Source organism: Akkermansia sp. N21169 (assembly GCF_029854675.1).
Classification (GTDB): Bacteria; Verrucomicrobiota; Verrucomicrobiia; order Verrucomicrobiales; family Akkermansiaceae; genus Akkermansia.
This window is the reverse complement of the sequence record NZ_JARWNC010000039.1, coordinates 115,343-173,013: the sequence shown is the minus strand read 5'-3', so window position 1 is coordinate 173,013 and position 57,671 is coordinate 115,343. Positions and strand designations below refer to the sequence as shown.

The window sequence follows — 57,671 nt, the reverse complement described above, 5'->3', positions numbered from 1 at the left end:
CCAAGTACAAAGGTACGATCACACCAATCAAGCCGGCGGAAAAGCCCTGGATGATACGGCCGATGCACAGCTGAAGAAAACCGGAGCTCACTTCGTACCCCCACAGGGTCCAGACTTCGCCGGAGAAGTAAGTACAGGCAATGATCGGAATGCTCACCACAAACAACAAGGAGCTGATGATAAGCATTTTCTTGCGTCCGAACATATCGGCAAGAGCACCTGCAAACAAGGATGAAATCACGCTTCCCCCAAGCACAGCGGCTACAACCAACCCTAGGTTGGCATCTTTCAGATAGTTGCCGGCAGTTGCCTTAAGAAAGGGGAGAGCCCCTGCGATAATCCCCACGTCCAATCCGTAGATCAAACCGCCCAAACCGGCGATAATCAACAGGTAGCGTGAGTACCTCTTAACGGAAGCGGAGACTTCCGATGAAGCAGTAGTTGAGTCACTCATGGTTTTTTTATTCTATGCAAATACAGTAGTTCCGCAACCAAAAAGAAAACAAGACCCTTCTGGAAAATGAATTTCCCGAAAGCATCTTAATTCCCTCCTCCCGATGTATCCGGTTCTGAAACTTCTCAGGGATGGAGCCGCCTTTCGATTTCCTCCTGCGCCAGATGGGCAAACGTACTCAGACGCGAGTCCTCGTTCCTGCCATACTCTCTTAATAACGGCAGAGACAAGTTTCCCCCGACTTTACCGAGAATACGCACGCCGGATTCACGAACCGCCGACGGGGTATCGTCTTTCTCGATCACCCCGAGAATCCCACGCTCGAGATTGCTTCCAGCAAGCATGCAACGTGTTTCCCACTGTTCGGGATTCATGCGCCACAATGCCAGTAAAAAATCAACGGATTTACCGTCCCGGCGAACCAGCAAATAATCAACCGCAGATACGGGTACGGACAAATTCGCCCGCATAAGGCTATCGACGGTATAGGCGAGCAGGAGACGCGTATTTTCATCGTCAGGCGGAGCCCAGACACCCAGCGCCGAGGCCAAAGCCGCCACGTATTCCGCATCGTTCCCCCAAGGTTCCCTCAAGCGCTCCGACAGCACGGCACAGACTCCGATGGACGGTTTGGCCGGAGGAGCAAGAGCCAGCCTCCGGGCTGCTGCTGCCACCCTTCTCGCATCAAGATTGCGCAACTCGCGCAAATTAGCCTCCAAATAAAACGGATCATCCTGGTTGTTCAATACCTTGGCAGGGGCCGACTCTTCAAAAAGATTGCGATCCAGCTCAACATCCATGAAATGCAAAGAGGAATCGCTTAATTCCAGCGTTCCGATCCGAGAGACGATTCTGGCCAGTTCATCAAATGAAAGCGGACTCTTATCTACAATAAACAATCCTCCCCCCTGCCTGCCATGGTATTCAGGCGTTTCACGCGTTTGCGACATTCGTTTCAAAAAAGCTCCTATTACTTCTGCTTTCCGTTCATCCCCGCCGCGCATCCAAATCCCGGCAACACCCCCGTTATCCTTGCGATCCGTCAATTTCCGGAACAGGGGATCCAGATCTCCGTCCCGGTACATTTCATCGTCCGGTTTTCCCTGGAGTCCCTCCGACGAAGAAACAAGAGCGGGTTTTACGGCGACAGAGGAAGAAGAGACTGCTGCATCCTGCCCGCCAACACTTCCCTTCTCCAGCCGCCCCGACAGTCCCTCTCTTGGCACGCGTGCATATAGCGCAAGCATCAGCGCCACGGCAACTCCGGCCACACGCATGCCCCATGCCGGTGAACTGAGAAAAACCATCGCCCCCCCCAAACAACCGAACAGGACACCGAATGCCTGGCGCTGGAAATCCCCCCGGATCACATCCAAATGCAGAATAACCAGACATACAAAAACAAGAAGAAGGCCGACCACAAAAAACACATACCGGAACCGGCGCCTTCCCATACGCCCCAGCTTACGGGAAGTTCCCCGCTGTTCCCGGTCGAATAATCGCTTTTGCATGCAAATTACGAGTATCACGTTTATCACTCCGATGGCAAGACCTCTCTCGTCCCTACGGTCAGGCAAATCACCCATGCCTTCCACCGGTAAAATTCCTCATTTTTCCTTATGTCATTCCGAGGGAACGCACTTGCAGAAAAGCAACCGTGCATGTAGCATATTCGCCATGTCTTCACCGCTACCTGAACGACGCGATTTTATCAGGGACATGATCGCCTCCGATCTTGCCGAGGGCAAGCACACGGCGCCCATCACCCGTTTCCCCCCGGAACCCAATGGATACCTTCACATTGGACACGCCAAATCCATCTGCCTGAACTTTGGACTCGGTCAGGAATACGCTCCCATCGGCGGGCGATGCCACCTGCGCTTCGACGATACCAATCCGAGCAAGGAAGACCAAGAATACGTCGACAGCATCAAGGAAGACATCCACTGGCTCGGTTTCGACTGGGGCAGCCATCTTTATTTCGCCAGCAACATGTTCGACTTCTTCCACTCCTGTGCCGTCGCCCTCATTGAAAAAGGGCTCGCCTATGTGGACGAACAAAGCGTCGAGGATATCCGCGCCCAACGCGGCAACGTCACCACACCCGGACAGGAATCTCCGTTCCGCAACCGTTCCGTCAAAGAAAATATGGAACGTTTCACCGCCATGAAAAATGGTGAGATTCCCGAAGGAAAAGCCGTCCTCCGTGCCAAAATCGACATGTCGTCCTCCAACATGAACATGAGGGATCCCGTCCTCTACCGCATCATGTTCGCAGAGCACCACAACACCGGCAACACTTGGTGCATCTATCCGATGTACGACTTCGCCCACCCGCTGGAAGACGCCTACGAACACATCACCCACTCCCTTTGCACCCTGGAATTCGAAAACCACCGCCCCCTTTACGACTGGGTCATCGACAACTGTCCCGTCCCCAGCCGCCCCCGCCAAACGGAATTCGCCCGGCTCAATCTGACCTACACGGTCATGAGCAAGCGCAAACTCCTCCAGCTCGTGCAGGAAAAACTCGTCCATTCCTGGGACGATCCCCGCATGCCCACTGTCTCCGGCATGCGCCGCCGCGGCTACACGCCTGCGGCCATCCGCAATTTCTGCCAGACAATCGGTATCACCAAATTCAACGGGTTCACCGATGTAGCCCTGCTTGAATACAGCGTCCGCGAAGATCTCAACGCCAACGCTCCGCGCCGCATGGCCGTCCTCAACCCAGTCAAGGTCATCGTCGATACATTGCCTGAGGACTACCTCGAATACGTCGAAGTCCAAAACAACCCGGAACGCCCGGAAGACGGTTCCCGTATGGTTCCCATGACCCGTGAAGTCTGGATCGAACGCGATGATTTCATGATGGATCCGCCCAAAAAGTATTTCCGCCTCGCCCCCGGCAGAACAGTTCGCCTCCGCGGCGGTTACTGCGTCACCTGCAAGGATGTCGTCACCGATGCCGCCGGAACAATCACGGAAATTATCTGTGAACACATCCCCGGCACAATCGGGGCCAACCCTCCGGAAGGCATCCAGTGCCGCGCCGCCATTCACTGGGTCAGCGTCCCGCACGCCGTCAACGGCGAAGTTCGCATTTACGACCGCCTCTTCACGTCCGAAAATCCGGATGGCGAAGAAGCAGGCTTCCTCTCTGTCCTCAACCCGAATTCCCTCCAGGTGATCAAGCACGCCAAACTTGAACCTTCGCTGGCGGAGGTCGAACCCGAGTTCCGTTGCCAGTTCGAACGCATCGGCTACTTTGTCTCCGACCGCCGGGACCACGTCGCCGGACAGAAACCCGTCTTCAACAGAACGGTCGCCCTGAAGGATTCCTGGGCCAAAAAGAATAAATAATCACAACTCCATGAGCGACGACTGCCTCATTTTCAGCCCTATAGAAACCATTGTGGAAGAAATCCGCAACGGCCGCATGGTCATTGTCACCGACGACCCCGGCCGCGAAAACGAGGGAGACCTCATTTGCGCTGCGGAATGGACGACTCCGGACATGATCAACTTCATGGTGACCCATGCCCGAGGATTGGTCTGCGCTCCGCTTTCCGGGGAACGGACGGATGCCCTGGGACTTCCCCTGATGACTTCCGTCAACAGAGAAAACATGTCCACGGCATTCACCGTGTCCGTGGATGCGAGTGCCGCCCATGGAACAACCACCGGCATCAGCGCTTTGGAACGAGCCGCTACCATCCGTCTGCTGGCCGATCCGAAAGCAACCAACGACGACTTTGTTCAGCCGGGACACATTTTCCCGTTGCGCGCCGTCGAAGGCGGCGTCCTGCGCCGGGCCGGTCACACGGAAACAACGGTCGACCTCATGAAGCTGGCGGGTCTCCAACCCGCCGGAGTCTGCTGCGAAATCATGAACGAGGACGGCACCATGGCCCGCATGGCCGACCTCGCCCAGTTCCAGAAAGAGCACGGCCTCAAAGCCTGTTCCACTGCACAGCTAATTGAATACCGCCGCAAAACGGAACAACTCATTGCCCGTACGGAAACCATCAGCCTCCCCACGGATTACGGCGATTTCACCTGCCACCTTTACGAATCCAGCCTGGACGGAGCCCACCATCTCGCCCTCGTTCACGGAGATATCGACCCGGACAAGTCCATACTCGTCCGCGTTCACAGCGAATGCTTGACAGGGGATGTTTTCGGCTCCCGCCGCTGCGACTGCGGCAGCCAGCTCCACGTCGCCATGCGCCGCGTGTCGGAAGAAGGAGGAATCATCCTCTACCTGCGCCAGGAAGGACGCGGCATCGGCCTCCCCGCCAAACTCCATGCCTACAAACTCCAGGAGCAGGGCCTCGATACCGTCGAGGCCAACGTCAAACTCGGTTTTGCCCCCGACCTGCGCGACTACGGCATCGGAGCCCAAATACTCCGGGATCTCGGCGCACGCCATCTGCGCCTGATGACCAATAACCCCAAGAAAATCAGAGGACTCGAAGGATTCGGGCTCGACATCGTCGAACAAATACCGATCCGCATCGAGCCCAACGATATCAACCGCCACTATCTGGAAACCAAGCGGGACAAGATGGGTCACCTCATCTGAACCTCGCCACCGCCCACACTATTTTCCCGCCATGTCCCACGCTATCCCCGAACGCCCGGCTCCATCCCCTACCGCAGCCAACATCACCATCGTCGCTTCACGCTACAACGAGCGCTATACCAATGCTCTTGTCGATCACTGCAGCCAAGAACTCGGTTTGATCCTGCCCAATGTGCAAGTCGATGTCATCCGCGTTCCCGGAGCTTTTGAAATCCCCGTCACAGTCAAGGCGGTTGCCACGCAAACCACTCCTAGGCCGACGGTTATTATTGCCCTGGGGGTCATCATCCAGGGCAGTACGGAGCATGCATCCCTCGTCGGCACCTCCGTCACCAACGCTCTGCTCGGCATTGCCGTGGAAACGCAAATTCCCGTTATCCATGAAGTACTCCTGCTCAATGATGAACAACAGGCCTACGACCGCTGCATTGCCCCTGGGCTCAATCGCGGGCAGGAATCCGCCCGCGCCGCCGCCTCCATGGTCGACCTGTTTGCTTCACGGTTCACCGCCAGCCAGCATTAATTAATCTCTCTCACCCACTTCTACCTCCATGCTCTCCCGCCATCAAGTCAGGCAAGCTGTTGTCCAGTTCCTGTACGGACTTACTCTGGACTCCCTGCAATCCATCACAGACGCCGATATCGAAGCCATCTGGGACATCATCCTCGAACCCGATCGGGCTGCCCTCGATAAAGCCCGGGTCAAGGCCATCACCCATCTCACACGCGATCTGCCGGACAAAATCCGCCTGTTCCAAACCCGCGCCGACAATACGTTGAAAGCCATCGAAGGCAATCCCGCCCTGTCCGACTTCCGCGACATGTTAACAGATCTTATCAAACGGGAACAGAGCCTGGATGCTTCCGTCCGTTCTCTCCGCTCCGCGAAAAAGACCGATCCCACCGCCGAAACACGGGCCATGGAGGCTGCCTATAATTCCCTGCAAATCATCAATTCCACCCTGTTGCAAATTCGACCGTCTCTCATAGCCAAACTGGAGGACTACCCCCAGTTCCGTTTCGTCATGGATCCGCTGAAGAGTTCCATATCCAAGCTTCAGGACATCAGTTCCAGAATCAGTGGTCTCGAAAACCCGGAAGGCCACAAAAACGCTACCGAATTCGCCCCCGTTATTGAAACATCCCAGGAAATGTGCCAATTGCGCACGGACGCGGGAGAATTGCTCCGTAAAGTCCTCGCCAATATCGAAGATCTCGACCAGCTTATTTCCGACAAACTGGAGAACTTCTCCCCGGAACGAATCAGTCCGGTCGACCGTTCTATCCTTCGCCTGGCCGCCTACGAGTTGAAATACCGTAAAGACCTCGCCACCCCGATTGTCGTCAAGGAAGCGATCCGCCTCGCGGAAGACTACTCCACATCGGAAGCTCCGCGCTTTGTCAACGGCATCTTGACCGGTATCGCCACTTCCTGCAGGAACTGATCGTTCCATCACTGTTCTATCATCACACACACCGCTCTCCCCTCATGGCAGGCTTCTTCTCCAAACTACTCAACAAATTCTCCCGTAGCCCGAAAATTGACTGGGATGAACTGGAAGCCGAACTTGTCACCTCTGACATCGGTATCAAGCGAGCCATGGCTCTCGTCGATGAAATGCGGGAACGCCGGGATATTGATGCGGACAGTATTGTCAACGAAACCCGGGAGACTATCCGGCAGGCCTTCCCGTCGCAACCGGCTCCCCTGCCCTCCGCTCCGGACGGCAAACCAACCGTCATCCTCGTCGTCGGCGTCAACGGTACGGGCAAAACCACTTCCGCCGCTAAACTGGCCTATCTCCTGACCGGTCAGGGCAAGCGAGTCCTGCTCGCTGCCGCCGACACATTCCGGGCTGCCGCCGTCGAACAGCTGGAAAACTGGACTACCCGCCTCTCCCTGCCACTTTACAAGGGACGCCCGAACCAGGATCCGGCATCCGTCTGCTATGAAGCCCACGAAAAGGCCCTCCGAGAAGGTTTCCAGTATCTCATCTGCGACACGGCAGGACGCCTCCACACGCGCCACAACCTGATGGAGGAACTCACTAAAATCCGCCGCACAATCGCCAAACAGGATGAAACGGCCCCGCACGCCACCCTTCTCGTCGTCGATGCCACAACCGGAGCCAACGCCCTCTCCCAGGCAAAGGAATTCCACAAGGCAACTCCGCTCGACGCCGTCATCGTCACGAAGATGGACGGTTCCGGCAAAGGGGGAGTCGCTCTTGCGATCCTGGATGAAATGAAGATTGCCCCCGCCTACCTCGGTACCGGGGAAGGAGCAGGAGACTTCGAAGCATTCGACAGAGACCGCTTCGTCGATCAGCTCCTCTAATCAGAGTAACAATTCCACGACGACCATGCGATCCTTCAAACTGCGGCCTCAATTAGCCGAACGCATTTGGGGCGGCCAGGACCTGCCCATGCTCCGCCTCGGCATCCCCGGCAAACCCGGCGTCCAATACGGAGAATCCTGGGAAATATGCGACCGTCCCGAACTGGATAGCATCGTCAGTGACGGAGACCATGCCGGGCAATCCCTCCATAGCCTCTGGAGTACCTACCGTGAAGAAATTTTCGGTCAAGGCTATGAGTCCCTGGACCGTTTTCCTCTGCTCTGCAAGATACTGGATGTCCACGACAACCTTTCCCTCCAAATCCACCCCCCTGCACAGACGGCAGCCCGCTGGAACGGAGAAGTTAAAAACGAAATCTGGTACATTGCTTCGCACTCCCCCGGAGCCACCATCTATATGGGTCTGAAACGGGATTTTACCGAATCCGAAATCAAGGGAGCCATCCGAACCAACCGTCTGGCGGACATGATGGGAGCCTACTCTCTGAACGATGGAGACAGCGTCTTCATCCCCTCCGGCCTTGTCCACGGCATCGGAGCCGGCCACGTCATTTACGAAATCCAGCAGAACAGCGACACCACTTATCGCCTTTACGATTGGGGCCGGGTGGATGCCTCCGGCCATGCCCGTGAACTTCACTTGGAGCAATCCCTGGATGCCATCCGTGAAGCGGGTAATCCCGTCTGTTCTCCCCGCCCGGCAGCTCCCGGCGTGCTGGTCGACGAATCCTGTTTCCGCATCGTCGAAGAACATCTGACGAACGGAACCGTCCCATTAAACATTCCGGCCTCTCAATTCGCCGTCCTCGTCGTCATCTCTGGAGAATTGGATTACGGCAACGATCTCCCCGCCCGTCCCGGAGACTTCCTGATTTTTCCCGCTCATGGAGAAGCTCCTGTCGCCATAGGACCGGCACGCCTCCTCATTGCAACTGTCCCGCCCCAGTCATGACCCAGCCAGCACCCATCACCGGACAGACTGAAACGTCCCTCACGCAATTCCTCGCCGCTCACGGATTGCCGGCCTTCCGCGCCAAACAAATTCTCGACTGGATATGGGACAAGAGAGTCGAATCATTCGAGAGGATGACCAACCTCCCCGCTACCTTGAAAAACCTTCTGGGAGCCAACTTCTCATGGCCGGCCATGGAAACCGTCCAGATTCAAGGAAAACCCGGAAAAACCCGGAAATTTCTCTCACGGCTGGACGACGGACAATGCGTTGAATCCGTCATTATCCCCGCTGCTACCGGCGGCGACGGAGGACAATCCGAACGCCTCACCCTCTGCGTTTCATCGCAGGTCGGCTGTGCTTTCGGGTGCAAATTCTGCGCATCCGGGCTGCTGGGCTTCTCCCGCAACCTGAACGCCGGGGAAATCGTCGGACAAATCCTTGCGGCAGAACGCATCACCCGGGAACGCATCGACAACCTCGTTTTCATGGGTATGGGAGAACCTCTCGCCAATTTCGACAATCTCGTCACGGCTCTGGACATTATCACCGCTCCTTGGGGGCTCAATATCGGAGGTCGCCACATCACCGTTTCCACCTCCGGCTATGCCCCCAACATCGTACGCCTCGCCTCCTATCCCAGGCAGATACGCCTGGCCATATCCCTCCACGGAGCCACGGACGATGTCCGTAACCAGATCATGCCGGTTAACAAGAAGTGGCCCTTGAGAGAACTCGTACCCGCTCTGGCTGCCTGGGCCAGTGCCCGGAAGCAGATGATTACGATGGAATACATCCTGATCCAAGGAGTCAACGACAGTCTGGAAGCAGCCGGACATCTCGCCTCGCTCGCCCAGCGCCTTAACGCCAAAGTAAACCTCATCCCCTACAATACCGTCGAAGGTCTTGACTGGCAACGTCCTCCGCTATCTCATTGCGAACGCTTCCGCGACCGTCTGAAACAAGCAGGTATTCCTGTCACCCTCCGTTATGAAAAAGGACATGACATCGATGCCGCCTGCGGTCAGCTCCGCCTCAAAAAACTGAAAGAAGACGGGCAAGACATCCTAGTCTGATCTTTGCAAGAGAGCCTTGCGCAAGAAGTTATCCCTGTAACCGGTTCCCGGCGGAAAACCGGGGCAGGTCATGCCCCGGTTTGCACTGTCAGAGTTTGTCCGGCCTTCAACGTCAGGGGAGTTCCCCAGACAAGCACGCCTTTCTCAACTTTGAAATCCGGTGCCGGCTTCCCATCCACGGCCACCCGGACCTTCTTCAAGGGGAAGGCAAGCTTTAATTCCCTGAGAGTTAATTGACCATACTTCAAAGCAACCCCGGCCGTCCAGGCGTTCCCCTGCTTCTCTTGTGAGTAGGTTCCCCATCCTTCCGCCGTCGTGAAAGCGGCCTTGAAATTCTCAGGGGACATTCTGGGATTAAACCCGAGTTTTCCCTCCGGCCCATTGTAATCATATCCGCAAGCGCTCAGGAACGTTCCGTAACTGGCCATGGCACGGGCATAATGGTCGGAACACTCAATCTCGTTGTAAGGATTGCGCTTCTCCGCAGAATAACGGTCATGGATGGCCCGCGTTACAGCCAATGCCTCCTTCACCATGCCCGCGCGCATCATGTGAGAGGCAAGTTGATGCTCGAATCCGGACATGCACTCGTTGAGATAGCCGTGAGTCCAGCTGCTGCCCTTATACGGATCGGATTCATTCAAGGCATTCGTACACATCAGAGTCCCCCCCTCCCCTTCAACGTAATAGGGACGTCCCAAAGGTCGGACATGTTTGAGATACTCCGTCAGATCGGGTGAAAAATTATTGTCCCAGATGGATCGGAGAGCCTTTTTCTGCCTGTCGGGGGAAATGAGTTCGCCCAATCCGCACTGATAAGCCATGCTTTGTCCGAACAACTGGTCGATGAAACTCCCATTATATGTGCCAAACACGTTCGGATGAGCTTCATCCTTCTTCTGGATGAACCATTTCCCATTGAAGAGACGCGCCTCTACAGCTTTGCGGCCTTTCTCCCGGCGATCCCGGCACAGCTTGGCAAACTCTCCGTCTCCCACGGCAAGAGCCATTTCCTCGCCAGCCTTGAACGCCCCAAGAGCTTCAATACTCGTCCAGGCGATTTCGCCATACCAAGCGGCATCCAACGTATTTTCCTGAGCCCCGTCAAGAATCCCGTCCCCATCGCGGTCATGATCCAAGACATACTGGACAGCCTTTTTCGCACGAGGCCAAACCTTGTTGAGGAAGGAATCGTCAGCGCTCATCGTGTGTTCCCTCCAAATCCCCATAATCCGTCCGCATTGTCCGTCAATGGCAGGTTGCCGATTATGCTCGGCCCGCATGCCGATCCCCCCCGTCTCGGGATGGAATCCTATACCCAGATCCACCCGGTCGCGCGTCACGCGTTCGATGTCCGGGAACAGACGGGCGGGAGCCTGGGCGTACTGCCAGACGTGAGTACATGTACCTTCACAAGCGCCTACCCCTTCCCAGGCATAAAACCGCCCATTCGTCAAGCGGTGACTGGTCGTAGTCGCCAACGTCGACGTATTGGCAAAAGTCCTGTCAAGGAACCAGAACGGCAGAGAGGAATCATACCACGTATCCCTCCAAAGCTTCGTCCCGCCAACCAGGCTCTTCCAATGATCAGCCACATAGGATGCCACATCGTTCGCATTGGAGAAACGCGCGGCATAGTGCCGCCGTCCCTTCTTGCCATCGGTATCGGGACGTCCCGTATCACCCATCGTATTCAGATAGATATTGGGGAAATACCAGGCCAGGATAAAGTCAACCTGCACGGATTCCCCGGCAGGAATGGAAAAATCCCGGGTCAATCCCCCCAACGGCTTATCCTTGTCGAAACGGACATTCCCCACGGATGGCTGCGAACCATCCATCCCGAACAGAGCTTGCTCCGTATTTCTCGCAGGAAGACTGGTCATAGCACGAGTACCTTTCCCGGGACTCGCCAAAGCAAAACAGAACGAACCGAAATCCGCTTCTTCTTTCAAGGGACGGGCAGGAGGAGCCGGAGAATCGGAAAAAACGATATGATCCACAATGATATTGCCCCAGCTTCCCTGTGCCCCATCATAAATTCGCAAACGGGCTTTCTTCCCGATGTAATCCTTCACGGGAAAAGCATCGGGGCGCAAACGGTTGGAATTATGCCCCGTTGCAGAGCATACGGCTTTGCCGTCAACCAGCAATTCGATTCCCGTCCCTCCTTCTTTCTCTCGGCCGGGTTTCCGGCCTCCAGCAATTGAAAATCTGATAAATTCCCGGTCAATCGTGAATTCCGGGCTCAGCAGGCTACCCGTATGGGAGTCTCCCGCCATAACGTCTCCTCCCGTTCGGACATTGTGAGAAACGGCAGCCCTCGAACCGTGCATCCCGATGTCTCCCATATACGGGGGGATACGGGCATTATCCAGTGGAGTTTTGTCAAAAGCCGTACCTTCGACCTTCCAGCCGGCATAATCCTCCCGCTCGAAATCTTCAAAACTCACATCTTCCCTGCCGGGAACCGCTACCCATTCCCCCTCTTCCGCCGTCATCAGCACGTGAGGCATCCCCCCATTCGGATCCGCCTTGTTCACCCGCATGCCAAGACCGGTGCCGCTATTGCAGCAGACAGCGTTTTTAAGCCATCCGCCAATCGTCCCGTTCACAGTGCTATCCGTACAGTTCCGAATCGTAAAACTCATCACGGTACATGGAAGGGAAGAATCGTCCGTATTCAAGGGGATGAAAGGAGAAAAGGCTTCCAAACGGACGGACACGGGGAAATTCTGATCCGAATAATCAACCGTACCAATGGGATATGTCCCCGTGAAAGCCACTCTGTTCCATCCGTTCCTGTCCATAGTCCGGACATGGTCGCCCACCTTGATGGCAAATCCCTGCTCCATTTGTTCCTGACCGGAGAATTCATCGTCTCCGGACTTGGCGCTCTTTTGCAATTCCTCCGGAAACCCTTTCCTGAACGGAGAAGGCTGGGCCGAATCAGGATGCACATAGCTGGCTCCATCGCGGGACCGTATCCTGGCGCCGTTCCAGACCAATGACCGAGGCATGACTCCCTGCCGGTTGTCATTGAATACATCCCAAAGCCACAGCTTGCCATCTCCACCCAAATAGACAGTCCCGCAAAACAGGCCTCCCACCGGCATGCCGACATGGGAAAGCCCCGGACCGGAACTCACGGTTGTCAACTGTCCGCGATCCGTCAGGGAAGCCACCCATTCCGGAGAAAGCTTCTTGTCAACCGGAACAACGGCTTCATTCGGATAAACGCCGGCAGCCTGGACGACAACCGTCCCCCATACGGCAATGGCATGAACAAACAGTTTTTTTCTGGTTAAAATGGTCGGGACAATCATAGTTCACGTGATAATTACAATATAATTACGGAGTGGAATGCTCTTTTATTTCATCACGCAGGCGTTTTTCTCCCTTTTCCGTCCAATAGGCGCAATCCAGTTTGAAAAACACAGAGGTATAAGGCAGTAACCCTTGGGTCTTAATAATGACGACATTGAAGACGGACGCCGCCTCATCCAATTGGGCAATGATGTCTTCATGCGGCAGGGAAACCGGACGGACGCCGGAAAGCATTTTTCGCAATCCTTCACGATAGGCATTAATTCCGGGAGCATCTTCTTCACGGACAAAATCGAGCTCGGCATCCGTATACACAAGGGGGCGGACGTGTTTCTGCACGGCCAGCATGTCCAGAACCGCTTTGACAACGGCAGGCTGTTCCCCGTCGACCACGATCGTCTTAATGCCGGGATTGCTCTGGAGAGGATAAGCGGCATCCGTCACCACAACCCAGTTGCGATGCCCCAGCAAAGGCATCATATTCTTCACTTGGGACAATCCGTCTTCCCGCCCTTCGGACGCTAAACAGGAACAGGCGAGAAGCAGAAAGGCCAGCAAGGAGACAATATTACGTTTCATCGGATCACTCCATTCGGTTGCAATCAGGAAAACATGTTGCGCGGATCCAGGTAGCGATCCACCTCTTCTTCCGTCAAAATACCTTTCTCCAGCACGATTTCACGAACACTCTTGGTAGAATGCAGGGCTTCCTTCGCCAGCTCCGTCGCCTGGGCATAACCAATGACGGGTAAAAGAGCCGTCACAATGCCAATACTGCGGTCCACATAGCTGCGGCACACATCGCGGTTAGCGGTAATTCCATCCACCGTCCGTTCCTTGAGAACAATGCAAGCCTGCCTCAAGTGATTGATGCTCTTGAAGAGAGACCAGACAATAACCGGCTCCATTACATTGAGTTGCAACTGTCCGGCCTCAGCGGCGATCGTAATGGTTACATCATTACCGATCACCTCGAAAGCCACTTGGTTGACGACCTCCGGCACGACGGGATTCACCTTTCCGGGCATAATGCTGCTGCCCGGCTGAAGAGGAGGCAGATTGATTTCCCCGAGTCCGGCACGTGGGCCGGAAGAAAGCAGGCGCAAATCGTTGCAAATCTTGCTAAGCTTGGTGGATGTCCTCTTCAAAACCCCGGATAGTTGGACAAGAGCCCCCGTATCCTGCGTCGCTTCAAACAGATTGCTGGCCGTCACAATCTCCAGCCCGGAAACCTCCTGCAACCGTTCCCGGACGCGTTCGCGGTAACCGGACACTGTACTGATACCGGAACCGATAGCCGTCGCCCCCATGTTCACTTCCTTGAGCAAATTCTCCGCTTCCTCCAACCGCTGGATGTCTTCGCGCAGCGTACAGGCAAACGCCGAAAACTCTTGTCCCAGCGTCATCGGAACGGCATCCTGCAACTGGGTCCTCCCCATTTTGATCACATCGGCAAACTCCGCCCCCTTCGCCTCAAAAGAGCCCGCCAGTTTGTCTACAGCCAGCAGAAGGCGTTTCAGGGCAAACCGCAGCCCCAGCCGGAATGCCGTCGGGTACACGTCATTCGTACTCTGGCTCAGGTTAACATGATTGTTGGGGTGGATGAAAGCATAGTCGCCGCGCTCCCGTCCGCAAAGTTCCAACGCCCTGTTGGCGATCACTTCATTGGCATTCATGTTGCATGACGTGCCGGCGCCCCCCTGCATCATATCTACCACGAAATGATCATAGAACCTGCCGTCCAGCAATTCATCGCAAGCCTGGACAATGGCTCGGCTGCGTTCCTTGTCCAGCAGGCCGAGATCGGCATTCGTCAGGGCGCACGCCTTCTTCACCAAAGCCAGCCCGCGAATCAGGTTCGGATAGGAACTCAGAGGAATATCCGTAATCGGGAAATTTTCCACGCCGCGCATCGTCTGGATGCCGTACAAAGCGGAAGCAGGCACTTTGCGCTCACCGAGGAGATCCTTCTCCACCCGGAAAACATCCCCCGGTTTATTCCCGGCAGGAGCACCAAGAACCGGACGCAGCGATACGCTTCCGGCTATTGTCGTCCGCAGACGCTCCAACAGTTCGGGATGAGCCCTGCCCAACCGGTCAAGGTCGTCATGGTTCCACTCAAGGCACACGGAGCGCTCCATCACTTCTCCCGTTAACGAATGGGGGCTGCCCTTGTCATAGAGCATTCTCTCCCCGAGCAGGGAACCGGGTCCGACATCCAGCAGGGGATTCAGCTCATCCCCGATACCACGGGCCAAACGGACGCTCCCCGTTAACAGGACGTACAGGCGCGAAGGCGGCATCTTTTCATAAAACAAAAAGTCGCCCGGGACATAAACACTCTCCCGTCCATATTCCAACAGGACATCCAAATCGTCCGATGTAAAATCCTTTAACAGCGATGAACGCAACGAATGCGGAAACAGCTCTTCCTTCATTCTTGAGTTCCTACCACTTTCCGAAGGAAATCTCAACGAGAAACAACAAATTTCCGGGACTGCGTCAACTAGGACTGTGTCAGCTCTTTTTCCGGGGCAGGAGGAGGAGTCTGGAGAGGAGCAGGGATTTTCATCACAAGCTGGTTGTTTTCAAAGACAATCGGAGCCGGCATTTTATTCAAATCCGTCCATTCCCATGTCTTCTCCAGCACTTTCCAGAACGGGAAATAAGGAGATTTACGTTCCTGCCACAGCCTGGCCGGGGTCGGAACAAAAGGATAAATCTGGATAGGCACTGTCTTCTGCCCTTCCTTCAAGGCTTCCGCCACCATCGTATACACTTCCTCAATACCTTCATCCGTGATGGCGATACATCCCGCCGATACGTCGCTGCCGTGTACCATGATGTAGGAACCGGTGCGTCCCAGAGAACGGTCATACTCGTTCGGATAGCCGATATTGAAGGAAAGATGGTACTTGCTATTCGGATTGAGGGCAGCGGGAACAACCTCGTAAAAACCTTCCGGCACCTGGTTGTCCCCCTCCTTTTCCTTCGGTCCCAGATTGCCGGACATGGCAGCCACCGGATAACGCTTCACCAGAACAAACGAGCCGGAGCCCTTCGGCTGTACCCACAGTTCCAAAATCTTATCCTCCTTGATTGCTCGGAGAAAAACCGGACTGCCCACATGCATATTACCCGGTGCCAGATATTCGGACATCTTCGGCGACGTCCGGGCTTTGGCCTGTACGTCACGGGCCTTCGCAGAGTCATTGCATGCTTGGAAACACATCGTCGTCACAAGAACACCTACCCATATCATCCAGCTTAATCCTCCTCGTTTGGAAGCGCTCATGGCGACAGGAGAACCAAAATAGAGGTATGATTCAATCCTTTTCGGAGACTGTAGCGAAAATTAATGGTTCACGTCTCCGTTTCTTTGATGTAGACTCTTGCAGAACATTTCCAACCATCCGCCATGAGCGAACTCAACGATCGCCTTTTCGAAGAAATCCTCCAGGCCCGCCAACGCGTGTACGCCGTCGGTAAGCCCACCCCCCTCCAGAAACTGAATCTGAGAGGAATCGACGCCCCCGTCTATGTCAAGCGCGAGGATCTCGGCCCCATTAAGGCCTACAAATGGAGAGGCGCCTACAATTGCATGGCATCCCTGCCTGCGGACAAACTCGCCAAAGGTGTCGTCGCCGCCTCTGCCGGAAATCATGCCCAGGGTGTAGCGCTTGCGGCACGCGTACTCAACTGCAAGGCGCGCATCTACATGCCCCGCTCTACCCCGGAAGTTAAACAGGTGGAAGTCAAACGCCACGGCGGCGACCATGTCGAAATCGTCCTGCACGGCGACAGCTACGATGAAACCGCCAGTGCCGCCCACCAGTACGCCGAAAAACACGGTTGTTCATTCATCCACCCCTACGACGACATTAAAACCATGGGGGGCCAGGGAACGCTGGCCGACGAAGTCGTCATGAGCGGCCACGGCCCATTTGACCGCGCCTACGTCCAAATCGGAGGAGGCGGTCTTGCCGCAGCCGTAGCCTGCGGGCTGAAAAAATTCTGGCCGGACATCAAAATCATTGCCGTAGAAGGTATCGACCAGGCATCCATGAAAGCTTCCGTCGAACAAGGAGAACGTACGACTCTGTCCTACGTGGATGTCTTCTGCGACGGCACTGCCGTCCGCATCCCCGGTGAAGAGACTTTTGAAATCTGCAAAGAGCTCGTCGACGAATACGTCACCGTCACCAACAACGAAGTCTGCCACTCCATCCGTGCCATGTGGGAGGCCAACCGCGTCGTCCCCGAACCCTCCGGAGCCATGGGACTGGCCGGATTCCTCAAGCAATGGGACGAAGGCCTGGTTCGACCCGATGAAAAAAGCCTCGTCATCATTTCCGGCGCCAATATGGATTTCACCCACCTGGCACAAATCGCCCGCCAGGCCGGCATCGGCAACTACGAAACCCACTACCTGCGCATCCCCATGGCCGCCAAGAAGGGCCAGTTGCTCAAATACCTCCGCAACATGCCGGAATCGACCACCCTCGTCGACATGCAATACGGCAAAACCGCCGGGGATATCCAATACCCCGTTTTCGGAGTGTCCGTCTCCGACGAAGACCTGGACCTCATCCGTAAACGGCTTCAGGACAAGGATATCGGGTTCGAGGACATCAGCGCCGACGACGACGTCAATTTCCGCATTATCCACTATCAGACGGAACTCTTCGACAACCCGCTCTTTGTCAAAATCGAATTCCCCGAACGTTGCGGAGCCTTACTGGATTTCATGGAGCGCATTGTCGATATAGCCTCAGTTTGCTATTTCAACTACGCCTACTCCGGCGAACGCGTCGGACGTGCCCTCGTCGGTCTGGAATTCGATTCACCCGACATGCGGGAAGCATGTATGGACCGCATCGGGAAAATGCCCCGCAATGTCATTCGTGCCGTCCACAATGTCTCCGAGACAGCCAAGGAACGCATCATGGGCAACGAGAATCCCATCCACTTCAAAGGGCACTAATCAGTAGCGGCATGTCTCCTCTCCCTCGCCTCATCCTCGCCTCGCAATCCCCGAGACGTAAAGACCTTTTGGCGTCCACCGGACTCGATTTCGAGATCATCGTCCGACCGGCCGACGAAATCCAGGATTCTTCCATGGAACCGGAACGTCTCTGCCTGTACAACGCCGGCCTGAAAGCCGATGCCGTCGCCCACGAATTTCCCGATGCTACCGTCATCGGGGCCGATACCCTCGTCTTCCTCGGCAACGAACCTCTCGGCAAACCCTGCGACAGGAATGATGCCGTCCGCATGCTTACAATGCTGTCCGGAAAATTTCACTGTGTCTGCACCGGTGTCAGCTTGCGTTCTCCATTGGGTCACATTGACTTGCCGGTCATCACAAAAGTGAAATTCCGGAAGCTCTCTCCATCAACTATCGACCGCTATCTGGAACTCGTACATGTCCTTGACAAAGCAGGGGCTTATGCCTTTCAAGAGCATGGAGACATGATCGTCGAGTCCATCGAAGGAGATGCCAATAATGTCATCGGCCTCCCCATTGATGCCCTGATGCGCCAACTGGCAGCCTGGGGATATTCCCGCTAGGAAGAATCTCTTGCATTCACGATTTGTTACAGAGGGGCTTGCCAAGCGGCCTGTTTTCTGCCATACACCTGCAGATTTAAACTTGTTCTTCAATGCCCAAAGACACCTCGATCCGCAAAATTCTCGTGATCGGCTCAGGTCCGATCGTCATTGGCCAAGGTTGTGAATTCGATTATTCGGGAACGCAAGCCTGTAAAGCCCTCAAAGAAGAGGGGTACGAGGTAGTCCTCATCAACTCCAATCCCGCCACCATCATGACGGATCCGGAGTTTGCCCCCAGAACGTACATCGAACCCATCACCCCCGAGTTTGTGGAAAAGGTGATCCTCCGGGAAAAACCGGATGCCCTGCTTCCTACCCTCGGCGGACAAACCGCCCTCAACTGCGCCATGGAACTCCACAGGAGCGGAGTCCTGGAACGCGAGGGTGTCCGCATGATCGGAGCCAACGCCGACGCTATCGACAAGGGCGAAGACCGTCTGAGATTCAAGGAAGCCATGATCAAAATAGGTCTGGACGTTCCCAAGTCCGGAGTCGCTCACAACATGGTGGAATCTCGCGACATCGCCGCTGAGATCGGTACCTTCCCGCTCATCATCCGCCCCGCCTTCACCCTTGGCGGCACAGGCGGCGGCATCGCTTACAACAAAACGGAATTCGAAGAAATCGCGGCACGGGGCCTTGATCTCTCACCGACAACGGAAATCCTGATTGAGGAATCCCTGCTCGGATGGAAGGAATTCGAAATGGAAGTCATGCGCGACCGTGCCGACAACTGCGTCGTTATCTGCTCTATTGAAAACCTCGACCCCATGGGCGTCCATACCGGCGACTCCATCACCGTCGCTCCCATCCAGACACTCACGGACCGCGAGTACCAAGTCATGCGCGACGCCTCTTTCGCCGTCATCCGCGAAATCGGTGTCGAAACGGGAGGATCCAACATCCAATTCGCCACCGATCCCAAAACGGGCCGCATGATCGTCATCGAAATGAATCCGCGCGTGTCCCGCTCATCGGCTCTTGCCTCGAAAGCCACCGGCTTCCCGATTGCCAAATTCGCCGCCAAACTCGCCGTCGGCTATACCCTCGACGAATTGCGCAACGACATCACCCGGGAAACCCCTGCCTCGTTCGAACCCTCCATCGACTATGTCGTGACCAAAGTCCCGCGCTTTACCTTCGAGAAATTCAAGGATGCCGACCCGACTCTGACCACCTCCATGAAGTCCGTCGGCGAAGCCATGGCCATTGGCCGCACCTTCAAGGAATCCCTCCAGAAGGCGCTCCGTTCGCTGGAAACCGGACGCTGGGGATTCGGTTTCGACAGCAAAATGCCGAAAAATCCCTCCACCGACGAAATATCCCGCAAGCTGGCAGTTCCGAACGCCGAACGCATCTTCTGGCTCCAGACGGCTTTTGCCCACGGATTCACCGCCGAAGAAATCCACGACATCACCCAAATCGATCCCTGGTTCCTCGCCCAGCTCGAAGATTTGGCCATCTCCGGCGAACGCCTCTCCGATATCCCCCTCGAAAAAGCGAAGAAACTCGGATTCTCCGACCGCCAGATCGCCCTGGCCCGCGGAGAATCGGAAGACAACGTCCGCGACGAACGCAAGAAGCGCGGCATTGTCCCGACTTACCGCCTCGTCGACACCTGCGCTGCCGAATTCGAAGCCTACACTCCGTACTACTATTCTTGCTATGGAGATGAAAACGAAGCCCGCCCGTCCGACAAGAAGAAAATCATGATCCTCGGCGGCGGTCCCAACCGTATCGGTCAGGGTATTGAGTTCGACTACTGCTGCGTCCATGCTTCCTTCGCCCTGAAGGAACTCGGCTACGAGACCATCATGGTCAACTCCAACCCCGAAACCGTCTCCACCGACTACGATACGTCCGACAAGCTCTACTTCGAACCGTTGACGCTGGAAGACGTTCTCAATATTTGCGACCAGGAAAAACCCGACGGCGTCATCGTCCAGTTCGGAGGTCAGACCCCCCTGAACCTCGCCGCTGAACTGGAACGCCACGGCGTGCCTATTATCGGAACCAGTCCGAAGTCCATCGAGCTGGCAGAAGACCGCAAATACTTCTCAGCCCTGCTGGACAAGCTCGGTCTCAAACAGGCCGAGGCCGGGACGGCCACCTCTCCCGAGGAGGCCCTGGACGTTGCCAACCGCATCGGTTATCCCGTCCTAGTCCGCCCCTCTTTCGTCCTTGGCGGACGAGCCATGATGATCGTCTATGACGACGAAGAATTGACCCGTTACATGCGGGAAGCCGTCGACGCCTCTCCGGAACGCCCCATCCTTGTGGACCGCTTCCTCGAAAATGCCGTGGAAATCGACGTCGACGTTATCTCCGACGGCCAAATCTCCGTCGTCGGGGCTATCATGCAACACGTCGAACCTGCCGGAATCCACTCGGGAGACTCCGCCTGCATGATCCCAGCAGCCGGTATCTCCATGCGCATGCACAAGGAAATCATGCGCGCCGCGAAGGAACTTGCACGTGAACTGGAAGTGAAGGGCCTGATGAACATCCAGTTTGCCGTCAAGGAAGAACAGCTTTACATCATCGAAGTCAATCCCCGTGCTTCCCGTACGGTTCCTTTCGCCTCCAAAACGATTGGAAAACCCCTCGCCAAACTGGCAGCCAAGGTCATGGCCGGCAAGACTCTCGCCGAACTCGGGTTCACGAAGGAAATCATCCCGGACTATTACTCCATCAAGGAAGCCGTCTTCCCATGGAATCGCTTCCCCGGCATCGACGTCGTCCTCGGCCCGGAAATGCACTCCACCGGCGAAGTCATGGGCATCGACCCGGATCCCGACATTGCTTTCGCCAAGTCGCAGATCAGCGCCTTCAATCCCCTTCCGGAAAAAGGCATGGTATTCATTTCCGTCAGTGACCGGGATAAAGAAAGCGTCGTCCCCCTGGCCCGGACGCTTGCGAAGCTCGGCTTCGAGCTCTGCGCCACGCGCGGCACAATGATCCACCTCCTCCAGCACGACATCGAATGCGAACGCGCCTACAAAGTCAACGAAGGCAAACGCCCGAATATTGTAGACAAGATCAAGAATGGCGAAATCGCCTTCATCATCAACACGCCCGGCAATCATGACGCCCGTAAGGACGACGTCCTCATCCGCGCTTCGGCCGTCTCCACCAAGACGTCCTACTGCACGAATATGGCATCAGCCAAGGCATGCGTCGGAGCCATGGACGGCATCCGCAACAAAAGCGCGGACGTACAAACCCTCCAAGAATACCACGGGCTGGCCTGAACCAGTTCTAACATATCCCCTCAAGCAGACAGCCCGCTTCCGATCATTCGGGGCGGGCTGTTTCGTTACATGCCTCCATCAAGGGGAAATGTTTGGAGTAAAGCACCACAGCAATCCCAAGCCGGCAACGGGTACCACATTTTCGGGGATCCTGGAAAGGGAATTATTCCTCGTCCCAGAACAACTCGTCCAGCGTCTTGCCCAGGACATGACAGATAGAAAGGCAAAGATTCAGCGTCGGATTGTATTTGTCCAGCTCAATCAACCCAATCGTCTGCCGAACGACGCCGACTGCCGCGGCCAGTTCTTCCTGAGACATCCCCCGGGCGACTCTGGCCAGCTTCAGGCGCAGACCCCGCGATGGATGGACGGGTTTATTTTCCTTCGTCATCTTTGTTCTCCAATGCCTGTTCGGCTCTTTTCTCCGCCTGAAGAATAGAGAATTTCATCCCATAATACCAACCTATGCCACACACCACTCCCAAAGCCATCCTGCAATACGCATTCCAGCCCCACTCGAAAGGTACACCCAGGCAATACGGCATTCCCCATAGCATGAAGCAGGTCATCACGACCGAAAAAACAACCGCTCTCTTCTTTAATTCCCTGAACCTGTCTTTCCCTGAACGGGCAACAAGCTTTCGATCGGGAGACATCAACAGTAATCCCTTCTTGACCAGAAGAAGGGTCAAGATCGAACATGGTATGAACCAGACGAGCAGATTGACCAGCTGGACCGCTGTATCATGGAGGAATAAATAGTAAAGATTCCCTAATACATAGACCCAGAAACAAAACATAAACGCCCTGCTGAGATACGTCTGCCGCAACTGTACCATGCACTCGTCGGACTTTTCCGTAAAAACAGCTCTGTTCCTCACATAGTGCACCAAAAGGTACACAACCGACAACAGGGATACCAATTCCAAATAGTAAATGTTTACCTCACGGGAAATGAACAGGAATTTGACGACTCCGCCGAGAATGATCATCGCGAGCATCAAAGGATACCACCTTGCCAACAGCTGATGAGACAATTTGACAAGACGTTCGTCTGTAGCCGTTACTTTTTTCATACTCTGACAATGTAATATAAATATTCCATTTTGCAATATATATTTTGCATTTTAGTCCATTCCTTCCAAAAATTGACACATTCGATGTCCTACTTTTCTCCCGATTGCAGTCTGCCTCCTTGACTTGCCAAGCCGGGAGTCGTTAGGTTACCGACAATAACTCATGAGATACCTTCCTGTAACTCCAATCCTTGTGGCGGCCGTATCCCTCGTTAGCACGGGAGCACTCCACGCCGATGAACAACATGCAGATGCTTCCGCCACGGAAGCAACGGCACTCAAGCAGGCAAACGAAACCAATACCCTCCAACAGGATCCCAGAATCGTCTCCGGCGTCCTGCCGAACGGATTGGAATATTTCATCCGACCCAATCTGGAGCCCAAGGGTCGCATGAGTCTCAAGCTCCGCGTCAACACGGGATCCCTGAATGAAGTCGAAGAAAACCGGGGGATCTCCCACTTCCTGGAACACATGGTGTTCAACGGAAGCAACCACTTCAAACGCGGGGAAATCATGGAAGTCATGCAGCGCCACGGACTCGGTCTGGGAGGCGATGCCAATGCCTACACATCCTTCGACGAAACAGTTTACATGCTGGAATTGCCCAGCCTCAAGCCCGACACGGTCGATCTCGCCTTCACCATTCTGCGCGACTTCGCCGACGGAGCCCATCTGGACGAAAGCGCCATCAACTCCGAGCGCGGCATCATTACCAGCGAATACCGCGTCCGCGACTCCGCCCAGCAGCGCATGATGCAGGAAGCCCTCGGATTCCTCCTCGACGGTACCATTGTTGCAGAACGCATGCCGATCGGCACGCTGGATTTCATCAACAAGGGACCTCGCTCTCTCTTCCTTGACTACTACAAGACCCACTACACTCCGGATAACATGCAGCTTGTCATCGTCGGAGACATCACTCCCGAACAAGGCAAGGAGTGGGTGGAAAAATACTTCTCTTCCATGACAAAAACTCCGGAAGGTCCTGCCAAGGGAGACTGGGGAAGCATCAAACCCTACAAGGGTGTCGCCGCTAAATGGATTTCCAACAAGGACGCTTCCGGTACGGAAGTCTCCCTCGTAAACGCCAAGGCACATGCAACGGAAGCGGATACGGTCGAAAAACGTATCAAGGATCTCACGGATGACGCCGCCATGGCCATGCTTAACCGCCGCCTTGCCGAACTGACGAAGAAAGAAGACTGCCCCTTCATCAAAGCCGGCATGGGCAAGGACACCATGTTCCAGCTTGCGGATCTCTCCACATTGACAGCCAACACAACGCCCGACAAATGGAGACAAACCCTTTCCGTCCTCGAACAGGAACTCCGCCGCGCCCAGCAGTACGGCTTCTCTAAGAATGAAGTTGAAGATATCATCAAGGATATGGTCAACGACGCCCAAGTCGCCGTTCAATCCTGGGAAACAAACAAATCGGCAGACCTGAGCGGCAGCATTGCTCAAAGCATCGCCCAGCAGGAAGTTTTCACCGATCCCCGCGAAGACATGCGAGTCCTCCAAAAGGCCATTGCAGACAAGGCTATCACACCGGAAAACTGCCAGAAAGCCCTCCAAAAGATCCTCGACTTGAAAAACATCAAGATCACGGTCTCCGGCAAGGAAGCCAACCCGAATGGAGACAAGGACATCGTCAAGGCCTTTGAAGCCTCCTCGTCCGTCCCGGTAGAAGCCCGGGCGGAAGAAGCCCGTACCCCCTTTGCCTACGACCATATCGGAGAACCCGGTAAAGTCGTATCCAGCAAGGAAGACCCCAGGACGGGAGCCCGCCAGATCGTTCTTTCCAACGGCATCCGGGTCAACCTCAAACCCACGGAATTCGACAAGGACATTATCCGCGTCCAGGCTGAAATCGACGGCGGTTCCGTCACCATGCCCAAGGGAAGCGAAGCTCTCTCCATCCTTGCCCCCGTCATCGTCAATAACGGAGGTCTGGAAGCTCACTCCATTGATGACCTGGCACGACTCATGGCCGGCCATGCCGTGAAATCCGGTTTCTCCATCAGCGATGAACGATTCAACGTCAGCGGAGAAACAACTCCCAAGGATCTTGAGCTGGAACTAAAGCTCATTGCCGCTCAACTCATGCACTCCGGGTACCGTCCGGAAGCCGAAATCACCTTCCGCCGATCTATCCCCCTGCTCTATGACATGCTGGGCAAAAAGCCCGAAGGCCTCCTCCAGAAAGAAGGCATGGAATTCCTCTATAACAATAACGGCAAATTCCATTTCCCGGAACGCCGGGAATTGGAAAAACTGACAACCGCAGACGTCAAAAACTGGATTGATCCCGCCCTGAAAAACAACTATATGGAGGTATCGCTCGTCGGAGATTTCAAGCCAGATGACGTCATCCCCATTCTGGAACGCACCATCGGAGCTCTTCCAAAAAGGCAGGATGCCCCCGCAGCTCTGAACCAGGATTCCCTCAAAGTCTCCTTTGCAGATTCCGGCAGTGCCAAGGACATCTCCTATCCAAGTTCAATTGACCGGACTCTCGTCTGCACCGTCTGGCCGACGAGCGACGGCAAGGATGCCCAGAAAGCACGTGAATTGAAGTTGATGAAGGACATCCTGCGGGAACGCCTCTTCAAAGGTATTCGTGAAAAAATGGGAGAAGCCTATTCACCCTTCGTCCTTGATGAAGCCAGTCTCACCTATCCGGACAACGGGTACATGATGTCCGTCGCCCCCGGCGTCCTTGCCAATAAGGATAAAGTGGCCAAGGCCGTCATGGAAATTACCGGAGATCTCGCCAAGGGAACTATCACTGAAGACGAATTCAGCCGAGCCTTGAAGCCTCTAATCAACCGAGTGGAACGTGCCTTGCGCGACAATGGGTTCTGGCTGTCTGCCATTTCCAAGTCCCAGTCCAAACCGGAAAGCGTCGACCGCGCCGTAGACGCCCTCAAGGGGTACAAGGCCATCACGGTGGATGATATGAACAAACTCGCCAAGGAAATCTTCAAACCCGGCCGCGAAATCTCCATCAACATCATCCCCGACATTCAGGAACCTGCCAAAACCGGAGACGGCGAGAAAAAAAAAAGTGATCAAGCCGTAGCTCCGTCCGCAGCCATTTCTGTCCTGGCTCGCCCGGCAAAACAAGTGGTAAAAAAAACAGGAAATAATTCCCCGTACATCGTCCTCGTCTCCGAAGAGACGAAGGCGATGCCAGAATGGATGGCTGTCGCCGAAGCCCTGAAGGCCAAACACAATGCCAAAATCCTCACCTATAAAGGAACGCCTGACTCAGCCCTGCCAGCCTTGAAGAAAGAAGAGGTCCGTTACATGGCTCTCGTCGCCCCTCCCGAACAAATCGACCGCAACCTCGTCAACAAACTTCACCGCCTTACCCGCAAAATTGACGACGATCCCTACGGCGACTGCATTTGGGGCATCATTACCGGCTTTACCCCGGACGATGCCATGCGTATCGCCAAAGCAAGCGAACCTCTGACGATCACTCGTGCCCAAGGTACGACCAATGTCGATGCTTCCCGCTTCACCGACAGCATGTGCATCACCGACTGGGGTCCCTACGAATTCGTAGAACAGCACGGACACCAGGAAGCAAAAGTACAACCCTTTCCGGAAAGCGACAAGGGAGTCGTTCCCAAGTTCGCCGAATTCTGGGAAAAGTCCCATCCGGAACTCGTCGTCACCTCCTCCCACGCCACCCAGTACAATCTGGAAATGCCCTTCGGAAAGGGATTGATCGTTTCCTACGACAATAAATTCCACCTGATGGGCATCAACCAGAAGAAAGAATATGCCTCTTTCCTCAAAGGAGTCCTTTTCGACGGCAAGGAAGAAGAGCTCGCCTCTTACATCCAGCAGCAAAAACCGCCCGTTCTCGCCCATGATGCCACACCCAAGGTATGGATTGCAGCCGGCAACTGCCTCTTCGGCGATACTAAAAAGACTCGCAACTCAATGGCCGTCACGGCTCTGAGCGGGTACGGCTGCAACCAGCTCGTCGGCTACACAGTTCCTTCCTGGTACGGCAAAGGCGGCTGGGGCACCCTGTCCCTGATTTTCAACAACCATGATAAAAGCTCCTTCTCCGAAGCGTGGTACCTGAACAACCAGTTCATCCTGGATGAAACCCTGCGTAAATATCCGGCCTTAATCAATGTCGATTTCAACGCATCCTCCATCAACGCCATTAAAGAGGAAGACCCCGGCTTCATGGAAGCCATGACCAAAGCCAACTGCGGCCTCGGACAAGAACAAATGGGACTCGTTCATGATCGTGACGTCGTGGCCTTCTACGGAGATCCCGTCTGGGTGGCGCGGCTGGACGAATCTCACACCAAATCCCCCTGGTCCGTTACCTGGAATGACGCGGAAGATCCGGCTAAAGGACTGACCGTCACCGCCAATGCGGATTACAACGGCCGCTTCGCCGTTTGGTTTCCCAAACGCCTCCAGGTTAAAAAAGCGGACATCACCATCGACGGGAAAAAGCAGCCTCTGACAGAAGTGGGCACTCTCACCAACGATTTTATTCTCATCCCCGATCTGAAGCTGGGCCGCAAGCAACAGGCAGAAATCACCTTCTGATTCAATCTCGGAATACTTCTCACCCCACGGCGAATTCCTGCATGGAATTCGCCGTTTCCCATTTTCTCCCGTATCGCCTTGACTTCCTCGCCTATCAAAGAGATACCGGATTTATTCATGAAAAAGCTATCGTTCATCCTCATTGCCATCCTCCTAGCTACCCTGGGCACTTGGTATTTCTGGCCGGAATACGGCGATAGCTACTCCGAACAACAGCGACAGCTCTGGAACCAGCGGCGGGGCCTCATGCATCCTCTTTGCATCGAATCATATGATAACGAAGGTATTATCAAACCTGATACTTCAGGTCTCAAACTATTTTCAGGATTAAAGATCCGCCGTTACGAACAAGCGCAGCATGTTGTCAAGCAGAGCATAAAAATAGACAAGGCTCTTCAACAACAACAGTTCCAATTGAGAAATCAATTGGCGCCCTCATGCAGTTTTGTCGTCAACAAACAGGGAAATGAACAGGAACTTCCTCAGGAAGGACTCTCTTCCGTTCAACTGAAAGAGCAGATCAAACAGGGTGATACAACTGCCCCACTCACCTATTTATTGAGAATATCAGCTCAAAACGAGTACAGAAATCCAGCCCTCAATTCCTGGATGGGTTTTCAAAACGCCCGGCAACACCTGATGCAAGCCGCTCAATATGGCTCCCGAACAGCCCCCTTTCTTCTTCGTTATCTGGAAACCATGAGGGACACTGCCGCCGCATATGACCGAAAGGCCTATTATGCAACAAGTACCCCCTTTCAGACGCCCAAGGTTCCCATTTTCCACGGATTGGAATCCATGCCAGGATACCAGGAATTCCATCAGGAATTGTTACAGGGAAATTACGAAGATTTCGCTGTCCTGGAATGTATTATCCCTGAACAGGATAAAGATGTACTCAAAAGAGATATCTACAATCATCTTCTTTCTCTCTCAAAAAAGGGAGATCTACAAGCACAACGACATCTGGTACGAATGATCCTTGAGATGTTTGAGCAGGTTCCATTCAGAAAGGACAACGCTATCAGGGAAGTCCATACGGCCGCGGCAAACGCTATCGGTAGAATTCCTGGTTGCAGGAATATCAGTTATTCTCTGGCAACCGGTCTTGTAAGATTGGGAATATACACACCGGAAGACAGTACAGAGTGGGCATATTACAGTGAAGCCTCCCAATATGCCTACCAGGCAGCCCGTCAAGGAGACTTAACCTGTATGTACCTTTGGCTCCGTTTCGGCATCGAAACCAAAGATTACTTCTCACAAGAAGAATGGGAAAATATATTTGCCTTCACACACCGTCTTTTGGAAACCGGGTACACCCCATTTATCGATTACGTATCGACCCACGAAGCATGGCCCTCCCTGTATCAATTGATCATTCGATCTTACTATCCCCCGGCATCGTGGGAACGAATCGTTCAACAATGCATGAGTGAGCAACAAAAATCTGTCATTGAGCGACCTGAAGATCAGTTCACCTATAATCTTGGTTACGCTGATCTTGGTTACGCTGTTTCGGAATTCGAAAAAACTTTCCGTTCTGCCGATCCATCAACTCTTCACGAACTGGAAGAGTGGTGCGATACCTGTTACCGTGACGGCCACCTGCCAGCACTTTATGCTTTTGCCCGCATTTATTCCTAGGGGATCGGAGTGCCGAAAAATCCGGGCAAGGCCTACCTCCTCCTGAAACGAGCACTTTCAGAAGCCATTTACTATCCGAACTGGACAGTTTACTGCGACGACAATAAAGATCTTCTCTTCAGGTTTGGTCTGGTTGTCAATGGCGCGACACAGTTCGAAAACAGCGTCAAACTCCAACTCATCAGCCTCGTTCTCGACCACCCGGAATTCCCGGGGCGCGACGAACAGGAAGCCTTTCAACTGGCAAATTCCATGTACCACAAATTCTCCGGATCCCCGGACGATGGCCCCTATCTCTACGTTCTGGGCAGAATCTACGAACAAGGGACAGGAACCCCGGTAGACCTTCGTAAAGCTCTGAATTACTACAAACTATCAGTTCTTTCCAAATACCCGAATACCGGATGTGAGAAACGATATCAGAAACTCGTGGACGAAATAGGGGAAGAACAAGAAGAAGACAAGGCGTCTCCGCAGAAATCTGCCGTCCCCAGCCCTTCAGGGGATTGACTTGACTTTTCAACTTCAAACGATACCGTTTGATGCAAGCACTCAAGCAACAAACACATCACTATGACCGATCGCAGAATCGTAATTACAGGCATTGGCGTCATCAGCCCTCTGGGCAATGATCTCAAGACGACCTGGGAGGGCCTCAAGGCCGGCCGTAGCGGCATTGACCTGATCAAGTCAATGGACACCACTGACTACCAGGCAAAAATCGCCGGTGAAGTGAAGGATTTCGATCCTGCTCCCTTCTTCAAAAATCCGAAGGAATCACGCCGCGTTGACCGTTTCACACACTTTGCCGTCGCCGCAGCTAAAATGGCCATTGAAGACTCCGGTCTTGATGTGGAAAACGAAGACAAGACCCGTATCGGCGTCATGATCGGCAGCGGCATCGGCGGCCTCGGCACGCTGGAAGCCCAGCACAAGACTCTTCTCGAACGTGGCCCGAATCGCGTTTCCCCGTTCATGATCCCCTACATGATCAGCAACATTTCTTCCGGCATTGTTGCTATGGAACACGGCTTTGCCGGCCCCAACATGTGCATCGTAACGGCTTGTGCTACCTCTAACCACAATATTGGAGAAGCATGGCGCATCATGAAGTTCGGGGATGCCGACGTCATGGTTACCGGCGGTTCGGAAGCTACCATTCTTCCCACCGGCCTCGCCGGATTCTCCAACATGAAGGCTCTCAGCACGCGCAATGACGATCCGGCTACCGCCTCCCGTCCGTTCGACGTAGACCGCGACGGCTTCGTCATGGGCGAAGGCGCCGGTGTCGTGATTCTCGAAACGCTGGAACACGCTACAAAACGCGGAGCTCATATCTATGGAGAGCTCGTCGGCTACGGCATCAGTGCCGATGCCTACCACCTGACAGCCCCCCTGCCCGAAGGCGAAGGTGCCGCACGCTGTATGCAGATGGCCCTCGAACACGCCGGAATGAAGCCGGAAGACATTGATTATGTCAACGCCCACGGCACTTCGACTCCTGTCGGAGACGTTTGCGAAACGAAGGCGCTCAAAGCCGTCTTCGGCGACCATGCCAAAAACGGCCTCCTTGTCAGCTCCACGAAGTCCATGACAGGCCACCTCCTCGGAGCTGCCGGTGGAGTGGAATTGGCAGCTTGCCTCATGGCCATGCAAGACGATATCGTTCCTCCGACGATCAACATCATCAATCAGGATCCGGATTGCGACCTCGACTATGTCGCCAACAAGGCTCGCCATGTCAGAATCAATGCCGCCCTGAGTAACTCATTCGGCTTCGGCGGGCACAATTCCACCGTCGTTGTAAAGCGCTTCGAATAAAGCCCCCCGCGAAACTATCTTTTCAATGGGGCATTCCGTACTACCTAGACGGGGTGCCCCATTGCTTTCACCCCTTCCTCTTACTAACCATGGACTCCACTGCTTCATCCCAGCATCCCTCCTACCGGGATAAAACCATCCTGCACGAATATATCTTATGGGTGGCCGTCTGGAGCATTCTCGGCACGGCCGCCATGGTCATTGCCTATTCAATCGGCTGGCTGGCCAATTGGAGTGCCCATATCCGGGGAGTCCTATCCGCACCGCCCTTCCTGTTAAGCGATTCGGCGGCAACGGTTCCTCCTCTTTCAATCTTCCTCATCAGCCTGTCCGTTACTCTGTTTTTCACCCATTCCCTTTTAGGGATTCGCGGGTTGGGCATGCGCCTGTTGATACTGGCGGCAGCCACCGTTCTGGTTTCCCTGTGTACTCCGGTCTGTGCGTTGTGGAACGTATTCCTGAGTCCGGGTGGCATTCTGCTATCCCTGGTCGTCTCCGGGCTGGGAGCATCCGTGACAGCTGCTATCCTGCAACGCCATCAAGATGCTCGGAGCATAGTATCCCGATAACGACGATCCCCCGATCTTTTCTCCATGAATGCTCTGGATTACCCGCCGGCCGTCCTGGAACTTGTCCTGCATCTCAAATCCCTGCCCAGCATAGGAACCAGGGGGGCGGAACGCATGGCCCTCTGGATGCTTCAGAACCACAGGGAAGAAGCTGCCTCGCTGGCTAAAAGCATTCTTGAAACCATGGATGCCGTCCAACACTGTCCCGAATGCGGATTCTTTACCCAAGGCGAGGGACTCTGCCCTGCCTGCGAGGATCCGATGCGGGATCATAAACTTTTTTGCGTCGTCGAACAGGCAACGGACATCCTGCCAATCGAACGCAGCAGCGCTTTTCAGGGAGTTTACCACTGTCTGGGAGGCAAACTTTCCCCTCTGGACGATGTCGGCCCGGAAGATTTAAATATTGAATCCCTGATCTCCCGGGTTGAACGGGAAGGAGACTGCGAGATTATCCTCGCAACCGGTTCCGATGTCGAAGGAGAAGCTACGGCAACTTACCTCACCGGTATCCTGAAAGCCAAAGGTTGCCGTGTCTCGCGCCTGGCCCAGGGATTGCCCGCAGGCTCCGGTCTCGTCCATGCGGATGCCCTGACGCTGATGAAAGCCCTTCAAGGGCGGACGGAGTGCTGAGCCGTCGTTTGTCCCTCAAACGGAGAGATTGTCTCCGTCGCACAGCGAATCAATCCTAGCTCGATTGAAATCCGACGGACACACCGTCACCTGAACACGGTCGCCGGGTTTCAAGACATCGCGCAAAGGTGCATTCTTCAATTCGACAAATGCAATTGTCTGCTTCCCATTGGGAAATGTAGCTCGAAAAGCTGTCTCGGCAAAACGATCGACAATAACGCAGAATGTCTTGATAAAATTGGACGGATAAGCGGACTGTTTCATAAGAGATTGGAAATCCGGATCAAGCGCGAAAAGGGAGATTACAGGCCAAACAACTGCCCGGCAGCATTACCGGCCTCGCGAAGCAACTCCGCCTGAATGGAACGTTTCTTCCTTTGGGAAGACTCCTTCCCTTCATCTTCCTTGCCGGCATCCTTTTGGTCATCTTTTTCTGGTTTGTCTGGATGAAGTACTTTTTCCGCACTTCCAAGCAGGAGATTGGCAACGGTCTTCACTCCGCCGCTACCCAATATCCGATCCTTGGCAGCAGCAATGAGACGGGCGCTCAAATCCTCCCGGGGACTATCCAGAGTACCGCTGAGGTTCATATTGGCCCAGAGATATCCGAGTTTTCCTCCGTTATTATCCGGAGTAAACACTTTTTCCTCAGCTCCGGGGATCATGGCAAGCAATCCCGGCAGAATCCCGATCTTCAATTGACCGGACAATTGCTTGTCCGCACCAATTTCAACCCAGCCTTCCACTTGCCCCAACCCATCGCTGACCAATACCATATCCGTAAACCGCCAAGCATTCCGGGCATATTTAAAATTCGTCGAAACCTTGTCAAAATTAATTCGTTTGAATTTGGTGGAAAACGTAAACGCGTTCAACGTATCCAATACGGGCAAAGCCGTCAGCACAGCTTTATCCACATTCATTTCTCCTGAAACTTCCAACAGTCCGGTACGGTCACCCTGCGCACGGGCCGTTGCCTGGATGGTTCCCTCCAGTTTCTTGACCCAGTCTTCATCCAGCAGCAATCCGCAATCAATGTCGCGGGCTACGGCACTGGCCCACCAGCGGGAATCGAACTTCTCCCACTCTCCCTCGGCATTGATCATCCCCCGCTTATCCAGCAAAATGCGGCAGTCCGCCACCGAAACCCGGTCCGGCCTGTACCGTGCAATTGCCTTTTCCAACGTTCCTTTCCTTAGAAAAGAAAATGGGAGTTCGATCCTGGCCCGTTCCAGAGAAACCCTGTATTCGTCATTCCCAAGTTCCGGGGATATCTGGACAACGGCATGGCTCAAGGCATAGGTACGCTCCCCATCCACGTAGGTAAAATTCAAATCACGAATCGAAGCATCCTCCACGGAGTACTTCAACGGCAAGAGGTACTCCTTCAACCAGTTCCCCTTCTTTTTTTCCGGTTTGCCATCGCCGGAAGAAACGGGTTCCTCCGGCAGAGTTTCATCAGAAACAACGGCAACGGGGATAGGTTCGGAAACGGCAGGAGATGCCGAGGTTCCCTTTTCCCGGGTAGCCAAAGCTATGGAAATGGAATCGGCCGTAATCTGCTTGATTCTGAAATGGCGGTCTAATAACGAAGCCCGGTCCACGACGGCATCCAGGCGGGATACCTCCAGTTTTTCCATGGTGCCAGCACCTTGTACAATGAATGAATCCGTTCCGACACTGGCCCCGCCCCAATTGAGAGGAGTGATCTCTACACTTTCAGCCTTGAGAGCTTTGGCTGCCTGTTGTTCCATTTTGTGACGAAAGTCGTCGCTGCCCAGATAGGAACCGATCCAGAAATAGGCCCCTACGAGGAAAAGAATCAATATACCTCCAAAAGAGATACATGAAACGAGAAAGATTCTCTTCCACGACCTTCCACGCGATGAATATCGCCTGCTTCTACGACCCGGCCTGCTCATGCCCATATCCTTACAATACAAATCCTCCCGGCTCAAGAGTGTTTATGGAAAGTTTAAAGAAATACATGCCGTCAATCTGATTCACGCAATTAGTCTCGACTTCCCCTCATTTCAGGCGTTACATTCTGCAAGCATATTGCCACCTTTTCCTTCATCGATTATGCTCAAAGCACAAGATATTTCATTTGAGGTTGATTCCCACGGAGAACCTCTGGTTCTTCTGAATAAAATCAATTTTGAAATTCCAGCCGGGCATTTTATGGCAATCGTCGGTACGTCGGGTTGTGGTAAAACGACCCTCTTAAAAACAATCGCCGGCATGAATTTGGAAACGGACGGGTCGTTTTTCTGGAAAGACCGCGACTTATCCGAAGAAGACTTCGATCCATCGGAAATCGGTTACGTTCCTCAATTCAGCATTGCCTACGACCAGCTCACCGTCGATGAAAACATCGAAAGCGCCGCACGCCTCCGCGTTAAGTTTCCCCATCTTGAAGACATGGACGAACGGATCGACACCGTTCTGGAGGAAACCGGTCTCTCTTCCATCGCAGACCGGCGCGTTAAAATCCTCTCCGGCGGACAGAAGCGGCGCCTTGCCCTGGCCATGGAGCTCGTCTCCCAACCCCAGCTCCTGCTTTGCGACGAAGTCACCTCCGGTCTGGACCCCCAGTCGGAACAGGAAATCGTCGCCCTCCTGCGCGACATTGCCCACAAACAAGGCAGAATCGTCATCTCCGTCACGCACAGCCTCGCCAACCTTAACGATTATGACTCCGTCCTCGTCCTCCACCAGGGCAATGTCGCCTACCACGGATCGCCTCGCGGACTCGCCCACTACTTCGGCGTCACAAACCCGGTGGCCGTCTACCGGAAACTAGCCGTCCAATCCGGTGAAAAATGGGGCAAATCCTGGAACAAGCACAAAGATTCCTATTACGAGAAAACGGAAAAGGAACGCATCAAAAAAGTCGCTGTCGGAGAAATTCTCATCCAGGATAACAATAGCGGGATCATCGAAGAAAACAAGACACCCACTACCCCCATCCGCGATCCAAACGATCCCGATACCGACACAAGCGAATTGTCCGATAATGAGGATGAAAATGAAGTGGATTCCCCGGGTCTCATCAGCCAGTTTCTCACCCTGCTGGGCAGACGCTGGAAAATCTTCTTCCGCGACAGAACGCAGCTGACCCTCCAGCTCGCCATGATCATCCTCTTCCCTCTCATGGTCGCTCTCTTCTCCTCCAAGGGACAGGACCCCATCAATAAATACAGCGCCCAGAGGGATCAGAACATCATCACTGAAATCCAGCAAAAAGTCGCCATCGAACAGAATCAGGTCAAAGTCGGTTCCGCCGTTTCCGGGATCATCATGTTCGAAGTCATCCTCCTCGGTCTCATGGGATCCAACAATGCCGCCCGGGAAATCGCCGGAGAACGCCCCATCATGGAGAAAGAGAAATACGCCGGAATGAAGCCCGGGGCCTATCTCCTCAGCAAACTTGCCTTCCTCGTCTGCCTCATAGCCGTCCAGTCCCTGTGGATGTTCGGATTTGTCGAATATTTCTGGGCATTCCGCGGAGACACGCTGACACACATGGTTTTCCTCCTGTTAGCCAACGCGGCCATGACGGCAACCTGCCTGGGTATCTCCGCCCTGTCCAAATCTCCCGACCAGTCCTCCCTGCTCAGCATCTATCTGGTAGGGTTCCAGCTCCCCCTGTCCGGAGCCGTCCTTGCCCTGCCGACCCAATTCGAGCAAATCATCCGTCCGTTCATCTCGGCCTATTGGGCGTGGTCCGGCAGCATCTCCAGCCTGGAACCCTACGTGTACAATGCCGTCAAAGTCGTTGTCGACACGACACTGTCCCCAGCCAATCTTTGCTACGGAGTCCTCTCCATCCATATCCTGGTCGGCATTATCGCCACCTATGTCGGCGTCAAACATTCACAATGGGACTAGCCGGACCGATCCCGGACACCCCGTTTCTTCCTATTCCAGCCAAGTGAAAATCATAGACATCAGGTAAAAATCTGCTTGGCTGGACGCCTCTATTCCTTCATTCTAGATAACTGAAATCCCCCCATCATGGCCAGACGCGCATCCAAAAAGAACAATTCTCCTTCGACCCTGATCGCCATTGCCGCCGGCATCCTGGCACTCATCGTCGCAGTCTCCCTCCTGTCGGGAGGCTCCGGTCAGGACAAAAGGAGTAACGAACTGGAATTGCCTCTCGAAGACTACCTCACTCGCGGTTCCCTCCTGCGCGACAACAAGTATGCCATCCAAGGAAAAGTGGAAGAGCGATTCCCTGGGGATTCGGGAGAAATGATTTCCCTCCTCGTCAAACGCGGAAACATGGAAAAAAGAATTCCCATCATCGTCCCTCAAGATAAAAAAACGATCAACATCGAGCGCGAACAGGAATACCGCTTCACAGTACGCGTTTCCAACATTCAAGACAATAAGGGGGTCTTGGTCGTCGAATCCATGAGCCCCTGCAAATAACCTCCCCGCTGCAGCCATGAAACAACTTCTTCTTCCCGCTCTGGTTCTTGGTCTTTACCTCACCCACCTGTCGCCAGCGCAAGTTTATACTCCGCCTCCTGCCCAGGCGCCTACTCCCGCCAAACAAGGAGCGGCCTCACAACAACAGCCCCCGGCTTCCGGACAGCAGCAACAGGGACAATCCGGAGATAATCCTCTGCTGGGCAATGAACTCCCCTTTGTCAACCCGCAGGATGAAACCGTCACTTTAAATGGACAAACCATCCCCCTCGGAGACAACCGCATCCTTGGAGCGCGCTTTGAAAAATACCTCAATGAACCGGAGGATTCATCGGAAGAAGCCAAGGAATACTACGCGACCATCGATGAAATACTGAAACTTCTGAATCCGAAAAACACGGATCCTATGACACTCAGTAAAACCGTAGGCCTGCTGGCTCGCGCCGCCAACTATCCCGGAGATGCCAAAATCAGCGATACCCTCGCCCAAGTCATTTTCACGTCGGTACTGTCCAGAAAAGGCCGCGAGGCCAAGAGAGCTACTATCGCAGCCATGGAAAAGGAAAGCGACCAACTCGCCAACCGCCTGAGCAGGCTTGGCGATGCCGACCCGATTGAACGCAACAAGCAAGATATCAAAATCCGAGTTGCCAGCGCCGCCTTCAACAGATCAGACCCCAAATTCGTACATCTGCAAGCCCGCCAAGCGGAGCTTGCGGCCCTTCGCAAGCGCTTTGAAGGAGAAGCCTCTATCTCTCTGTTGGAAGCCAAGGTTCTCTACCAGGCCGCACTCGTCCAGCTCTTCTACCAAAGACGCTTCCAGCACGTCATCATCGGCACGCGCGTCTACAACCGCATCTTCACCGATGGAGACAGCAAGCTCCGTATCGAAAAAGGATCTGCCGCATCCAAAATCTTCGGCGAAAACTTCGGCATGCCACCCACCATCGCCACACTGGACGCCTTGGCCAACGAAGCCGTCAGAGATGTCGAACGCCACATGAAAGCCATTGATTACCAAGTCGAGCAAAAAGAGCTCGTCGGTGCAGGCAAGAGACTTTCAGAGGCGTTCCTTCTGGGGGAATTCATGCCACCCATCGCCACCTTCCCCCGCGAGAAAAAACGCCAGATACACAAAGTCCTCCGCTCCGACTACAAACTGTACAGTGCCATGGCTGCCAAGGATTATGAAGAAGCAGACAACCTTGTGAAGGAAATCAGCGCCGAAGCTTCCGACTTTGACGCCTCCAAAGCCCGCTCCATCATCGCCGGCTACACCCGAGCCAGCGACCTCCACCTCTTCAAAGCCAAACAGGCCCTCGTCAAACAAGACCAGGAAACAATGGATGAAGAAGTCAAGCAAGCCATGGAAATCTGGCCACGCAATCCCAAGCTCAACGACTTGGAAAAAGTCATGGTCGCCACCAGCGACGTCGTCGTCGCCAAGCAGGACTTCGAGCGTCACCTGGCCGAACGAAACTACCGGCAGATCTTCCGGGAACAATACCGTTTCGCCCCTGTCGTCCAAGGGGATGAAAAACTCGAAGACGCCTTCAAGCAAATCATCACCAATATCACAAGAATCGAAACCGCTATCGCCAAAGCAGACGAATTCACCAAGATGGGACAAGAAAACGCTGCATGGGAAGAACTCAAAACCATGCGCGACCTCCCCACATTCTCCCAAGATCCCGAACTCGGTAAAAAAATCGAAGATCTCATGCCCAAAGTCAGCGACCTCACCTCCGCCCTCGACAAGGCTCGGAGGCTGGAAGACATGAACGAAACCGGTTCCGCCCTCGCCTGGTACCTCCAGGCTCGTTCCATCTATCCCAACTCCAAATTCGCCAAAGAAGGCATTGACCGCCTCCTCGCCAAAGTGCTGCAATAGCCCCGGATGACAAAAACCAGCCGGGTAAAGATATTTTTCTTCATGCTCAATCTCCGGCGTGAGATTTACGCTTTGACAAAGAAACAAACAGGACGTATACTTCTCTTCCCCATTCCATATCGCCGCATCATAACAACGGAGACCGGGGAAACAACGCGGCGGGATCTCCAACAAACATAGCGTCTCCCTGCTTAAGGAAGAACAACATACACATATGATTAATGATCTGATCAACCAGATGGTAGAAGCCGGCGTTCACTACGGACACCAAACCCGCAAGTGGCACCCCAGCATGAAGAAGTACCTCCTGAAGGACAAAGCTGGCATCCACCTGATCAACCTCGAAGAAACTGAAAAGTGCCTCGACAAGGCCGCCGCTTTCCTCGCCGACCTCGCCGGACGCAACCGCAAGATTCTCTTCGTCGGCTGCAAGCGCCAGGCTCAGGAAGCCGTCCGCGAAGCTGCTGAAGCTACCGGACAATACTACGTCAACTACCGCTGGTTGGGCGGCATGCTCACCAACATGACCACCATCCGCAAGAGCATCGAACGCCTCGCCTACCTTGAAACCATTGAGAAGGCTCCGGAATACAAGAGCATGTCCAAGAAGGAACTTGCCGCTCTCGACCGCGAACGCCAGAAGCTCGAACGCAACCTTCAGGGTATCCGTAACATGGGAGGCAAGCCCGATGCCATGGTTGCCGTCGGAGCCGATCATGAAGACATCGCCATCCGCGAAGCACATCGTCTGAATATCCCCGTCGTCGCCATGGTTGACACCAATGCCGACCCGAACGGAATCGACTTCCCGATCCCCGCCAACGACGACGCCGTCCGCTCCATCCGCCTCATCCTCCAGAGCCTCGTCAAGACCATTAACGAAGCCAAAGGAGTCAAGGCCGAAGCACAAGCTTAATTCAACCGGAACAACACCTCTACATTTATGGCAGAAATCACTGCAGCTCTCGTCAAACAACTCCGCGATAAAACAAACGCGGGCATGATGGATTGCAAAAAAGCTCTGGCGGAAACAAACGGCGACCTCGAAGAAGCCGTTCTCTACCTCCGTGAAAAAGGCATCGCCAAAGCAGCCGCCAAGGCTGACCGCGCCGCCAATCAAGGCATCATCGCCGCTCGCATCAGCGCTTGCGGATGTGACGGCATCCTCGTCGAAGTCAACTGCGAAACCGACTTCGTCGCCAAGAACGAAAACTTCCAGAACTTCGTCAACACGGTTGCCGACACCCTGCTCGCCTCCGATGCCAAGGATCTGGATTCCGCTCTCAAAGTGACGATCAACGGCAGCACGATGGAAGACTTCATCAAAGCTAAAGTCATCGAAATCGGAGAAAACATGATGCTCCGCAAGTTCTCCCGCCTCAGCGTGGCGGAAGGCGCCAACGGAGCCATCACCTCCTACATCCACATGGGAGGCAAAGTAGGCGTGCTCCTGAGCATCGCTACGGGCAAAGCCGAAACAGTCAAGGAAGCAACCTTCCAGACTCTCATCAAGGATATTACCCTTCACATTGCCGCCGCAGCCCCGCGCAGCCTTTCTTCCGCCGATCTGGATCCTTCCTTCATCGAAGAAGAACAGGAAATCGCCAAGAAACAGCTCATCGAAGAAGGCAAGCCGGAACACCTGCTTGAAAAAATCCTTCCCGGTAAACTTAAGGCTCTTTACGCCCAGTCCTGCCTCCTCAATCAAGGATTCGTCAAGGATCCCAACGTCACCATCGAAAATCTGGTCAAAGATACGGCCAAATCCTTGGGCGACACGATTGAAGTCGTTGCCTTCTCCCGCTTCCAGCTGGGTATCTAAAAGGTAACATACCTACCTTCATAATTCAAAAGGGTTGTTCCGCACTCGCAGGAACAACCCTTTTTTGTCAACAAACATCGGCAAAAGAAAAACAGTTTATTGGCGATTGCCGAAATTACACAACTGCATGGCGACACCATCCGCCATGACCTGGAAACCGTGCCTTTCATAGAAAGCGGCATTCCGGCTTTCTTCCGGCATAATCTCAATGTAAAGGTAGTCCTTGTACTTCTCTTTGACCATTTCAATCAGCCTGCCGGCAATACCCTGTCCCTGGTAATCCGGACGAACCAAAACATAGTGCATGTACGCCACCATTTCGCTGTCATCCAGAAGCCGTACCAAACCCACCAACTGATTCCCATCCCATGCCGTCACAACAGTGGATGAGTTCATCAAAGCCTTGTACAAACGGGATGGGTATTGCCCGGAAACCCACCCCACGGATAAGAAGAGTTCCTGGATATCCGCCTGAATAAATGTCTTTTCTTCTGTGTAGGAAATGGCCATTGGAATAATATGTTATTTTACACCACTACGGTGAAATTGGAACCCTTCCTCTTGTTCAGAAATTTGTCAATAAGTCATAAGAGCAAAACGTTGAGAATAAAAGGTCGTTTTTCGAGAACATTCAAAAATATCCTGTTCAAGCAAGAAGGAGTCTTACTTGACGGGAGTCAGCGTAATTTCACGGATGTTGGCAACACCGGGAGCGGGTTTGCCGTCGGCTTTAAGGCTCAAAGTAGATTTCCCTGCCGGAAGAGTAACGATACCGGGAGACACCGATTTGAAATTTTGCCACGTCCCCGAGCCTTCAACCTTCCAGACGAGGGAGGAGTTCCCCGGCGTTACAGTTATCTTCACCGGCAGTCCTGCTGACTTGTCTTCACAAGCATAGGTGATGTCTACCTTGTATTTCCCTGCTTTACCGGCACTCAACTTCCAGGAAAGAACTGCATCCGGATCCGTCCAAAAACCGACATGAGTCTTGCCGCCCGCCGTTTCAAGCTGCTGACCGGCTCCCAGAACTGCCATATCCGGTTCCAAAACAAAACCGTCTTTACCCCCCATCACAGCATCAATGACATGTCCCCGTCCCACGAGTTTGACGACCGTAGCGGAAGGAACGGGAGTTACTCCCGAGAGATCAAGCTCCACCCCTGTCGCGGAACTCTTGACAGGAACCTTTTTACCATCCGCCAAGGCGGAAGCCGATAATGTCCCCTCGGCACTGAAAGGCAGGTTCAACTTCCCGTTTGCAGGGATTTCGTACACGATTAAATACAAGATATCTCCCTTCTGTGTCACCACTCCCCAAGGGAACGAGCGCTTGAAAGGATTAGCCGTTGTATCGTAAATGGCTTCTCCGTTCATCTTCATCCAGTCACCAATAGCCTTGAACGATCTGATTGTCTCGTCCGGCAACGAACCATCGGCACGCGGCCCGATGTTCAAGAGGAAATTGCCTCCCTTGCTGACCGTATCGGCCAAGCCCCGGATCAGCGTATCATTCGATTTCCAATTGTGGTTATGTTCAGCATAACCCCAGGTACCGTTGAGCGTCATGCACACTTCCCAATCGCCTTCAATTCCTTGCGGCGGGATATGCTGTTCAGGAGTCGTGAAATCTCCTTTTTCGCTCGTTGTCACCACCAGTGGCCCATTGGTGTTATGGGAGGCATACAGACGGTTATTGCAAATAATACCCGGTTGTTTTTCATGAACCTTCCGGAGCAATTCGGTCGCACGCCAAGCCTTGTCGCCGTCAAACTGGTTGGAACTGAAGTCCCACCACATGATGTCAATCTTGCCGTAATTGGAAAGCAATTCATCGACCTGACCATGAAGGAAGTCCTGGTACTTGGAATGATCGGGATTCGCATGAACCGGCAATTTTTTGTTATTCTCGGGGTAGGGAAGCCCCTGGGCCTGGCGCCAGTCGTAATCCGGATGGTGCCAGTCAATCACGGAGTGGTAGAAGCCGGCCTTGAGCCCATCGGCCTTGCAGGCATCCACGTATTCCCGGACGATATCGAAATCTGCCACTTTTTTACTATTGAAGTCCGTTAACTTGGAGTCGAACAGAGCAAAACCTTCATGGTGCTTGCTGGTCAGGACGACATACTTGCAACCGGCCTGCCGGGCAAGATCTACCCACTGCTTCACGCAACCCTTTTGAGGCTTAAAAAGAGGTTCCGTCAACTTGGCATACCGATCGCTATCCGTTCCGGAATACGACTGAATCCATTCGGCTCCTCCTCCATATTTTTTACCGTCGAGCTGGCCCGCCAAACCGGAATAAAGCCCATAATGAATAAACATGCCAAATTTGGCATTGCGCCACCACTGCATGCGGGCATCCCTCTGCTCCTTGGTTTCGGCGGCATCGCTGCGGGCAACACCTACGCAGATGCAACCCAGAGCTAAAATTGAAACGATACGGGTGAATTTCATACGGAATGATCTTATTCCAGCATTCCTGTATGTCAACATAGGCCTCCCGCTTCTGCTCTTTTCTCCGAAACAAACATTATTTCCGTTCTCTTTTTACAATATCTCCGGGCTTGATTCTTGACCGTTCATTCCATTTACCACACAATCCGGAATTGTGAAAATCTTCGGTTCCATTCTGGTTCTTCTCTGCACGGTTCCCTTCATGACAATCACCGGGAGAGCAAATGCACAATCCCCTGCTTCTTTCCTTACGAAGAAACAGCAGCCTCAGATCGAGCCATTCGTCGATGGAACGGGAGAATTGTTCGATACGGGTTCCCGGTTCATCAATGCGGACCGCATCCTGGGACCGGAGGAAATCCCCATCATCTCGCGCCAGGCCATCCCGTTCCACGTCATGCCTCGGGAATGGGGCAGCTACGCCCTGGATACCCCCTTGCCTCTGCGACGCTTCCTGCGTCCCGGTCATATCGTCCCTAGCCTCCTGCCGGAAGAAGGCAACTGGGACGAAGTCCTGCCCGATATCATCGAAGCTCCGGAAAACAGACCGATTCCCACTGTCGTCGCCAGAGACGACACATGGACCTACCTCGACACGCCGCACTTCCGTATCGCCTACGATACAAAATCCATCACCAACACCAGGGCTATCGAAAACACCTTCTTCGACATGGAAACGGCCTACATTCTCGGACGAATCTTTCCCCTCCACTTCCCGGGAGCTCAAAACAACCTCTGCCCGGAAAAATACACATTCTACATCTACGGCAACCAAGAAGAATTCGAAAAGAAAACCGGAGCCAAGGTCCCCGGCATCAATATCAACGGCATCTGCTACATCAACGGGGAACTCTTCGGTCTGTCCTCTACCAAATCCTCGTCCCATTCCAACAACCGGCACAGCGGACTGTACTCCGTCTGCGTCCATGAATGGATCCACACGATAGAACCTGCCTCCATACTGACCAATACCCCGTTCACGGAAGGATTCGCCATGTACCTGGATCAATTGGGCATCCTGGAGACGGGCAATATAGATCTGACCAATTTCACGGAAAAAATGATCCAAAAAATAGCCTCTGCTGCCAAAGCCGCCAAATCCCATGGAGAACAAAGCGAACTCGAAAGCCCCTACCGCTTCCCCGAAGGATTCCAGAAAATCATGACGGCCCCGGAAGCTATCTATAATAACGATGAAAAATGCATCTGCCTGAACCGCACGCGGGCCTTGCTCATCACCGCATATTTCATGCACATGGATAGAAACCGCGACGGGAAAAACCTCAAGGACTTCCTCCGCATGCGCCAGGAAGGAGTTCCCAAGGAAACATGTATCGAACGCCTCAAAGACGGACGCTCCTGGGAACAACTCTTTACTGATTTCTCGGCTGCCTGGCAAAAATACAACGCCGACGTTTCAACCCTGTAACCATCCATTGCCATGAAAAAAATACTCTTCATCCCTCTACTCCTGGCAACATGGTTCCTCCCGGTCTCCGAAGCCCAAATGACATTGGAGGACTACCTTAAAACACTCCCGGAACTGGATGCCGACACCCTGAAAGCCAACCAGGCCCAATTCGAAGGCAAACGCACGGTAGAAATTTCATACAAATACACGCAGGCACTCAAGACGCCGGAGCCCGGACAGCCCGGCAACCTGTCCCCTGCAAAATATCTCAAGAGCGTCACCATCCCCGGAGGAGGCCCCAAAGGTTATGCCTGGGAACAATTCATCCGCGATCCGCAGGGTAAGCCCCTCCTCATCGCATACACGGACAATGCAGGTCATCTGATGCGCGGTCCCTACGTCTGGGCCGCATGCCTGTGTTCCTATTCTCCGGAAGGTCAATTGACAGCCATTACGTATCTCGACACCGCCAAACACCCAATGATGGTCAGTGACGGTTATGAACCGATCAGGATCATCTTTGGATGGTCGACCGATTCACAATCCCCCGTCTGCATCACAACAGCCACTCAAGGTTACGCCACTTTGCAATTTACATACGACCATTTGAAAAGAATCAGCAGCATCTCTTTCCTTGATAAAGACGGCAATAAGACAGGCAACTCTCTCGGCTATGCCGAAGAACGAATTGCCTACGGAGAACCGGGGGGATGTATCGCCCGCAGAGAGTACTTCGACAAAGATGGCAACCCCGTCCGGACTGTATTCGGCTACCATGCCGTTATCTATAACTACCTGCTTCCGCCGGGAGTCAACGAACTCAATAACCATCTTGCCGAAGGATCCGGACCGCAAGAACGGTTCAAAAAAGAATTGGGAGGCATCAACGAAAGTTCCCGCCAAGCCTCCTCCCGTGTCAGTCTGCCCGCACTCGCCACCGCTTCACTCCTCACCCGCATCCACTACCTCGACGAACATAAAAACCCGACTAAACACATCCTCGGTCACAGCTTCATTAAATTCGAATATGATGCTGCCGGAGAACCTCTCAAAACGATCTGGCTGGACGCCCAGGAAAACCCCGTCGAAAATGCCTGGGGGTTCGCCGCCATTCGGTACGACCGGACCCGTTATCTGACCCAAACAACCTGCCTGGATAAATCCGACAACCCGGTCCTCTGCACAGGCGGGTTTGCCACTCAGTCCATCGAATACGACATCGACGGTCAATTGAAAGAAACAGCATTCTTCGGCAAGGATGGCAAGGAACTGGCGATGGGGCCCGGAGGCTGGGCCAGACAGACCTTCACCTACAAGCTTGTCCAGGGAAAGAAAGCCCTGGCATCCATCGCCTATTTTGACAACAACGATACCAAAATCATCATCCCCAACGGGTACCATATCCAGCGCATGGAATATGACGGAGGTGGCAGACTCGTCCGCCAAACGTTCGAAGGAGCCAACAACAACCTCCTGTTCGGTCCGGAGGGTTATGCATCCGCCAAGTACACCTACATCAAATCGGGAAATGAAGACCGCCTTCTGTCCATCGAGTATTTTGACCCGGAAAACTCCCCCTGCTACAATAGGGATGGAATTTCCAAAATTTACTATGAATATGACAAAAACGGGAAATGCAGCAAGCATGTCTTCTGCGACACGGATGGCTCCATCGGCTCCACTCCATGGAGTTATGCCTCCATGGAACTGAAATTCAACAGAGAAGGCAGGGAAACCAAAAGGGATTACCTGAATGGATCAGGACTCCCGTGTTATGGCCCGGAACAGGCCGCATCGATTCTCCGAACATACGACAGTAAAAACCGCCTCACCGGAACCGAATACAGAACCGCCTCCGGCGGCGAAGCCCTCACCCCCGGAAGATATACCAAAGTCACTCGCAAATACGGTAAAAACGGTCTGGATTTCTCCGTCGAGTATGAGGGGGGTACCATCAACCCCTCCAACCTCAATTCCGAAGGTTACTACAAACGCAGCATCGCCTGGAGGAACGAAAAGAACAACGCCGATTACATCGAACAATTCACGGATGCCCAGGACAACCCGGTCATGGTACGCAACCTTTACGCCACACGAAATGTCAAACTATCCCCTGACGGCAGCTCCGGCAGCGAAACCTTTCTGGATGCGGCAGGCAAAGAAGTACCCGGCAATCGTTATATTTATCCCGGCGTTACTCCGCATCTCAACCGCATGGCCTTCATCGAGGAAACCTCCCGTCGCCTGTTCCTGAAATTACCCGGCAAACGGATGGAAGATTTTTCTCCATTCGGCCTTCTCAAAAGCGGAGCCCATTATGGAGAAGAAATATCCTCTACCAATTTGATTGAAATTGCCTATCCCATCCTGCTCGACAGAATCCCCCTGGGCATGGTAGAGGGCACCCCAGACAAAAAATACAATGAACGGGGCCAACTGAGCCGGATCGATCATCCCTATCCAACCGATTGGAACTTTACCCGTGAAGAATTCGTATACGATTCGTCCGGCAACCTGATCAAGCGCATCCTCTCCTCACCCGACAACAATAAGCGTAAAGCCATCAAGTCCGACAAACCGGTCGAGGATGCCGAAAGCGCCATCCAAAAAGCCGGAGAACGCGGCAAGGCATCCGACCCCGGACGCGCCGGACAAAAGGGCAAGGAGGATTCTCCTTTCGGCTCCGTCATTCCAGATGGGCCTCCAATCTGACGAGTCTTCCCGAAACCCTCACGGGAAGGATCACCAATGATCATCGCAGGCAGCTCCATTCACGATCTCAGATATTGAGACAATACTGCCTCAACGCCTTGTACTTGGCTGAGGTTAGATCGGGGTCTTCCTCCAGGATCATGTCCGCCAGTTCCTTTCCCCTGCGAATAAGCCGGGGATCCGTCAACCATTCCGTGAACATGATGGAACTCAGGCCGCTCTGTTCCGTTCCCAGGACGTCCCCGGGGCCGCGCAAGCGCAAATCTTCCTCGGCCAATTCAAATCCGTTCAATGTCGTCTCCAGAATATGGAGTTTTTCCCATTGTTCGTCATCCTCGGCCACATCGGAGATCAGGATACAGTAGGAATGGTGTCCTCCCCGGCCGATACGCCCCCGCAACTGGTGAAGCTGGGAAAGACCGAACGATTCCGCATCATTGATAATCATGACCGTTGCATTCGGAACATCCACTCCGACCTCGACCACTGTCGTCGATACGAGGACGCTTATCTTGTTTTCCAAAAAGTCGCGCATGATAACATCCTTCTCCTCCGAAGCCATGCGCCCGTGAAGCAGACCGATATCGACATGCGGCAAGCGCTTTTTCCAGACCTCCAGTTCCTTCAGGGCAGAGGTACTTTTACGCACGGAACTTTCTTCAATCAGGGGAGAGACAATGTACACCTGGCGGCCTTCGTCGATTTGGGAGCGGACGAATTCCACAATCTTTTTCATTTGTTTCGGTGTGCGGAGAGCGGTCACAATCTTCCCGCGCCCGGCGGGAAGTTCATCGATCACGGACACATCCAAATCCCCGTACACTGTCAGTGTCAACGTACGGGGGATCGGAGTCGCCGTCATGACAAGTACGTCCGGATTGCCGGCGCTTTCCACCAGGCGTTCGCGCTGGAGTACGCCAAACTTGTGCTGTTCGTCAATGACGACCAAACCGGGCGAACCGGGAGAATTCCGTGCATACAACAGCGCATGAGTACCGACGACAATGGAAGGCTCTCCATCGAAGGCCACATGGGAATCCTCCCTCCTGTCGCTCGTTCTCAACGATGTGGATACTCCCAGCGGATCCAGCAGGGTTCGGAATTTGCGATAATGCTGCTCTGCGAGGATCTGCGTCGGAGCCATGAGAACGGCGGAATGTCCCGATTCCACGGCCATCAGCATAGCGCCCAGAGCTACAAGTGTTTTCCCGGAACCAACATCACCTTGAAGCAGGCGGTTCATCCGGCGGGAAGACTTCATATCCCCGTAAATCTCGCGGAGGCACCGCTTCTGGCTGAGTGTCATTTCAAAAGGAAGAGCCTCCATCAAGTCGCGCATCAATTGCGTTCCCGTAGCCGTTATCTTCCCGGGAACCACAAGATTCCGGCGGCGCCGGCAACCGACTTTCAACTGCTGAATCAGGCATTCTTCCAAAGCAAAGCGGCGGCGAGCCCGCAGAACATCCTCGATGGACTCCGGAAAGTGCAGATCCAAAAGGGATTTTTTACGAGGCTCTTTTTCCGAGAATTCATAAATTCCGTCTTCGGCTCCCGGCACCATCCCCTGAAACACCTTCCAGATGATTTCACGGAATCTCCGAGTATTCAATCCGGACAAATTCCCGTAGACCGGTACCAGCCTATCCATGTGGATGGAACTTCCCGATTGCACTTCTTCAAACTCGGGATGCACCATACAGAGCTGCTTGCCGTATTGCTTCGGCTTGCCGTACATCACCAATTCCTGACCGGCGCACACCATCTTGGCAATCCCGGGAAAATGAAACCACCGACAGCTGATGACGGAACCGCCCAGGCTGTTCAGATCCTCGACAACAGCCTCAAAGTACCCCCCCTTCCCCCGGAAGCCCTTCCACTTCGTATCCACAACTTTAACGCGCAGACAAACGGCCCTGTGCTCCCCCAGGGAATCGAACCCGTCGAAACGACGCCGATCTTCATAACGCCGGGGAAGACGGAACAACAAATCATGTACCGTCGAAATGCCCAACGCGTCCAAGGCCTTCCTCTCACGGGCCATTCCCCGTAAAAAAGCAAGTTCATCCAGCCGGGACAGCAACTTCCAACCGCCATTCAACATGTCTGGCTCCGGCATGTTCACTTCCCTGTACCAAATATTGAATCAGGATACATGCTGCTTCCCGCCATTCAGACAACGGTAGTAATAATCCACGCGGGAAATAAACCAGCTCCATTTATAGCCGGGACGTTTCTCATCCAGCAGAGGTCCTGGGCATGCTTTGCCACTCCAGTAGTAGTGCGGGACAACATTGCGGAGAGGAATATTGTACTGGGTCATCAGGCTCGCCGTCAATTTGGCAGCACGGTCATAAGTCTTGGCCTTGCTGTGAGAACGTACCTCGCACATCTCAATGGCGATGGAATACCTGTCTCCCGGCCCGCCCTTGTCCGCATGGTGCCCCCTCCGGTTCAATGGCAAATGCTGGACGGCATGGTACTGGTCCACAGTAAAATGCCAGCAAAGACTGCCCGATTTCCCCTTATTCAAATATTTGGCATGACTACAGGCATCTCCCGAAGGATTGGCCGTACTGTGAATCGTAATAAAGCGGGGGCTCAACGAACCGGAATAATATCTGCGAGCCCTCGTAGAAGTCGGCATGTAGTCCCTGTCTATCCGCACTTCCCTGTTGATCTGGGAGACCGTACGAGGAACCAAAGGAATATCCTGAGGTCGGAAACTGACAAGCGGAGGACGCCGCGACGATGAGCCCGGACTACAGGAAGCAGCCAGCAATGGCAGAACAACCAGGCAAATTTGCAGAAAACGCCTCATATCCATACATCGACCCTTAGCAACTTGCCCTGCAAGCATCAAGCATTTTCCCGCGAAATCCCATGTTTTAGACGGGATTTTTACAGCATCCCTTCCTTTTGGCGGCATCAGCGTTGCAGTGGAATCCTCAATCTTAATGAATTTTTCATTTGCGAAGCTTCGTATATCAAGCGTAAAACTGCTCTGCTCGGCAAACCTTTCCCCCATCTCCCTCATTCCATGAAAAAAATATTCTTCCTCATCCTTGGCCTTTGCATGTCTATCCCGGCGTCTGCCTCCTGGTATCAGGATCACGTCGAAGACGGGGCCGACATCATCATGGTTGATTTGTTATACCCCTACTGGCCGGAATCCACCTATTTTGCCTGCTGGAATCTCAATATGTATCCCAAGGGAGGGTATTTCTACGCCGGCGTCGCCGCCAACGTCGGAGACAACACCAATCTGGAAACCTACCGTCCCAGTACCGTCTGGTCCTTCTGGCCGGACAAAGCCTACGAAAACCGCCAGGTACGCAACACCTACATGAATCCCGTCGTCTATGCCCGCCAGTACGTCGGAGAAGGAGCCTCCGGAAGTGCCGGAGGACGCGATGTCCCATGGATCAAGACCAAGCAGTGGTACACGATGTTCATCCGCACATGGGGAGCCAATGAACAAAACAAGGAAGCCTATGTGGGCTCCTGGATGAAGGACCAGACCAACAATGAATGGCACCATCTCGCAACCTTCCGCATCCCCTATGCCGCCACCGGATTCAGAGGAAACGGAGGATTCCTGGAGGACTTCGGACACGCCGGCCGCAAGCACCGCGAACTGTGGCACGGCAAAGGCTTCTATCGCCTCAATGGAGAATGGAAGAAACTGGACACCGTCTCCGTCGACGTTCACAAGGACGACGGAATGAAGTACCAGGCCTGGACGGTCAACTTCAAGGATGATAACACCGTCCTCACCATGTCCTATACGGAAAACCGCAAATTCCCCTATAATCTCGAACAGGGCCGCAAACATGATTTCCAGTTGAAACAACCCGCAGCACCGGTTCCCGACCCCATTCTCGCCAAAGCGGAGTCCCGTACGGCAGACGGCCAGCTCATTGTCGATTGGACGCTGGAAGCTCAATCCTCCCCTCAGCTCGGCTATAAAATCGATGTATACGACAACCCGGAGTTCCGGGGAAAACCACTGGCATCCGTTCAGGAACAGCTCCCTCAAGTCCGTACCAAATCCATCCCCTTGACTGCGGGAGGAAAAGGCTATGCCCGCCTAACCATCACGGACATCTTTGACCAGACCAAAACCATCGACCTGCCACAGCCCGGCACCGGGAAAACCATCCAGTCCGTCTCAGCCAACAAGCAAGTAACCGACGGACTGGAATACAAATACGTAGAAAGCCCGGACGGCTGGGATTCTCTCCAAGCCATCGACTTCTCCCAACCATTGCGTTCCGGTGTGTCCCGGGGATTCGATACGGCCCTGAGAGGTAATCGCGATGGTAAATTCGCCTTCACCTACGAAGGCTTTCTCAATGTCCCTGAAACGGGGGCCTACACCTTTGTCCTGAAATCCTGCGACGGTAGCCGCCTGGAACTGGGTGGTCAAAATGTCATCGACAACGACGGTATCCACAGTGCTTCGGAAAAGCGCACTTCCGTCTTCCTGCAGAGGGGACTCGTTCCCATCAAACTCACCTACTTCAAAAAGAACAACGATCCCGAATTCGCCATTGCCTGGCTGGGATGGGAATACGACAACAAACCTTTGGAAGAAATCCCTCTCAAAAACCTCGTCCGGGAAAAGCGTTCCGACATCCCCGACGCCAAACTGGAAATCTCCGGCAACGCCCAGGAAAAGATACTCAAGACATCTATCTCCAGCGGCAAGGTCAACAAAATTGAATACTTCAACGGCAACAAGCTCGTCTCCTCCACGGACAAGCCTCCATTCCTGGCATCCATGACCCTTTTTGACGGCAACAACGATCTTTGGGCCCGTGTCTACTACAACGGTTCCCATACGGTCGACACTCCTCACGTCAACCTGAAATCCTCCAGCGTTCTGGATCCATCATGGTCAGTCAAGACATTCGGAGAAACCGGCCTTCCCCACGCAGTCAACGGCAAAAACGGAATCTTCCAGTTTGTAGGCGAGGGAGAATACCTGGTCAACCGATCCGTCAAAGGGGACTTTGTCCTGACCGGACGAATCATCTCATCCAGTGACAAATCGCTCGATACCGGCAATGACTGCTGGGTCGGCATCATGGCTAAAAAGGACAATGGGGGCAATGACTACGACAAGGAAATAGCCATCTTCCGCACCGTAGGAGACGGAGTGCGTTGCAGCGCCGATTTCAGCGACTACGGCACGAGCCGCAAGTCGTCCTTCCGTCTTGACGATAAGCATACCTGGCTTCGGATCACACGCCGGGGCAACGAATTTTCCTGCTTCTCATCCGCTGACGGCAAAACGTGGGAAATGGCCATGCAGCGCATCATCCCCATGCCGGAAACAATCCTGGCGGGTATCACCTTCCGCACCATCCCCGGCAAGGGCAAAGGCGTCTTTACGGCTACCATGGGCGACATCACTCTGAAGCAAGGGAAGATGCAAGAACCCAAAATGGTTCTTCCCTCAGCTTCCGGTTCCATTATCGGCTACTCCATCCTGAAGCCCGATCTTGCCGTCCTCCGTACCCGCCGGGGAGCCGAACTGCTGCAAAAGAATGGTGACACCTATACCCGGCATTCCATACGCCTGCCTCAGGGGACCTCCTTCGTTCGTTCTATTGCCCTGGCCGGCGACAACTTGATCATGGCAGCGGCCTCCAGTCAAGGAGGAGGCCTCTTCCGCAGTACCGACATGGGCAAAACATGGCAGAAAGTCTGCTCTGAATTCAAAGTCAATCCTTCCATTCCTTCGGCTATCGCCGGAGAAATCATCTCCGTCCATCCGAAAAACGCCCAGGAAATCATGGCCGGTTCCGACCGAGCCGGGGTCTTTTTCTCATCCGATGGAGGGGTTACCTGGGAAAACCGTGGCTTGAAGGGCGAAGCCATTTCCAATGTAGCCTATCACCCCGATATCCCGGAACGGGTCGGCCTCCTGACTGCGGATCCTGGGACCAATCGCGGCAAAGCTTTCATGTCCCGCAACAATGGCAAAAAATGGGACTCTCTCATCGAAGTCCCCGGTACAGGTTTCCTGAAACTGCTCTACGACACGCGTTCCGATGCTCTGCTCTACCTGTTCTCCACAAACGGGCTTTACACGACATTCAACATGGCACATACCATCAACCGCGTCCTGCAGGTACTGCCCTCCAACCAGCCCACCCTGGCTGCAGACCGCCGACGCGACGATGTCACGCTCCTGCTCGCTGTACCTTTAGACGGCAACGGCGTTTACTGGAGCAACCAAAATGCCATGCGTTGGAAAAAACAAGCGGACCAGCAGAACTGGGGCCGGGCCTTTGAATTGAAGATTGACAAGGACAACTTCTCACACATTACCCTTTATGCCGAAAAAGGTATCCACGAATCCACGGATGAGGGTAAAACATGGAAAAGAGTCTTTCCTCAATAATAGATCACTATCCCCATCATCTCCCGGCAACTTCAAGCAGGCACTCGCAACCGAATGCCTGCTTTATTTTTCACATCGGATCACCGGAATGTTGGAAAAATCCGGTTTCATTCCATCGTCCCGGCTCAAACAACCACAGGAAAACCGATGCCCCGGGAACATACAACATCGCCAGCCGGCAGCTAGCATTTTACGCTTCTCCGGATTCCCGGGCATCCTTCAGCCTGTTGCAGTAGGCTTCCTCCTGCATCCACGCAACGCCCACCGTAACAAGGCAGGTAATCATCCAAAGGGCCAATGCCATAATCCAAGGGAATTTGATGGTCACAAACAAACTTGTCGGCCCATCCGCCCCACTCAGTATCAATTGACTGATCGCCCCATCTTCAGCCACCAGACTCTTCTGGCATGCTTCCAGAAATTGGACGTACAAATGCACTGTCCCCATAATCATAACCGTAGCTAAAGTCCCGGCAATAACTCCGGTACGCCGCCAGCGGGATCCCATTACGAGGCCTATTGCTCCCGTTACCCCTGCAGCAAAGAAGAGGTAGCAAACCAATATGACAAAAATCAAAAGAACAGTTCCTGGAACCATATCTTTATCGTAATACTGTTTATTCTTTAATCAAGTTCTTTTCGTGGCCGACTTCTCACAACATTCTTGACGGAGAATTTTCGAAAATCGCGGATTCCCCAACAGTCCCATATGGGACATCCCGGGCAACTCCCGGTAATTCGTCAGATTGGGAAAAAGACGGGCCAAATTTCTCGCATGATGTACGGGGATCACCCGGTCTTCTTCTGCCGCATAAATCGCCACGGGACATGTGATGCCGGGAGCCAGTTCGTCGGAACGAAACGGAGAATCCAAAAGCCAAGACACCGGGAGCCAGGGAATCATCTCCTTTGCTACCGACTCCAAACTGTCAAACGGGACCAAAAGTACCATCTTGCTCACAGGACGCTGTGAAGCAACCTGGACGGCAACCCCCGATCCAATGCTCTGCCCCAGAAGAACAACATCGTCCCATGATTTTCCCCTCCCGGATACGGCAAGGTCAAGCAAGACCACGGCATCATCCACGACGTTCTTTTGTGAAGGAGAACCCGTACTTCTTCCGAATCCACGGTAATTGACTGCCAGGAAAGAACACCCCCAAGTCACCAGTTCCTCCGTTCTGTACAGAACATCCTCGGCATTGCCTCCATAATATACGATCAAGGGAGTTCCTGGCACCTCTCTCGACCAACCTTCCAGAGTTTCTCCATTGACGGAAAAAGTATGGTAATAAGGATGCGATATTTTTTCCATGAATACAGGACGTTCGTCCGGATTAATCATGGATTGTCCGGGAAAAACAAACTTGTTGGTGCAATGACTCAATACCAAAAACAACATGGCCGCGACAACAAGCAGTCCGAATCGGAAACAATATTTTTTCCTGAAAACCATGATGGTTCTATATATTTTCCCTTTTGAACGAAAGTCAAGTTCCTATCCCTTTCCGTCATCCAGACAAAAATTCCGGAAAGCCCGTTCAAAACCATACGCGTCTTCCAGCTCCATGTGATGAACGCCGTCAAATTCGCGGTAACAGATAAGCTGAGGGAAAAGAGAAGCAATACGCCGAGCATGATGCACAGGTATCACCTCATCTTCCAGTGCGGCGAAAACAGCAACGGGACAAGTGATGGCAGGAGCCAGCAAGTCAGACCTGAACGGAGATCTCAATATCCACGAAACGGGATACACGGGCAATTTTTCCTTGGCAACGGCTTCCAGACTGTCAAACGGAACCTGCAGAACCAGCTTGCCAGGAGGACGCTTGGAAGCAACGGCAACCGCTACCCCCGATCCGATACTTTGCCCGACAAGGACAACCTCGCCGGAAGGAATGTCCATTTCCCCACAAACCTGATCAATCAGAACAATGGCATCATCAATAAGAGCCTGTTCCGAAGGCGAACCCGAACTGTTGCCGAATCCCCGGTAATTGACAGTCAGAAAGGAACATCCCATCCCGTCGAGAAATGGAACATGCCAGGCGACATCTTCTCCGTTGCCTCCTAGAAAAACAATGAGAGGAGTCCCGGGAACATGTTTAACCCATCCCTCCAGCGTTTCCCCGTTCACATGGAACGTACGGGAACATGGCTCCAGATATTTTTCCAAAAAACTATGCCGAAGGGATGGAAACACCATCCATTGACCGGGAAAAACGACATATCCCTGAAATAGAATCAAAATGACAAACAACAAGAAATAGATGCGAACCAGAGCCAGCCCCGTTTTCTTCAATCTGGAACACCATTTCCGTTGATCCCATTTCACATTCGTCCTCTTTCTAGAGAATTAACATGCAATCCCCATAGGAATAAAAACGGTAACGTTCCCGGATGGCCTCTTCATAGGCACGCAACACGAGTTCTCGCCCGGCAAATGCACTCACCAACATAATCAGCGTACTCTGGGGCAAGTGGAAATTGGTAATCAGGGCATCGACCACCTTGTACTCGTACGAGGGGTAAATGAAAATGTTGGTAGAACCTTCCGTCCCCTTCAAAGGAAGCCCCTGAGTATTAGCCAAGTGTTCCAGCACACGGACGGATGTCGTCCCGACGGCAATCACGCGTTTGGCAGCGGATACGGCATCGGCGGTTTCCTGCGGCATGACAAAATGCTCCGTGTGCATCTCGTGCTCCTCAATACGATCCACCTTTACCGGGCGAAACGTTCCAACGCCGACATGGAGAGTCACGAAACTATGAGGTATGGAAGCCAGCAACTCCGGCGTAAAATGAAGACCCGCTGTCGGAGCAGCAATGGCACCGTTATGAGCTGCATACACCGTCTGATAACGTTCCTTGTCCTCGGGGTCGCTCTCGCGGTTCATGTAATGAGGCAGAGCCAGACGTCCGTATTGTTCCTCATCCACTTCGGCATCAAACCGGATGATGCGGTAACCCTCTGCGTCAATATCCTCCACTGTACCCATAGCCTCGCCGATCTGCACCGTCTTGCCGATTTTCATCTTGCGCCCCGGGCGCACCATGCACTTCCATAGCGTCGGAGACAAAGCGCCTGCCCGCACCAGCTCAATAGAGCCGTCATTCGAGAAAAACCGGGCTGGGACCACACGCGTGTCGTTCAGAATAAAGTGATCCCCTTCCTGTACATAATCCGGGAGATCGGAAAAATGTCGGTGCTCAATTACCCCACTATCACGATGGATCACCATCATGCGGGATGAGGCACGATCCGGCAGAGGACGGTCGGCAATGAGTTCTTCGGGAAGGTTGTAATCAAAATCAGTCGTAAGCACAGCACATGGGATTGCCCTTTCGAGCCAGAAGGTCAAGTAGAGAAAAAATGATGTCCAAAAAATTATCGTTTCTTCTTTGCCAACAATCCGCCGTCATGTTACAAAACGAGCATGCCATTAGCAGAAATTCCTGGAGCATTGTTCGCCATCGTTATCCTGGTCGTTATCGTCTTCGTCCTGATCACGGGCGCCATTATTGCCAAATTTTTTAAGACATGGCTGCGGGCACGCCTAGCCAAAGCTCCCGTCTCCATGACCAACATGCTGGGTATGTGGCTCAGGAAAGTGCCCTATCCCCTCGTTGTCGATTCCCGGATTACTGCCGGCAAGGCAGGGCTGCCCATCTCCACCGACCAGTTGGAAGCCCATTACCTGGCCGGCGGCGACATCATTAATTGCGTACTCGCCCTCATCGCCGCTGAAAAAGCCGGCATTCCCCTCACCTTTGACCGGGCATGCGCGATCGACCTCGCCGTCAAAGGAACGGAAAAAACTGTTCTTGAAGCCGTCCGCACCTCCATCAACCCCCGCGTCATCGACTGTCCGAACCCCGCTTCCGGTCAAACCCGCCTGACGGCTGTCGCACGCGACGGTATCGCCGTAGCCGTTCGCGCCCGAGTTACCGTCCGCACCAACCTTGACCTCTTCGTCGGCGGCGCCACGGAAGAAACCGTTGTCGCCCGTGTCGGAGAAGGCATCGTCTCTGCCGTCGGCTCCGCATCCTCCTACAAGGACGTCCTCGAAAAACCGGAAAACATCTCTCAGAAAGTCATGGATAAAGGCGTTGACGCCTCCACGGCTTTCGAAGTCATCTCCATCGACATCGCCGATGTAGACGTCGCCGGAAACGTCGGTGCCCGCCTTCAGGCGGAACAGGCCGAAGCCGACAAGCAAATTGCCCAGGCCAAAGCCGAAGTACGGCGCGCTGCCGCCGTCGCCACCGAGCAGGAAATGTCGGCCCGTACCCAGGAAATGCGGGCCAAAGTCGTCGAGGCGGAAGCTGAAATCCCCATGGCCATGGCAGAAGCCTTCCGCAATGGCAACCTCGGCGTCCTCGACTATGCCCGTTACCAGAACGTCATTGCCGATACGAAAATGAGGGATGCCATCGCCGCTCCCTCATCGCCTTCAACCAACGTCAAATAACCCCCTCATTCCGGGGACGGAAGTACTGGACATTAAGGTACTAACCGTCCCCGTATATTTTCACGCAGCCCAGTCGGATACTTCCATCATGCCAGCCTTCATCCCATGCCTTGCC

The 57,671-nt window shown here is 53.8% G+C and carries 44 protein-coding genes (2 of these 44 running past the window's edge); 26 read left to right on the top strand and 18 right to left on the bottom strand.

Translation table 11 applies throughout. The features are described from left to right. On the bottom strand, positions 1-454 hold the beginning of the coding sequence (locus tag QET40_RS08480; RefSeq protein ID WP_280126741.1) for an MFS transporter. Its footprint begins 1,367 nt before the window's first position; the window shows 454 of its 1,821 coding nt (coding positions 1-454); it begins with the start codon at positions 452-454; the stop codon falls past the left edge of the window. A gap of 125 nt (positions 455-579) precedes the next feature. Next, positions 580-1,965 carry a hypothetical protein gene (locus tag QET40_RS08475; protein ID WP_280126740.1) on the bottom strand — a complete coding sequence of 462 codons (1,386 nt, stop codon included), beginning with the start codon at positions 1,963-1,965 and terminating at the stop codon, positions 580-582. 166 nt (positions 1,966-2,131) lie between these two features. On the opposite strand from QET40_RS08475, the gene QET40_RS08470 reads away from it, so the two are divergent. The 7 genes from QET40_RS08470 to rlmN are packed head-to-tail and all read left to right on the top strand — an operon-like array spanning position 2,132 to position 9,426. Further along, entirely contained in the window at positions 2,132-3,817 is a 1,686-nt protein-coding gene (locus QET40_RS08470) for a glutamine--tRNA ligase/YqeY domain fusion protein (RefSeq protein ID WP_280126739.1), read from the top strand. A gap of 10 nt (positions 3,818-3,827) precedes the next feature. Next, on the top strand, positions 3,828-5,039 hold the full coding sequence (locus QET40_RS08465; RefSeq protein ID WP_280126738.1) for a bifunctional 3,4-dihydroxy-2-butanone-4-phosphate synthase/GTP cyclohydrolase II: 1,212 nt from the start codon (positions 3,828-3,830) through the stop codon (positions 5,037-5,039). 31 nt (positions 5,040-5,070) lie between these two features. Further along, positions 5,071-5,562, top strand: coding sequence for a 6,7-dimethyl-8-ribityllumazine synthase (gene ribH, locus QET40_RS08460; protein ID WP_280126737.1), 492 nt, complete (start codon positions 5,071-5,073; stop codon positions 5,560-5,562). A 28-nt stretch (positions 5,563-5,590) separates the two neighbouring features. Continuing rightward, on the top strand, positions 5,591-6,484 hold the full coding sequence (gene nusB / locus QET40_RS08455; protein WP_280126736.1) for a transcription antitermination factor NusB: 894 nt from the start codon (positions 5,591-5,593) through the stop codon (positions 6,482-6,484). A gap of 44 nt (positions 6,485-6,528) precedes the next feature. After that, entirely contained in the window at positions 6,529-7,377 is an 849-nt protein-coding gene (gene ftsY, locus QET40_RS08450; RefSeq protein ID WP_280126735.1) for a signal recognition particle-docking protein FtsY, read from the top strand. Positions 7,378-7,402: 25 nt separating this feature from the next. After that, positions 7,403-8,350 (top strand): type I phosphomannose isomerase catalytic subunit, encoded by a 948-nt coding sequence (locus tag QET40_RS08445; RefSeq protein ID WP_280126734.1) that lies wholly within the window; start codon positions 7,403-7,405, stop codon positions 8,348-8,350. After that, positions 8,347-9,426 (top strand): 23S rRNA (adenine(2503)-C(2))-methyltransferase RlmN, encoded by a 1,080-nt coding sequence (gene rlmN / locus QET40_RS08440; RefSeq protein WP_280126733.1) that lies wholly within the window; start codon positions 8,347-8,349, stop codon positions 9,424-9,426. The genes QET40_RS08445 and rlmN overlap by 4 nt, the downstream gene beginning before the upstream one ends. Positions 9,427-9,494: 68 nt before the next feature. On the opposite strand, the gene QET40_RS08435 is transcribed toward rlmN, so the two are convergent. The 4 genes from QET40_RS08435 to QET40_RS08420 all read right to left on the bottom strand — a co-directional run bounded on the left by QET40_RS08435 (position 9,495) and on the right by QET40_RS08420 (position 16,048). Next, complete coding sequence (locus QET40_RS08435; protein ID WP_280126732.1) at positions 9,495-12,752, bottom strand: GH116 family glycosyl-hydrolase; 3,258 nt, start codon at positions 12,750-12,752, stop codon at positions 9,495-9,497. A gap of 25 nt (positions 12,753-12,777) precedes the next feature. After that, entirely contained in the window at positions 12,778-13,332 is a 555-nt protein-coding gene (locus QET40_RS08430) for an RbsD/FucU domain-containing protein (RefSeq protein ID WP_280126731.1), read from the bottom strand. A gap of 23 nt (positions 13,333-13,355) precedes the next feature. Next, the gene (gene aspA, locus QET40_RS08425; RefSeq protein ID WP_280126730.1) at positions 13,356-15,191 is read right to left on the bottom strand and encodes an aspartate ammonia-lyase; all 1,836 of its coding nucleotides are present in this window, start codon (positions 15,189-15,191) and stop codon (positions 13,356-13,358) included. Positions 15,192-15,259: 68 nt separating this feature from the next. Next, positions 15,260-16,048 (bottom strand): L,D-transpeptidase family protein, encoded by a 789-nt coding sequence (locus QET40_RS08420; RefSeq protein ID WP_280126729.1) that lies wholly within the window; start codon positions 16,046-16,048, stop codon positions 15,260-15,262. Positions 16,049-16,171: 123 nt separating this feature from the next. Between QET40_RS08420 and QET40_RS08415 the strand changes: the two genes are divergently transcribed. The 3 genes from QET40_RS08415 to carB all read left to right on the top strand — a co-directional run bounded on the left by QET40_RS08415 (position 16,172) and on the right by carB (position 21,617). Next, entirely contained in the window at positions 16,172-17,737 is a 1,566-nt protein-coding gene (locus tag QET40_RS08415; protein WP_280126728.1) for a pyridoxal-phosphate dependent enzyme, read from the top strand. A gap of 11 nt (positions 17,738-17,748) precedes the next feature. Then, the gene (locus QET40_RS08410) at positions 17,749-18,324 is read left to right on the top strand and encodes a Maf family protein (RefSeq protein WP_280126727.1); all 576 of its coding nucleotides are present in this window, start codon (positions 17,749-17,751) and stop codon (positions 18,322-18,324) included. A gap of 92 nt (positions 18,325-18,416) precedes the next feature. Then, positions 18,417-21,617 carry a carbamoyl-phosphate synthase large subunit gene (gene carB / locus QET40_RS08405; protein ID WP_280126726.1) on the top strand — a complete coding sequence of 1,067 codons (3,201 nt, stop codon included), beginning with the start codon at positions 18,417-18,419 and terminating at the stop codon, positions 21,615-21,617. A 163-nt stretch (positions 21,618-21,780) separates the two neighbouring features. Here carB and QET40_RS08400 read toward each other — a convergent pair whose 3' ends face one another. After that, positions 21,781-22,008 carry a helix-turn-helix transcriptional regulator gene (locus QET40_RS08400; RefSeq protein ID WP_280126725.1) on the bottom strand — a complete coding sequence of 76 codons (228 nt, stop codon included), beginning with the start codon at positions 22,006-22,008 and terminating at the stop codon, positions 21,781-21,783. After that, the gene (locus QET40_RS08395; RefSeq protein WP_280126724.1) at positions 21,992-22,693 is read right to left on the bottom strand and encodes a hypothetical protein; all 702 of its coding nucleotides are present in this window, start codon (positions 22,691-22,693) and stop codon (positions 21,992-21,994) included. The genes QET40_RS08400 and QET40_RS08395 overlap by 17 nt, the downstream gene beginning before the upstream one ends. Before the next feature lie 163 nt (positions 22,694-22,856). Here QET40_RS08395 and QET40_RS08390 point away from each other — a divergent pair, with 163 nt between their 5' ends. The 6 genes from QET40_RS08390 (at position 22,857) to recR (ending at position 31,948) form a co-directional block, all read left to right on the top strand. Continuing rightward, entirely contained in the window at positions 22,857-27,278 is a 4,422-nt protein-coding gene (locus tag QET40_RS08390) for a M16 family metallopeptidase (RefSeq protein WP_280126723.1), read from the top strand. Positions 27,279-27,395: 117 nt separating this feature from the next. Further along, positions 27,396-28,925, top strand: coding sequence for a hypothetical protein (locus QET40_RS08385; RefSeq protein WP_280126722.1), 1,530 nt, complete (start codon positions 27,396-27,398; stop codon positions 28,923-28,925). Positions 28,926-28,934: 9 nt separating this feature from the next. Next, on the top strand, positions 28,935-29,435 hold the full coding sequence (locus QET40_RS08380; RefSeq protein WP_280126721.1) for an SEL1-like repeat protein: 501 nt from the start codon (positions 28,935-28,937) through the stop codon (positions 29,433-29,435). 63 nt (positions 29,436-29,498) lie between these two features. After that, positions 29,499-30,746 (top strand): beta-ketoacyl-ACP synthase II, encoded by a 1,248-nt coding sequence (gene fabF / locus QET40_RS08375; protein WP_280126720.1) that lies wholly within the window; start codon positions 29,499-29,501, stop codon positions 30,744-30,746. Between the two features lie 89 nt (positions 30,747-30,835). After that, entirely contained in the window at positions 30,836-31,315 is a 480-nt protein-coding gene (locus QET40_RS08370) for a hypothetical protein (RefSeq protein WP_280126719.1), read from the top strand. Positions 31,316-31,339: 24 nt separating this feature from the next. Beyond that, positions 31,340-31,948: a recombination mediator RecR gene (recR, locus tag QET40_RS08365; protein ID WP_280126718.1), complete on the top strand. Its 609-nt coding sequence runs from the start codon at positions 31,340-31,342 to the stop codon at positions 31,946-31,948. Between the two features lie 15 nt (positions 31,949-31,963). Here the strand turns inward: recR and QET40_RS08360 are convergent, their stop codons facing one another. Both QET40_RS08360 and QET40_RS08355 read right to left on the bottom strand, forming a co-directional pair. Next, positions 31,964-32,212 carry a hypothetical protein gene (locus QET40_RS08360; RefSeq protein ID WP_280126717.1) on the bottom strand — a complete coding sequence of 83 codons (249 nt, stop codon included), beginning with the start codon at positions 32,210-32,212 and terminating at the stop codon, positions 31,964-31,966. 38 nt (positions 32,213-32,250) lie between these two features. Next, entirely contained in the window at positions 32,251-33,774 is a 1,524-nt protein-coding gene (locus tag QET40_RS08355) for a hypothetical protein (RefSeq protein ID WP_280126716.1), read from the bottom strand. Between the two features lie 256 nt (positions 33,775-34,030). Between QET40_RS08355 and QET40_RS08350 the strand changes: the two genes are divergently transcribed. From QET40_RS08350 to tsf, 5 genes are all read left to right on the top strand, one after another. Continuing rightward, the gene (locus tag QET40_RS08350) at positions 34,031-35,839 is read left to right on the top strand and encodes an ATP-binding cassette domain-containing protein (protein ID WP_280126715.1); all 1,809 of its coding nucleotides are present in this window, start codon (positions 34,031-34,033) and stop codon (positions 35,837-35,839) included. 126 nt (positions 35,840-35,965) lie between these two features. Next, a complete protein-coding gene (locus tag QET40_RS08345; protein WP_280126714.1) occupies positions 35,966-36,385 on the top strand; it encodes a hypothetical protein in 420 nt (139 codons plus the stop codon). Positions 36,386-36,401: 16 nt separating this feature from the next. Further along, positions 36,402-38,276: a hypothetical protein gene (locus QET40_RS08340; protein ID WP_280126713.1), complete on the top strand. Its 1,875-nt coding sequence runs from the start codon at positions 36,402-36,404 to the stop codon at positions 38,274-38,276. A 214-nt stretch (positions 38,277-38,490) separates the two neighbouring features. After that, positions 38,491-39,192 carry a 30S ribosomal protein S2 gene (rpsB, locus tag QET40_RS08335; RefSeq protein WP_280126712.1) on the top strand — a complete coding sequence of 234 codons (702 nt, stop codon included), beginning with the start codon at positions 38,491-38,493 and terminating at the stop codon, positions 39,190-39,192. Between the two features lie 27 nt (positions 39,193-39,219). Beyond that, positions 39,220-40,098, top strand: a complete 879-nt coding sequence (gene tsf / locus QET40_RS08330) for a translation elongation factor Ts (protein WP_280126711.1) — start codon at positions 39,220-39,222, stop codon at positions 40,096-40,098. A 96-nt stretch (positions 40,099-40,194) separates the two neighbouring features. Here the strand turns inward: tsf and QET40_RS08325 are convergent, their stop codons facing one another. After that, the gene (locus QET40_RS08325; protein ID WP_280126710.1) at positions 40,195-40,608 is read right to left on the bottom strand and encodes a GNAT family N-acetyltransferase; all 414 of its coding nucleotides are present in this window, start codon (positions 40,606-40,608) and stop codon (positions 40,195-40,197) included. A 153-nt stretch (positions 40,609-40,761) separates the two neighbouring features. After that, positions 40,762-42,552: an alpha-L-fucosidase gene (locus QET40_RS08320; RefSeq protein ID WP_280126709.1), complete on the bottom strand. Its 1,791-nt coding sequence runs from the start codon at positions 42,550-42,552 to the stop codon at positions 40,762-40,764. A 154-nt stretch (positions 42,553-42,706) separates the two neighbouring features. On the opposite strand from QET40_RS08320, the gene QET40_RS08315 reads away from it, so the two are divergent. Continuing rightward, the gene (locus QET40_RS08315) at positions 42,707-43,981 is read left to right on the top strand and encodes a hypothetical protein (RefSeq protein ID WP_280126708.1); all 1,275 of its coding nucleotides are present in this window, start codon (positions 42,707-42,709) and stop codon (positions 43,979-43,981) included. Positions 43,982-43,993: 12 nt separating this feature from the next. After that, on the top strand, positions 43,994-46,675 hold the full coding sequence (locus QET40_RS08310; RefSeq protein WP_280126707.1) for a hypothetical protein: 2,682 nt from the start codon (positions 43,994-43,996) through the stop codon (positions 46,673-46,675). A gap of 67 nt (positions 46,676-46,742) precedes the next feature. Here the strand turns inward: QET40_RS08310 and recG are convergent, their stop codons facing one another. Beyond that, positions 46,743-48,791 carry an ATP-dependent DNA helicase RecG gene (recG, locus tag QET40_RS08305; RefSeq protein ID WP_280126706.1) on the bottom strand — a complete coding sequence of 683 codons (2,049 nt, stop codon included), beginning with the start codon at positions 48,789-48,791 and terminating at the stop codon, positions 46,743-46,745. A gap of 27 nt (positions 48,792-48,818) precedes the next feature. Beyond that, positions 48,819-49,493 (bottom strand): N-acetylmuramoyl-L-alanine amidase, encoded by a 675-nt coding sequence (locus tag QET40_RS08300; protein ID WP_280126705.1) that lies wholly within the window; start codon positions 49,491-49,493, stop codon positions 48,819-48,821. A 219-nt stretch (positions 49,494-49,712) separates the two neighbouring features. Between QET40_RS08300 and QET40_RS08295 the strand changes: the two genes are divergently transcribed. Continuing rightward, the gene (locus tag QET40_RS08295) at positions 49,713-53,084 is read left to right on the top strand and encodes a PA14 domain-containing protein (protein ID WP_280126704.1); all 3,372 of its coding nucleotides are present in this window, start codon (positions 49,713-49,715) and stop codon (positions 53,082-53,084) included. Positions 53,085-53,274: 190 nt separating this feature from the next. On the opposite strand, the gene QET40_RS08290 is transcribed toward QET40_RS08295, so the two are convergent. From QET40_RS08290 to queA, 4 genes are all read right to left on the bottom strand, one after another. Next, positions 53,275-53,682 (bottom strand): hypothetical protein, encoded by a 408-nt coding sequence (locus tag QET40_RS08290; RefSeq protein WP_280126703.1) that lies wholly within the window; start codon positions 53,680-53,682, stop codon positions 53,275-53,277. A gap of 30 nt (positions 53,683-53,712) precedes the next feature. After that, positions 53,713-54,429: an alpha/beta hydrolase gene (locus QET40_RS08285; protein WP_280126702.1), complete on the bottom strand. Its 717-nt coding sequence runs from the start codon at positions 54,427-54,429 to the stop codon at positions 53,713-53,715. Between the two features lie 153 nt (positions 54,430-54,582). Continuing rightward, on the bottom strand, positions 54,583-55,419 hold the full coding sequence (locus tag QET40_RS08280; protein ID WP_280126701.1) for an alpha/beta hydrolase: 837 nt from the start codon (positions 55,417-55,419) through the stop codon (positions 54,583-54,585). Between the two features lie 13 nt (positions 55,420-55,432). Beyond that, positions 55,433-56,410 (bottom strand): tRNA preQ1(34) S-adenosylmethionine ribosyltransferase-isomerase QueA, encoded by a 978-nt coding sequence (gene queA / locus QET40_RS08275; protein WP_280126700.1) that lies wholly within the window; start codon positions 56,408-56,410, stop codon positions 55,433-55,435. 111 nt (positions 56,411-56,521) lie between these two features. Here queA and floA point away from each other — a divergent pair, with 111 nt between their 5' ends. Continuing rightward, a complete protein-coding gene (floA, locus tag QET40_RS08270; protein ID WP_280126699.1) occupies positions 56,522-57,556 on the top strand; it encodes a flotillin-like protein FloA in 1,035 nt (344 codons plus the stop codon). An 88-nt stretch (positions 57,557-57,644) separates the two neighbouring features. Continuing rightward, on the top strand, positions 57,645-57,671 hold the 5' end (the start) of the coding sequence (locus QET40_RS08265) for a hypothetical protein (protein ID WP_280126698.1). Its footprint extends 585 nt past the window's final position; 27 of the gene's 612 nt are visible here — the first part of the coding sequence; the start codon lies at positions 57,645-57,647; its stop codon lies beyond the right edge, outside the window.

Coding starts and splice junctions, on each gene's coding strand:
- QET40_RS08475 (WP_280126740.1), bottom strand. CDS start 1,965: ATGCAAAAGCGATTATTCGACCGGGAACAGCGGGGAACTTCCCGTAAG.
- QET40_RS08470 (WP_280126739.1), top strand. CDS start 2,132: ATGTCTTCACCGCTACCTGAACGACGCGATTTTATCAGGGACATGATC.
- QET40_RS08465 (WP_280126738.1), top strand. CDS start 3,828: ATGAGCGACGACTGCCTCATTTTCAGCCCTATAGAAACCATTGTGGAA.
- ribH (WP_280126737.1), top strand. CDS start 5,071: ATGTCCCACGCTATCCCCGAACGCCCGGCTCCATCCCCTACCGCAGCC.
- nusB (WP_280126736.1), top strand. CDS start 5,591: ATGCTCTCCCGCCATCAAGTCAGGCAAGCTGTTGTCCAGTTCCTGTAC.
- ftsY (WP_280126735.1), top strand. CDS start 6,529: ATGGCAGGCTTCTTCTCCAAACTACTCAACAAATTCTCCCGTAGCCCG.
- QET40_RS08445 (WP_280126734.1), top strand. CDS start 7,403: ATGCGATCCTTCAAACTGCGGCCTCAATTAGCCGAACGCATTTGGGGC.
- rlmN (WP_280126733.1), top strand. CDS start 8,347: ATGACCCAGCCAGCACCCATCACCGGACAGACTGAAACGTCCCTCACG.
- QET40_RS08435 (WP_280126732.1), bottom strand. CDS start 12,752: ATGATTGTCCCGACCATTTTAACCAGAAAAAAACTGTTTGTTCATGCC.
- QET40_RS08430 (WP_280126731.1), bottom strand. CDS start 13,332: ATGAAACGTAATATTGTCTCCTTGCTGGCCTTTCTGCTTCTCGCCTGT.
- aspA (WP_280126730.1), bottom strand. CDS start 15,191: ATGAAGGAAGAGCTGTTTCCGCATTCGTTGCGTTCATCGCTGTTAAAG.
- QET40_RS08420 (WP_280126729.1), bottom strand. CDS start 16,048: ATGAGCGCTTCCAAACGAGGAGGATTAAGCTGGATGATATGGGTAGGT.
- QET40_RS08415 (WP_280126728.1), top strand. CDS start 16,172: ATGAGCGAACTCAACGATCGCCTTTTCGAAGAAATCCTCCAGGCCCGC.
- QET40_RS08410 (WP_280126727.1), top strand. CDS start 17,749: ATGTCTCCTCTCCCTCGCCTCATCCTCGCCTCGCAATCCCCGAGACGT.
- carB (WP_280126726.1), top strand. CDS start 18,417: ATGCCCAAAGACACCTCGATCCGCAAAATTCTCGTGATCGGCTCAGGT.
- QET40_RS08400 (WP_280126725.1), bottom strand. CDS start 22,008: ATGACGAAGGAAAATAAACCCGTCCATCCATCGCGGGGTCTGCGCCTG.
- QET40_RS08395 (WP_280126724.1), bottom strand. CDS start 22,693: ATGAAAAAAGTAACGGCTACAGACGAACGTCTTGTCAAATTGTCTCAT.
- QET40_RS08390 (WP_280126723.1), top strand. CDS start 22,857: ATGAGATACCTTCCTGTAACTCCAATCCTTGTGGCGGCCGTATCCCTC.
- QET40_RS08385 (WP_280126722.1), top strand. CDS start 27,396: ATGAAAAAGCTATCGTTCATCCTCATTGCCATCCTCCTAGCTACCCTG.
- fabF (WP_280126720.1), top strand. CDS start 29,499: ATGACCGATCGCAGAATCGTAATTACAGGCATTGGCGTCATCAGCCCT.
- QET40_RS08370 (WP_280126719.1), top strand. CDS start 30,836: ATGGACTCCACTGCTTCATCCCAGCATCCCTCCTACCGGGATAAAACC.
- recR (WP_280126718.1), top strand. CDS start 31,340: ATGAATGCTCTGGATTACCCGCCGGCCGTCCTGGAACTTGTCCTGCAT.
- QET40_RS08360 (WP_280126717.1), bottom strand. CDS start 32,212: ATGAAACAGTCCGCTTATCCGTCCAATTTTATCAAGACATTCTGCGTT.
- QET40_RS08350 (WP_280126715.1), top strand. CDS start 34,031: ATGCTCAAAGCACAAGATATTTCATTTGAGGTTGATTCCCACGGAGAA.
- QET40_RS08345 (WP_280126714.1), top strand. CDS start 35,966: ATGGCCAGACGCGCATCCAAAAAGAACAATTCTCCTTCGACCCTGATC.
- QET40_RS08340 (WP_280126713.1), top strand. CDS start 36,402: ATGAAACAACTTCTTCTTCCCGCTCTGGTTCTTGGTCTTTACCTCACC.
- rpsB (WP_280126712.1), top strand. CDS start 38,491: ATGATTAATGATCTGATCAACCAGATGGTAGAAGCCGGCGTTCACTAC.
- tsf (WP_280126711.1), top strand. CDS start 39,220: ATGGCAGAAATCACTGCAGCTCTCGTCAAACAACTCCGCGATAAAACA.
- QET40_RS08325 (WP_280126710.1), bottom strand. CDS start 40,608: ATGGCCATTTCCTACACAGAAGAAAAGACATTTATTCAGGCGGATATC.
- QET40_RS08320 (WP_280126709.1), bottom strand. CDS start 42,552: ATGAAATTCACCCGTATCGTTTCAATTTTAGCTCTGGGTTGCATCTGC.
- QET40_RS08310 (WP_280126707.1), top strand. CDS start 43,994: ATGAAAAAAATACTCTTCATCCCTCTACTCCTGGCAACATGGTTCCTC.
- recG (WP_280126706.1), bottom strand. CDS start 48,791: ATGCCGGAGCCAGACATGTTGAATGGCGGTTGGAAGTTGCTGTCCCGG.
- QET40_RS08300 (WP_280126705.1), bottom strand. CDS start 49,493: ATGAGGCGTTTTCTGCAAATTTGCCTGGTTGTTCTGCCATTGCTGGCT.
- QET40_RS08295 (WP_280126704.1), top strand. CDS start 49,713: ATGAAAAAAATATTCTTCCTCATCCTTGGCCTTTGCATGTCTATCCCG.
- QET40_RS08290 (WP_280126703.1), bottom strand. CDS start 53,682: ATGGTTCCAGGAACTGTTCTTTTGATTTTTGTCATATTGGTTTGCTAC.
- QET40_RS08285 (WP_280126702.1), bottom strand. CDS start 54,429: ATGATTAATCCGGACGAACGTCCTGTATTCATGGAAAAAATATCGCAT.
- floA (WP_280126699.1), top strand. CDS start 56,522: ATGCCATTAGCAGAAATTCCTGGAGCATTGTTCGCCATCGTTATCCTG.